Below are 56,174 nucleotides of genomic sequence, written 5' to 3'. Positions count from 1 at the left end.
GGCGACCGGAAAGCGGCGCGTGTAGTGCTTGCGACGCGCGTCGCTCTCTTCTCCGTCCAGGCGACGGATTTCCCCTTTAAACTGTACCCCACGGATCAGCGCGACTGTTTTCGGCTGGCCATTTACCGTGCCCGCGACTTTTGCCTGCTGGCCGGTCATCTGCGCATGACGCGTTTTGTCTTCGCTCATGACGTAAAATGCGACGCGCTCCGGATCGTAGTAGTAAAACGCGTTTGCGCACCACATCTCACCCTCGCTGTAGACGCACCAGGTGACGACGTGCTGCTTCGCCAGCCAGCGGTTAATGGCGGCCAGTGTTTCCATTTTCGTTCTCTCTCATGCTATGGTGCGTTCACCTTAACATACTGAATCTGTTTACCGTGTGCTGGTTTCTCTATCTTGTCCGAACCGCTGATAACGCACTCTACACCGGGATCACCACCGATGTGGCGCGGCGTTTTTTACAACATCAAACGGGGAAAGGGGCAAAAGCGCTGCGGGGGAAAGGAGAATTACAGCTCGCCTTTTCGGCGCCCGTCGGTGACCGATCGTTGGCGCTCAGGCTGGAATACCGCATCAAACAGCTGACGAAGCGCCAGAAAGAGCGCCTCGTGACCGGAGACGGCTCCTTTGAGGCGCTACGCGAGAGCCTGATTAAAAGCGATTGAAATGGTCGTGGTATTCAACCAGACCATTGACGCCGTTGAGCGCGTCGTCCGCCAGACGGTGCACCTGGAAAGCGGATTCCGTACCCGGCCAGCGGCAGCGCAGATCGTAATGCGCGGCCTGCTCGAAGCCCAAACGGCCATAGAATGCCGGATCGCCCAGCGTTACAACGGCCGCATAACCGAACTCATTGAGCGAATCCAGCCCTTCATAGACCAGCTGGCGCGCCAACCCCTGCCCGCGATAGTTTTCATCCACCGCCAGCGGTGCCATACCGACCCACTGCAGCTCTTCGCCCTGAACGATGACCGGACTGAAGGCAACATAGCCTACCACCTGACCTTCATCATCGGTGGCAACCAGCCCCAGCGTGATCAGGCCGTCTTCACGGAGATCGTGGACCAGTTGGGCTTCCGCATCGCTCTCAAAAGCGCGGCGTAATAACGCATCGATACCCGGTGCATCAATCCCAATTTCGACTCGAATCAGCATGGCTCACCTACTGAAGTGTGTTTACTGTCCGGCGGGGTTTTCAGCCCGGCCTCAACGAAATCTGCCATTTGCATTAACATCACGCGCAGCGCTTTCGGCATCTGCTCCAGCTCAATGGCATCCATTAAATTCTTAACGTACAGGCCCAGCTCCGTGTCGCCTTCAATCACCAGACGGCGCTGGAAGAAGAGCGTATCCGGATCCTGCTTGCGCGCGGCGATCATCAGCAGATCGCTGGCGTTGGCGCTAAAGCTCACGTCCGCCTCGGCGGTTTCGCGGACGATCAGCTGGTCATTCTCAACGGAGGTAAACCAGCGCAGCCCGATGTCACGTACCTCAATGCTCAACCAGCGGCCTTCCAGGAATTCCAGCTCGCCATCCTGCAGCGCCTGGCGGAACTGCCAGCTCAGGACCTGCTCCAGCACCTGACGTTTAAGCGCGAATGGCGCCAGCTTTACCGGCACGCTCAGCATTGATGGGCCAAATTGTACGAGACGTGAACGCAGTTTATCCAGCACGAGCTTTACTCCCTGATATCTATAGTCCTGCTATTTTGCCATATCCGACGCATAACATAGCGGCGTAAATCAACAAACCGTCGTCCGGACAACCTCATTATTGGTGCCATCAATACGCCATTAGCTGCCTTAAATCAAAAATTGTCGCGTATGGGTTAATTAAAATCCCAGCTCGTTAACATTTTTGCGATCGACAACATCAGGATAAATTATGGAGCTGCTCTGCCCTGCCGGAAACCTTCCGGCGCTTAAGGCGGCCATCGAAAATGGGGCCGATGCGGTCTATATCGGGCTGAAAGATGACACCAATGCCCGCCATTTTGCTGGCCTCAACTTTACGGAGAAAAAGCTTCAGGAAGCCGTTAACTTCGTTCATCAGCACCGCCGCAAGCTGCATATCGCCATCAATACCTTTGCTCATCCTGACGGCTACGCCCGCTGGCAGCGCGCGGTGGATATGGCGGCACAGCTGGGTGCCGATGCGCTGATTCTGGCCGACCTCGCCATGCTTGAGTATGCGGCAGAACGCTATCCCCATATTGAGCGCCACGTCTCTGTTCAGGCATCTGCCACCAACGAAGAGGCCGTACGTTTTTATCACCGAAACTTTGACGTGGCCCGCGTGGTGCTGCCGCGCGTACTCTCTATTCATCAGGTTAAGCAACTCGCACGCGTCACGCCAGTGCCGCTGGAAGTTTTTGCCTTTGGTAGCCTGTGCATTATGGCCGAAGGCCGTTGCTATCTTTCCTCGTATTTAACCGGCGAGTCGCCAAATACCGTCGGGGCCTGTTCCCCTGCCCGCTTTGTCCGCTGGCAGCAAACGCCGCAGGGGCTGGAATCACGCCTGAACGAAGTGCTGATTGACCGCTATCAGGACGGTGAAAACGCCGGTTATCCCACCCTGTGTAAAGGCCGCTATCTGGTGGACGGCGAGCGTTACCACGCGCTGGAAGAGCCCACCAGCCTTAACACGCTGGAGCTGCTGCCGGAACTGCTGGCGGCCAATATCGCCTCGGTGAAAATTGAAGGTCGCCAGCGCAGCCCGGCATACGTGAGCCAGGTGGCGAAAGTGTGGCGTCAGGCTATCGACCGCTGCATGGCGGACCCGCAGAACTACGCGCCGCAGCTGGCCTGGATGGAGACGCTCGGATCGATGTCCGAAGGCACGCAAACCACGCTGGGCGCGTATCACCGTAAATGGCAGTGAGAAAATCATGAAATATTCATTAGGGCCGGTGCTTTACTACTGGCCAAAAGAGACGCTGGAAGATTTTTACCAACAGGCCGCCACCAGCAGCGCCGATGTGATTTACCTCGGCGAAGCGGTGTGCAGCAAACGCCGGGCGACGAAAGTGGGCGACTGGCTGGAGATGGCGAAAAGCCTGGCGGGAAGCGGCAAACAGGTGGTGCTTTCCACGCTCGCGCTGGTGCAGGCCTCTTCTGAACTGGGCGAGTTGAAACGCTACGTTGAGAACGGCGAGTTCCTGCTGGAAGCGAGCGATCTCGGCGTGGTGAACATGTGTGCCGAGCGCAAGCTGCCGTTTGTCGCGGGTCATGCCCTGAACTGCTACAACGCGGTGACCCTGCGCCTGCTGCTCAAACAGGGGATGACGCGCTGGTGCATGCCGGTGGAACTCTCCCGCGACTGGCTGGCAAACCTGCTCACGCAGTGTCAAGAGCTGGGCATTCGCAACAAGTTTGAAGTGGAAGTGCTGAGCTACGGGCATCTGCCGCTGGCCTATTCCGCCCGCTGCTTTACCGCACGCTCGGAAGATCGTCCGAAAGACGAGTGCGAAACCTGCTGCATTAAGTATCCGAACGGGCGCAGCATGCTGTCGCAGGAGAATCAGCAGGTGTTTGTTCTCAACGGTATTCAGACCATGAGCGGCTATGTCTATAACCTGGGCAACGAGCTGGCGTCGATGGACGGGCTGGTCGATATGGTGCGCCTGTCACCGCTGGATACCGGCGTGTTCGCGATGCTGGACGCCTTCCGCGCTAACGAAAACGGCGCTGCTCCGCTGCCGCTGACGGCAAACAGCGACTGTAACGGCTACTGGAAGCGTCTGGCCGGGCTGGAACTTCAGGCCTAAAAAAGGCTCACTTTGTTAACAACGGTTATCATTTTTTAATGCAGTATTAAAGATTCACCGTCGACAAAGTGAGCTGTTATGACTGACAAAACCCTTCCGTTTTCGGTGCTGGATCTGGCGCCGATCCCACAAGGCGCCTCGGCAAGAGAAGCCTTTTCGCACTCTCTGGATCTGGCTCAGCTGGCCGAAAAGCGTGGCTATCACCGCTACTGGCTGGCCGAACATCACAACATGGTGGGCATTGCCAGTGCCGCTACCTCGGTACTGATTGGTTATCTGGCGGCAAATACCACCACGCTGCACCTGGGCTCCGGCGGCGTGATGCTGCCGAACCACGCCCCGCTGGTGATCGCCGAGCAGTTCGGCACGCTGAATACCCTCTATCCGGGCCGTATTGATTTAGGGCTTGGCCGTGCGCCGGGCAGCGATCAGCCGACCATGCGCGCCCTGCGCCGCCATATGAGCGGCGATATCGACAACTTCCCGCGCGACGTGGCCGAACTGGTGGACTGGTTCGACGCGCGTGACCCGAACCCGCACGTGCGCCCGGTACCGGGTTACGGCGAGAAGATCCCGGTCTGGCTGCTGGGCTCAAGCCTCTACAGCGCGCAGCTCGCAGCCCAGCTGGGGCTGCCGTTTGCGTTTGCCTCGCATTTCGCGCCGGATATGCTGCATCAGGCACTGCATCTCTACCGCACGCACTTCAAACCGTCCGAGCGTCTGGAGAAACCGTACGCGATGGTCTGTATCAACATTATTGCCGCCGACAGCAATCGCGACGCGGAATTCCTGTTCACCTCCATGCAGCAGGCGTTTGTGAAGCTGCGTCGCGGTGAGACGGGCCAGCTTCCGCCGCCGGTGGAGAATATGCATCAGCTGTGGTCAGCTTCAGAGCAGTATGGCGTACAGCAAGCGCTGAGCATGTCGCTGGTGGGTGATAAAGCGAAAGTGCGTCACGGGCTGGAGGCGGTGCTGCGCGAAACGCAGGCGGATGAAATTATGGTTAACGGCCAGATTTTCGATCACCAGGCACGTTTGCATTCGTTTGATTTGGCCATGCAGGTGAAAGAGGAGTTGGTGGGGTAGCCTTTTTGCCAGGTGGCGCTTCGCTTACCTGGCCTACGGGGACGCGTAGGCCGGATAAGGCGTAGCCGCCATCCGGCACAAAATGTTTACTGGTACACCGGCAACAGATTAAAACTCGACAGCACATGTACCAGGGCATTGCCCGCGCCAAACACCAGGATCAGCGCAATCATCGGCTTGCCGCCCCAGACGCGGAATTTCGGGCTGCCGAAGCGTTTACGTGATTTGCGGGCCAACAGCGCCGGCACAATTGCCGCCCAGATGGTCGCCGCCAGACCGGCATAGCCGATGGCGTACAGGAAACCGTTCGGCCACAGAAGGCCGCCCACAATCGGTGGCAGGAAGGTCAGCAGCGCGGTTTTGAAGCGGCCCATCGCAGAATCATCAAAGCCAAACAGATCCGCCAGGTAGTCAAACAGGCCCAGCGTCACGCCGAGGAATGAACTCGCCACCGCGAAGTTAGAGAAGATCACCAGCAGCAGATCCAGGCTGCGGCTGTTCAGCACGCCGCTCAGGGCCTGCACCAGCACATCAATGTTACCGCCCTTCTGCGCAATACCGATAAACTCCGGGCGCGGGATATTGCCCATCGTCCCGAGCAGCCAGATGACGTACAGCGCCAGCGCCAGCAGCGTGCCGTAGACCAGACACTTCACAATCGTGCGCGGATCTTTGCCGTAGTACTTCATCAGGCTCGGCACGTTACCGTGGTAGCCAAACGACGCCAGGCAGAACGGCAGGGTCATCAGCAGGTACGGCGTATAGGAGGTATTCACTTCGGCAACGTTAAACAGCGTGGCAGGCGTCACGTGCCCCAGCAGGCTGCCGAAGGTCAGGAAGAAGGTGATGACCTTCGCGCCCAGCACGATCGCCGTCATCCGGCTCACCGCTTTGGTACTCATCCAGACGATAAACGCCACGCCCAGGGCAAAGCACAGCCCGGCCAGACGCGCCGGTACGTTCAGCGACATCTCCGAGAAGGTGTGATGCAGAATCGAACCGCTTGCCGAGATATACGCGTAGGTCAGGATATAGAGCACAAACGCGATGGACAGCCCGTTCACCAGGTTCCAGCCTTTGCCCAGCAGGTCTTTGGTGATGGTGTCGAAGCTCGCGCCAATGCGGTAGTTCAGGTTGGCTTCGAGGATCATTAGCCCGGAATGGAGCATACAGAACCAGGTAAAGACCAGCGCGGCCAGCGACCAGAAGAACCACGCACCGGACATGACCACGGGCAGGGAGAACATCCCGGCACCTATAATGGTTCCGCCGATGATCACCACGCCGCCAAGCAGCGAAGGTGACGTTTGGGTGGTGGTTAGTGTCGCCATACAGCCTTTTCTCCAGTCAATCATGCGGTTCTGCATTTTAATGTGACGCACTGTACCAGTACAAGAGTACAAAGGGAATAAAAAAAGCCCCGATAGCATGTATCGGGGCTGTATATTTTACTTTACGTCAGAAGCGTAAGGCTTACGCGTCACCGAAACGACGACGGCTGGTGCCTTCTTCACGACGCGGGCCACGGCTTTCACGGCGCTCGCCGGAGAAACGACGACCTTCACCACCGCGACCTTCGCTGCGACCGCCTTCACGACGCTCGCCGCCGAAACCGCGACCACCGCCACGACGTTCGCCGCCACGGTCAGGGCGTGGCTGTGCATCGCCCAGCAGCTGCATGTTCATCGGCTTGTTCAGGATGCGGGTACGCGTAAAGTGCTGCAGTACTTCACCCGGCATGCCTTTCGGCAGCTCGATGGTAGAGTGGGATGCGAACAGCTTGATGTTACCAATGTAACGGCTGCTGATGTCGCCTTCGTTAGCGATAGCGCCAACGATGTGACGAACTTCAACACCATCATCACGGCCCACTTCAATGCGGTACAGTTCCATATCGCCTGCGTCGCGACGTTCACGACGAGGACGGTCTTCACCACCACGCTCTGGACGGTCACCACGTGGGCCACGATCGTTACGGTCGCCACGACGTTCGAAGCGGTCGTCACGGTCACGGAATTCACGCTTAGGACGCATCGGTGCATCTGGTGGCACGATCAGGCTACGTTCGCCCTGAGCCATTTTCAGCAGTGCTGCAGCCAGGGTTTCCATGTCCAGCTCTTCGCCTTCAGCAACAGGCTGAATCTGCGGCAGCAGCGCACGGTACTGATCCAGATCGCTGCTTTCCAGCTGCTGCTGTACTTTGGCGGCGAATTTTTCCAGACGGCGTTTGCCCAGCAGCTCTGCGTTTGGCAGGTCCGCTTCTGGAATGGTCAGCTTCATGGTGCGTTCGATGTTACGCAGCAGACGACGCTCGCGGTTCTCAACGAACAGCAGCGCACGGCCTGCACGACCCGCACGACCGGTACGGCCGATACGGTGAACGTAAGACTCGGAATCCATCGGGATGTCGTAGTTAACAACCAGGCTGATACGCTCAACGTCCAGACCACGTGCTGCCACGTCGGTTGCAATCAGGATATCCAGACGACCGTCTTTCAGACGCTCCAGAGTCTGCTCACGCAGGGCCTGGTTCATGTCGCCGTTCAGCGCTGCGCTGTTGTAGCCGCTACGCTCCAGGGCTTCAGCCACTTCCAGGGTCGCATTTTTGGTACGAACGAAGATAATCGCCGCATCAAAATCTTCCGCTTCCAGGAAACGTACCAGCGCTTCATTTTTACGCATGCCGTATACAGACCAGTAGCTCTGGCTGATGTCCGGGCGAGTGGTTACGCTGGACTGAATACGCACTTCCTGAGGTTCTTTCATGAAGCGTTTGGTGATACGACGAATCGCTTCCGGCATGGTGGCAGAGAACAGCGCGGTCTGATGACCGTCCGGGATCTGCGCCATGATGGTTTCAACGTCTTCGATGAAGCCCATACGCAGCATTTCATCTGCTTCATCCAGTACCAGACCGCTCAGTTTAGAGAGATCCAGGGTACCGCGCTTCAGGTGATCCAGCAGACGGCCCGGCGTACCGACAACAATCTGTGGGCCCTGGCGCAGGGCGCGTAACTGCACGTCATAACGCTGGCCGCCGTACAGGGCAACCACGTTTACGCCGCGCATATGTTTAGAGAATTCCGTCATGGCTTCTGCAACCTGAACAGCCAGTTCACGGGTTGGAGCCAGAACGAGGATCTGCGGTGCACGCAGGTCCGGATCAATGTTGTTCAGCAGCGGCAGCGAGAACGCTGCAGTTTTACCGCTACCAGTCTGGGCCATGCCCAGCACGTCACGACCAGAAAGCAGGTGTGGGATACACTCAGCCTGGATCGGAGATGGTTTTTCGTAACCCAGATCGTTAAGGGCTTCAAGGATAGGAGCCTTCAGGCCCAGATCTGCAAAAGTGGTTTCGAATTCAGCCATGTAGTACGAGTGCCTCAATGTCAATGGCGGCCAGTCTACTTAGCTCATCGTGAAAATGATTAGCAATTTTCATTGAAAAGTGTGAACCGGCTCAAAGTAGGTGTATTGACGAACAACAACGCCCTCACCAGTTAAGGTGATGGCAATCAAAAGATTACGGGCTGATGTTTATGTCGTCAGCTATTGCTGGTCCGATTCTGCCAGGTCGTCTTGCTCCTGGCCCAAGAGCGATAATTCCAACAATGCATAACGGTGCTCAACGAAGTTGTGTACGTTGTTAGCGACCGCTAATTTGAACAGTGCCGTAGCGCTGTCCTTATCCCCCAGACTTAGGTAGTACTTACCTAAATAGAAGTTGGTTTCACTGAGATGCTCAGCGAGCGAGGTGTTATCCGTTGCGTCCGCCTTGAGGCGTTCCATCAGCGTTGCTTCGCTAATGTTGCCCAGGTAGAACTCGACAATGTTCCATCCCCATTGTTCCTTGTCCGATTTATCGAAGCGCTGTTTCAGTGCCTCTTTTGCCTGCTTCTCATCGAGCTTCCGCTCAACGATGTAAAGCCACAGGCTACGGAAAGGATCATTAGGATCGTCTTGATAAAACGCCAGCAGATCATCTTGCGCTAACTTGTCACGACCGCCGTAATACAATGCGATACCGCGATTCAAGTGCGCGTAGTTGTAAGTTGGATCAAGCTCAAGTACAGAATCAAACGCTTCATAGGCAGCATCAAAATTGCCTGCCTGCGTTAAATAAATGCCTAAGTAATTGAATACTTCAGGCATATCAGGTCGGATAGCCAGCGCTTGTGAAAAATCATTTCGCGCCAATGCCCTCAGACCGAGACTATCATACAACACTCCGCGCTCATATAAAAGCTGTGCGCGTTCGTCATCGGTTAAAGCCCGACTGGCAAGTATTTGTTCCATGCGTGCCAGGATCACTTCCTGCTGCAAAGTCGGTTGCAATGGCACTGCGAGGACTTCGCTCTTACGCCAGGCAGAGTTGCTGCATCCTGCCAGCGTTAAAGCTGTCGCAACGAAACACCAGCGCAAAAAAGGCTTCATTTCCCACTCCCGAAGACAACTATTGGATGAACGTCCTGTCCCCCGGCGGCTTAACAAGGCGTCCTGCCTGATAATAGGCCCTCCGCAGAGCGGAGGGCAAATGGCAACTTACTCGCCTTGCTGTTCTGCTGCCTGTGCTTCTGGCGCAGCAGCTGGCTGAGACTGCTCGGTCGCTTCTTTAATGCTCAGACGGATACGGCCCTGGCGATCGACTTCCAGAACTTTAACCGGCACTTCCTGACCCATCTGCAGGTAGTCGGTCACTTTCTCAACGCGCTTGTCAGCGATCTGAGAGATGTGAACCAGACCTTCTTTACCGCCGCCGATGGCAACGAACGCACCAAAGTCAACGATACGGGTCACTTTACCTGCATAGACGCGGCCCACTTCGATTTCTGCAGTGATTTCTTCGATGCGACGGATCGCGAATTTCGCTTTCTCGCCGTCGGTAGCTGCGATCTTCACGGTACCGTCATCTTCGATTTCGATGGTGGTGCCGGTCTCTTCGGTCAGCGCACGGATTACGGAACCGCCCTTACCGATAACATCTTTGATCTTGTCTGGATTGATCTTGATGGTGTGAATACGCGGTGCGAATTCAGAGATATCACCGCGTGGCGCGTTGATAGCCTGTTCCATCACGCCCAGGATGTGCAGACGTGCACCCTTAGCCTGGTTCAGCGCAACCTGCATGATCTCTTTGGTGATACCTTCAATTTTGATATCCATCTGCAGCGCAGAGATACCGTCGCGGGAACCCGCTACTTTGAAGTCCATATCGCCCAGGTGGTCTTCGTCACCCAGAATGTCAGACAGAACAACATAGTTGTCGCCTTCTTTCACCAGGCCCATTGCGATACCCGCAACGGCGGCTTTGATTGGCACGCCTGCATCCATCAGCGCCAGAGAGGCACCACACACGGAAGCCATGGAAGAAGAACCGTTAGATTCGGTGATTTCAGACACCACACGTACGGTGTACGGGAATTTGTCTGCTTCTGGCATCACTGCCAGCACGCCGCGCTTCGCCAGACGACCGTGACCAATTTCACGACGCTTCGGCGAGCCAACCATGCCGGTTTCACCTACGGAGTACGGAGGGAAGTTGTAGTGGAACAGGAAGCTGTCTGTGCGCTCGCCCATCAGTTCGTCGATGATCTGCGCGTCACGGGCTGTACCCAGGGTCGCGGTAACCAGCGCCTGCGTTTCACCACGGGTGAACAGCGCAGAACCGTGAGTACGTGGCAGCACGCCAGTACGCACGTCCAGACCACGGATCATGTCTTTTTCACGGCCATCGATACGCGGCTCGCCAGCCAGAACGCGGCTACGAACAACGTTTTTCTCGATAGCGTGCAGGATTTCGCCAATTTCGTTAGCGTCCAGCGTTTCGTCTTCGGCAACCAGGGTCGCGGTTACTTCAGATTTGATCACATCAACCTGAGCGTAACGCTCCTGTTTGTCGGTGATGCGGTATGCATCGCTCAGACGAGATTCTGCCAGTGCAGCAACGCGTGCGTTCAGCGCGTCGTTGGCCGCTTCTGGCTGCCAGTCCCAACGTGGTTTACCGGCTTCTTTCACCAGGTCGTTGATGTTCTGGATAACAACCTGCTGCTGGTCATGGCCGAAGACCACAGCGCCCAGCATCTGGTCTTCGCTCAGCAGTTCAGCTTCGGATTCAACCATCAGCACAGCGGCTTCGGTACCCGCAACCACCAGGTCCAGCTTACTTTCTTTCAGCTCTTCCTGAGTTGGGTTCAGCACGTACTGGTCGTTGATGTAACCGACGCGCGCGGCACCGATTGGGCCATTGAATGGAATACCAGACAGTGACAGGGCAGCGGACGCACCGATCATCGCCACGATGTCCGGGTTAACCTGTGGGTTAACGGAAACAACGGTCGCGATAACCTGCACTTCGTTGACGAAGCCTTCCGGGAACAGCGGGCGAACCGGGCGGTCAATCAGACGCGCGATCAGGGTTTCGCCTTCGCTTGGACGGCCTTCACGACGGAAGAAACCACCCGGGATTTTACCGGCAGCGTAGGTACGCTCCTGGTAGTTAACGGTCAGCGGGAAGAAGTCCTGACCTGGTTTAGCTTTTTTCTGGCCCACAACGGTAACGAATACCGCGGTGTCATCCATGCTTACCATAACGGCAGCAGTCGCCTGACGTGCCATCATGCCGGTTTCCAGCGTGACGGTATGTTGACCATACTGGAATTTACGAACGATCGGATTCAGCAAAGTTCTGTCCTTTCTTAAATGTTTGACAGCACACCACCGGTGTGCTGTCGATTTGACCCGACCTTCTTCGCATCCTCGCGACTAATGACAACCAACACCCCCCTGGGTGAAGCCTCTCATTAGCCGCGCGAACCTCTGCAATGAAGATCATTTATAGCAACAATACAATAGTTTCCAGTGAATTGCTGCCGTCTGCTTGAAAAAAGGGGCCATCAGGCCCCCTTTTCTGAAACTCGCAAGACTTAGCGACGCAGACCCAGACGCTCGATCAGCGCGGTGTAGCGTGCAACATCTTTACGTTTCAGGTAGTCGAGCAGTTTACGACGCTGAGAAACCATACGCAGCAGACCACGACGGCTGTGGTGATCTTTTTTGTGCTCTGCAAAGTGACCCTGCAGGTGGTTAATCTGTGCAGTCAGCAGTGCAACCTGAACTTCGGTAGAACCGCTGTCGTTAGTACCACGACCAAACTCAGAAACGATTTTAGCTTTAGCTTCAACGCTTAGAGACATTTTCAAACTCCAAAGTATAAAGAATGTAAGGATGCCGATCTCTAATTCAGCAATCCCATGTACGCCCCGCAGATTGTTAAACAATTTACCAGGCGTTAAGCGGCGATATTCTACTCGTCTCCCCTGCTTATCGCAAGGTGAGCCGTTATTACCGTCACGCGTCGACCGGATATTCGACGACCAGACGACGCGGCGCAACGCGCCCTTCGCCATCCATTTCGCCCATGCCGATGAATTTCCCTTCGTCACCTTCAGTCACGCGTACCAGGCCTTCCAGCGGCGCATCTGACGTACGAACCGGGTTGCCGTTCTTAAAGTAAACGGACGATGTTAAAGGAAGATTAACAACCGGGAAGTCCGCAGCCGGACTGTCCATCGGCATCAGCAGTGGGTCGAGCAGCTCTGCCGGCGCGATCCCCTGAGATTCCGCCTGTTCAACCAGCTCGCGCAGCTGTTCCAGGGTCACCATTCGCTCCACCGGGTACTTGCTCACCGCAAGGCGACGCAGGTAAATCACATGTGCGCCGCAGCCCAGCTTTTCACCGAGGTCATCAATGATGGTGCGAATATAGGTCCCTTTCGAACAGTGCACTTCCAGCTCCAGCTCATCACCTTCGTGGCGAATAAAGAGCAGCTCATACACGGTAATCGGACGGGCTTCACGCGGGACGTCAATACCCTGGCGCGCGTATTCGTAGAGTTTTTTGCCCTGATACTTCAGCGCCGAATACATCGACGGCACCTGCATCGTCTCCCCACGGAAGCTCTCCAGCGCCGCATCAAGCTGCTCCGCACTAAAGGTCACCGGACGCTCTTCCACGACCTGGCCATCCGCGTCGGAGGTATCCGTGCGCTGGCCCAGCTTAGCGATAACGCGGTAACGCTTATCGGAGTCGAGCAGGTACTGGGAAAATTTTGTCGCCTCTCCCAGACAGACCGGCAGCATGCCGGTTGCCAGCGGATCGAGCGCGCCGGTGTGGCCCGCTCGGTTGGCGTTAAAAATACGCTTCACTTTTTGCAGCACGTCGTTGCTGGAAGCGCCCTGGGGTTTATCCAGCAGCAGCACACCATGCACGTCGCGACCACGACGACGAGGACGACTCATCAGTCCTCCTTGCTGTCGTCCGCCGGGTTAACACGACGCTCATCGTCATGTTTCACCACGCTGGTCACCAGGTTGGACATACGCATACCTTCGACCAGCGAGTTGTCGTAGAAGAAGGTCAGTTCAGGCACGATACGCAGGCGCATCGCTTTGCCGAGCAGAGAGCGGATGAAACCAGAGGCTTCCTGCAGCGCTTTAATGCCGTTTTTCACTGCGGCTTCGTCCTGATCGTTCAGGAAGGTGACGAACACTTTTGCATAGGCCAGGTCGCGGGACATTTCCACACCGGAAACGGTGGTCATCATGCCGACGCGCGGGTCTTTGATTTCACGTTGCAGAATGAGTGCGATCTCTTTCTGCATTTCCTGCGCTACGCGCTGAGGGCGACCAAATTCTTTCGCCATAATAAATTCTCCAGACAAAAAAGGGGCTAAAGCCCCTTTTTGAAATTATTGCCGGGTGGCGCGAGGCGATCCCGGCTTACAATCGGAAATTAAGCGATGGTACGCTGAATTTCGATGATCTCGAACACTTCGATCATATCGCCAACGCGAACGTCGTTGTAGTTCTTCACGCCGATACCACATTCCATGCCGTTACGGACTTCGTTAACGTCATCTTTGAAGCGGCGCAGGGATTCCAGCTCGCCTTCATAGATAACCACGTTGTCACGCAGTACGCGGATTGGGTTGTGACGCTTGATGTTACCTTCGGTAACCATACAGCCCGCGATCGCACCGAATTTCGGTGATTTGAACACGTCACGTACTTCAGCCAGACCGATGATCTGCTGTTTCAGCTCAGGAGACAGCATACCGCTCATCGCTGCTTTCACTTCGTCGATCAGGTTATAGATGACGGAGTAGTAACGCAGATCCAGGCTTTCGGATTCAATGACTTTACGCGCAGAGGCATCCGCACGAACGTTGAAGCCAACCAGGATAGCGTTGGAGGCAGCAGCCAGGGTCGCGTCGGTTTCGGTGATACCACCTACGCCAGAACCGATGATCTTCACTTTCACTTCGTCGGTAGACAGTTTCAGCAAGGAGTCGGAGATCGCTTCCACAGAACCCTGAACGTCGGCTTTCAGAACGATGTTCACTTCGTGAACTTCGCCATCGGTCATGTTGGCAAACATGTTCTCGAGTTTAGATTTCTGCTGACGAGCCAGTTTAACTTCACGGAATTTGCCCTGACGATACAGTGCCACTTCACGCGCTTTCTTCTCGTCACGCACAACGGTCACTTCGTCACCAGCAGCCGGAACACCGGACAGACCCAGGATTTCCACTGGAATGGACGGACCTGCTTCCAGCACTTCCTGACCCAGTTCGTTACGCATCGCACGAACGCGACCGTATTCGAAACCGCACAGAACGATATCGCCTTTATGCAGCGTACCTTCACGAACCAGAACGGTAGCAACAGGGCCACGTCCTTTATCCAGGAAGGATTCGATAACCGCACCGCTCGCCATACCGTTACGGATAGCTTTCAGCTCCAGAACTTCGGCCTGCAGCAGGATCGCGTCCAGCAGTTCGTCGATACCGGTACCCGCTTTCGCAGACACGTGTACGAACTGGCTTTCGCCGCCCCACTCTTCCGGCAGGATACCGTACTGGGAAAGTTCGTTTTTAACACGATCGGGATCCGCTTCTGGCTTATCGATCTTGTTCACTGCAACCACAACCGGCACACCCGCTGCTTTCGCGTGCTGGATAGCTTCGATGGTCTGCGGCATGACGCCGTCGTCTGCAGCAACAACCAGAACAACGATATCCGTCGCCTGAGCACCACGAGCACGCATGGAGGTAAACGCGGCGTGGCCTGGGGTATCCAGGAAGGTGATCATACCGTTGTCAGTTTCTACGTGGTATGCACCGATGTGCTGAGTAATACCACCCGCTTCGCCAGAGGCAACCTTGGTAGAGCGAATGTAGTCAAGCAGAGAGGTTTTACCGTGGTCAACGTGACCCATGATGGTCACTACCGGTGCGCGCGGTTCTGCCGCAGCACCTGTGTCACGGTCGCTCATTACTGCTTCTTCCAGCTCGTTTTCACGACGCAGGATAACTTTGTGGCCCATCTCTTCCGCAACCAGCTGTGCGGTTTCCTGATCGATCACCTGGTTGATGGTTGCCATCGCGCCCAGCTTCATCATTGCTTTGATGACCTGAGAGCCTTTAACCGCCATCTTGTTCGCCAGTTCGCCAACGGTAATGGTTTCGCCGATCACAACGTCACGGTTAACGGCCTGAGCCGGCTTCTGGAAGCCCTGCTGCAGAGCGGAACCTTTACGCTTGCCGCCTTTACCACCGCGAACAGCCGCACGTGCTTCTTCACGGTCAGCTTTGGATTCCGCGTGCTTGTTACCTTTTTTCGCCGGACGCGCTGCTTTTGCATTACGACCACGGCCACGGCCGCCTTCTACTTCACGGTCGTTATCATCTTCAGCCTGACGTGCGTGCTGAGAAGTGGTCACGTGATAGTCGCTGGTGTCTTCAGACTGCTCAGCGGTATCAACACCGTTCTTCTCATTTTCTTCTGCCATGCGACGCGCTTCTTCGGCGACGCGGCGAGCTTCTTCTTCCAGCTTACGGCGGGCTTCTTCTTCCGCTTTACGCTTCAGCTCGGCAGCTTCATTTTCACGGCGGGCTTTTTCAGCCTGGGCGGTTTTGGTCATTTCGTCTGTCTGTTGATTGCTCACTTTGTCTTTTTCCGCAGCGTCACGCTTCACTTTATCACTTGCGTCGCGTTTCGCTTTTTCTGCGGCCTCACGTTCAGCTTTTAATTCTGCTTCACGTTTGGCGGCTGCTTCCGCCTCACGCTGAGCTTGTTCTTCCGCTTCACGCTGTGCCTGCTCTTCCGCGGCAAGGCGTTCTGCCTCTTGCGGATCACGTTTTACAAAGGTGCGCGTCTTGCGGACTTCAATTTGTACCGATTTGCTTTTGCCACCGGTACCAGGGATGTTTAACGTGCTACGCGTTTTGCGCTGCAGCGTTAACTTGTCAGGCGTAGAGCCGTGTTCACGGTTCAGGTGCGTTAACAAGGTTTGTTTTTCTTGCGCGGTCACCGAGTCATCAGCGGACTTCGGGATCCCTGCATCAGCAAATTGCTGTACCAGGCGGTCCACGGAGGTCTGAATCTCAGCAGCCAGCGATTTTACAGTTACATCAGTCATGCTGTTCCTTCCTGCTACAGTTTATTACGCTTCGTCGCCGAACCAGCAAATATTACGTGCGGCCATGATGAGCTCGCCGGCTTTCTCGTCGGTTAAACCTTCGATATCAGCCAGGTCATCAACGCCTTGTTCAGCGAGATCTTCCAGCGTACAAACACCACGGGCAGCCAGCTTGAACGCAATCGCACGATCAAGACCTTCCAGATTCAGCAGGTCATCAGCCGGCTTCTTATCGCCAAGGCTTTCTTCCTGAGCCAGTGCCAGGGTGGTCAGTGCGTTTTTAGCGCGTTCACGCAGGGCTTCAACGGTTGGTTCATCCAGACCGTCAATTTCCAGCAGCTCTTTCATTGGCACATAGGCCAGTTCTTCCAGCGTAGAGAAACCTTCTTCAACCAGAACAGTGGCGAAATCTTCGTCAATATCCAGGTATTTGGTGAAGGTATCGATCGCCGCATGGGCTTCAGCCTGATGCTTAGCCTGCAGGTCATCAACGGTCATGACGTTGAGTTCCCAGCCGCTCAGCTGTGACGCCAGGCGTACGTTCTGACCGTTACGGCCGATTGCCTGCGCCAGGTTGCCCGCTTCAACAGCGATATCCATGGTGTGTTTGTCTTCGTCAACAACGATAGACGCCACATCAGCCGGAGCCATTGCGTTGATCACGAACTGCGCCGGGTTGTCATCCCACAGAACGATATCAATACGTTCGCCGCCCAGCTCAGTAGAAACTGCCTGGACACGCGCACCGCGCATACCGACGCAAGCACCGACCGGGTCGATACGCTTGTCGTTGGTTTTCACCGCAATTTTCGCACGGGAGCCCGGATCGCGAGCCGCCGCTTTAATTTCGATAACTTCTTCACCGATTTCCGGTACTTCGATACGGAACAGTTCTACCAGCATTTCTGGTTTAGAACGGGTCACGAACAGCTGCGCACCGCGAGCTTCTGGACGCACAGCGTACAGAACACCACGAATACGGTCGCCCGGACGGAAGTTTTCACGCGGCAGCATATCTTCACGCAGGATCACGGCTTCAGCGTTACCCGGCAACCCTTCGGATTTGATCTCCAGAGAGATGTTGTCGCGGTTCACTTTCTTCACCACGCCGGTGATGATTTCGCCTTCCTGATCGCGGAACTGATCGACAACCAGCGCGCGCTCGGCTTCGCGCACTTTCTGCACGATAACCTGTTTAGCGGTCTGGGTGGTGATACGGTCGAAGGTCACAGATTCAATCTGATCTTCAACGTAGTCACCCACGTTCAGACTTTCGTCTTCAAAACGGGCGGCTTCCAGCGTGATCTCTTTGGTCGGCTGGGTCACTTCTTCAACGATTACCCAACGACGGAATGTATCGAAGTCACCGCTTTTACGATCGATTTCTACGCGAACATCGATCTCTTGTTCGTATTTTTTCTTGGTTGCTGTAGCCAGTGCACTTTCCAGCGCTTCAAAAATCTTCTCACGCGGCAGTGATTTCTCGTTGGAGACGGCTTCAACAACAGCCAAAATTTCTTTGTTCATCGCGGGCTTTTCACCTCAATCCAGACTGTTAAAAGTGGGGAACCAGGTTCGCCTTCTGGATATTACTCAGCGCGAACACTTCATCTTTGCCTTCGACTGTCACCGTGATCATTTCACCATCAACGGCTTTGATAATTCCCTGCCATTTACGGCGGTTCTGTACGGCCATACGCAGAACGAGAGCCACTTCTTCACCGGTAAAGCGCACATAGTGCTCGGCCGTGAACATCGGGCGATCGAGGCCAGGTGAGGAAACTTCCAGGTTGTACGCAACGGTAATTGGGTCTTCAACATCAAGAACCGCACTCACCTGGTGGCTGACATCAGCACAATCATCAACATTGATGCCATCTTCACTATCAATATAGATGCGCAGCGTCGATGTACGGCCGCGAACGAATTCGATGCCGACCAGTTCGTAGCCCAGTGCTTCGACCGGTGCAGTAATCATCTCTGTTAATTTTTGCTCTAATGTGGACAAGCCCACCCCCAAGACATAAAAAAAGGGCGTAAAGCCCAGTTATTCTGTAGTCAGATAACAAAAAACCCCGATAAATCGGGGCTTTAGATAACTGAACCCTATAGCCACAACTGTGGCCTGGAGCACTCTCCGAAAGAATTTTTTCAAATCCAGCTACGAAGGCTCTAAGTCTTCACAGTATATTTGAAAAAGAACTTTATGGGAAAGTGGTTGCGGGGGCCGGATTTGAACCGACGACCTTCGGGTTATGAGCCCGACGAGCTACCAGGCTGCTCCACCCCGCGCCTGAAACGTGGCAAATTCTACGCGTTTTGGACAGAATTTGCAAATAATGCTGGGATTTGGTACCGAAGACGGGACGTAAAATCGGCGTTTAGTATATTGATAGTTGACCCCACCTGTCAAGGCGACTTCCGCCAGATCGATCAGACCAAAATTTTTACAAAAAACGCACGAGTCTCTTCCGGTCTTCGCCAAAAGATGATTAAATGAATACTCACTTATTTTGCATAAAAATGCACAAGAGAGCGAAAGCGGTCTCTAATCAGTCAATCAAGCAGGGTTTTATTCTATGACGACGATTCTCAAGCATCTTCCGGTAGGACAACGTATTGGCATCGCTTTCTCAGGTGGTCTGGATACCAGCGCTGCACTGCTGTGGATGCGCCAGAAGGGAGCGGTTCCGTATGCCTATACTGCGAACCTGGGTCAGCCGGATGAGGACGACTATGATGCCATTCCTCGTCGCGCGAAAGAGTATGGTGCAGAGAACGCGCGCCTGATTGACTGCCGTAAGCAACTGGTCGCGGAAGGTATCGCGGCGATTCAGTGTGGTGCATTCCATAACACCACCGGCGGCCTGACCTATTTCAACACCACTCCGCTGGGCCGTGCGGTCACCGGTACCATGCTGGTTGCCGCCATGAAAGAAGACGGCGTCAACATCTGGGGTGACGGCAGCACCTATAAAGGAAACGATATTGAACGTTTCTATCGTTATGGCCTGCTGACCAACGCCGAATTGCAGATCTACAAACCGTGGCTGGATACCGACTTCATCGACGAGTTGGGTGGTCGTCATGAGATGTCCGAGTTTATGATCGCCTGCGGCTTTGACTATAAGATGTCCGTCGAGAAAGCCTACTCCACCGACTCCAACATGCTGGGTGCGACGCACGAAGCAAAAGACCTGGAATTCCTGAACTCCAGCGTGAAGATCGTTAACCCAATCATGGGCGTGAAGTTCTGGGATGAGAACGTGAAGATCCCGGCAGAAGAAGTGACCGTGCGTTTCGAACGTGGTCATCCGGTTGCGCTGAACGGCAAAACCTTCTCTGATGACGTTGAGCTGATGCTGGAAGCTAACCGTATTGGTGGTCGTCACGGCCTGGGCATGAGCGATCAGATTGAAAACCGTATCATCGAAGCGAAAAGCCGTGGCATCTATGAAGCCCCGGGAATGGCGCTGCTGCATGTTGCTTACGAGCGTCTGCTGACTGGTATTCACAACGAAGACACCATTGAGCAGTATCACTCTCATGGCCGTCAGCTGGGCAAACTGCTGTATCAGGGCCGCTGGTTCGATCCGCAGGCGCTGATGCTGCGTGATGCGCTGCAGCGTTGGGTGGCGAGTGCAATTACCGGTGAAGTGACCCTGGAACTGCGTCGCGGTAACGACTACTCCATCCTGAACACCGTGTCTGATAACCTGACCTATAAAGCAGAGCGTCTGACCATGGAGAAAGGTGAGTCAGTGTTTTCACCGGACGATCGTATTGGCCAGCTGACCATGCGTAACCTGGACATCACCGATACCCGTGAGAAGCTGTTCAAATATGTTGAGAATGGCCTGCTCTCTGCGAATTCAGGTAACGGTCTGCCGCAGGTTGAAAACCTGGAACACAGCGATAAGAAATAATCGATAATGAAACATGCAAAAGGCGCCCAATGGGCGCCTTTTTGTTCGGCTTTTGTAGGGCGGGTAAGCGCAGCGCCACCCGCCATTTTGCCCGGTGGCGCTGCGCTTACCGGGCCTACGAACGGCAAAAGCTACAGACGAAAAAAAGACGTCTTTCGACGTCTTTCTTCTGGAATATTGGTACCGAGGATGGGACTCGAACCCACAAGCCCGTTAGGGCACTACCACCTCAAGGTAGCGTGTCTACCAATTCCACCACCTCGGTACGGAATACTTACTGCGGGATATCGCTGGTTGGCTTAGCCGGTGCAGCTGGCTGAGTTTGCTCAGTTTTTGCTGGCGCGCTCAGGTTTTCCCACTCGCTTCCTTTGCTGGTATTGTTGCTGTTGATATTGCCAAGCACCAGACTGATGATGAAGAACAGCGTCGCCAGAATCGCCGTCGTGCGGGTCATGAAGTTCGCAGAACCACTTGAACCGAACAGCGTACCGGAAGCGCCTGCTCCGAAGGAGGCTCCCATATCAGCGCCTTTACCTTGCTGCAGCATAATCAGCGCTACGAGAGCGATGGCTACAATAAGGAAAACAACTAAAAGAGCTTCGTACATAATCAACCTGTTCCTTGCGGATTTGCCGCATACCAATGCTTCGACCAATTAGCAGGATTTCTATTTCCCACTGAAGCGGGTGTGAATACTAACCAAAGCGAATCACCTTCGCAAGGGCATTTTCGACGCATTGTATCAACTGCGGAAAAAAACAGCAAAAAGCCATTGATTGCTTAAAACAAAGGCGGCAAACGCCGCCTTTTTAAACATTTAGCGTGCAAGATTATGCAGCTTTAACAGCATCCGCAATACGGTGCGCAAATTCGGTTACCTGCGCTTCGTCTTCGCCTTCCACCATCACGCGGATCAGCGGTTCAGTACCAGACTTACGCAGCAGCACGCGTCCACGGCTGCCCAGGGCCGCTTCAACGTCAGCCATCACCGCTTTCACGTTCTCATTTTCCAGCGGATCGCCTTTGCCGGCAGTGAAACGTACGTTTACGAGGATCTGTGGGAACATTTTCATGCCGCTGCACAGATCGTGCAGGCTCATATGGTTGCGCGCCATGGCGGCAACCACCTGCAACGCGGCCACAATACCGTCACCGGTGGTGGTTTTGTCGAGCAGGATCACGTGACCTGAATTTTCAGCGCCGATACGCCAGCCCTTCTCCTGCAATTTTTCCAACACATAGCGGTCACCCACTTTCGCGCGAACGAACGGAATACCGAGCTGTTTCAGCGCCAGTTCCAGGCCCATGTTACTCATCAGCGTCCCGACCGCACCGCCGCGCAGCTGACCCTGACGCAGACCTTCACGCGCAATAATGTAGAGGATCTGGTCGCCGTCGACCTTGTTACCTTCGTGATCAACCATGATCACGCGGTCACCATCGCCGTCCAGCGCAATACCCAGATCGGCTTTTTCTGCCAGCACGCGCGCCTGCAGGGCACGAACGTCAGTTGCCCCCACCTGCTCGTTAATGTTCAGACCATCCGGCTCGCAGCCAATGGTGATTACTTTCGCACCCAGCTCGCGGAAGACATTCGGGGCGATGTGATAGGTCGCGCCATTTGCGCAGTCCACCACAATTTTGAGGTGGGCCAGGCTCAGCTCATTCGGGAAGGTGCCTTTACAGAATTCGATATAGCGACCCGCCGCATCAACGATACGGTTCGCTTTACCCAGCTCGGCGGAATCAACACAGGTGATCTCTTTTTCCATTTCAGCTTCAATGGCTTCTTCCACCTCATCCGGCAGCTTGGTGCCATCAATAGAGAAGAACTTAATGCCGTTGTCGTAGAACGGGTTGTGAGAGGCCGAGATAACAATCCCCGCTTCCGCACGGAAGGTGCGCGTCAGGTACGCGACTGCAGGCGTTGGCATTGGGCCTGTAAAAGAGGCGGACAGTCCAGCCGCCGCCAGCCCCGCTTCCAGCGCGGATTCCAGCATATAGCCGGAAATACGGGTGTCTTTACCGATGATAATTTTACGTGAGCCATGACGCGCCAGAACCTTGCCGGCAGCCCAGCCGAGCTTCAGGACAAAATCAGGGGTGATGGGAGCATCGCCTACGCGCCCGCGGATACCGTCGGTACCAAAATATTTACGATTACTCATAGCGTTTGTTTTCCTTCGCTGCCAGTGTGGCTTCCACCACACGCATGGCTTCTACTGTTTCTTTGACGTCATGGACACGAATGATGTGCGCCCCCTGCATCGCCGCAATCACCGCGCAGGCCAGGCTGCCGCTCAGGCGTTCGCTCGGGCCTACATTCAGCAACTGGCCAATCATCGATTTCCTCGACATCCCCACCAGCAGCGGCAGGCCAAAGTGATGAAATTCCGATAAGCGCGCAAGCAGCGCATAGTTGTGTGAGAGATTTTTACCGAAACCGAACCCCGGGTCGAGCAGCAATTTCTCTTTTGGGATACCGGCACGTTCACAACGTTCGATATGCTCAATAAAGAAGCGATTTACGTCGGCAAAGACATCGTCATACTTCGGCGCGTCCTGCATGGTTTTCGGTTGCCCCTGCATATGCATCAGGCAAACCGGCAGCCCGGTTTCCGCAGCCGCCTCAATCGCTCCCGGCTCGGTAAGTGAACGAATATCATTGATAATGTGAGCGCCCACTTTCGCCACTTCTCGGATGACTTCCGGTTTGGAGGTATCTACTGAGATCCACACTTCAAACCGCTGCGCGATTGCTTCAACGACCGGCACCACGCGCGCCAGCTCTTCTTCCACAGACACGTCCGCCGCACCGGGACGCGTCGATTCGCCGCCAACGTCAATGATGGTGGCACCTGCATTAATCATTAAATTCGCATGCTTAACCGCCTCGATAAGCGTGTTATGCGTGCCGCCGTCAGAGAAGGAGTCAGGGGTAACATTCAGGATCCCCATCACATGGGGATGTGAAAGATCGAGATGCGAGTCCTGAGCGAATAATTTCATGGAGAAATCCCTGATATCTAAATGGTTAAACAGAAATGAAAAACCCCGGAGCAAGCTCCAGGGTTTGAGGTACAAACAAACGCTTCAACAGCAGTGACTTACTTATCGCCCAACTGTTCTGACATGGTGTTGCCCGGGTTTGGTGTACGCGGTTCATCAACCGGACGCGGTGCACGCGGGGTGCCATTGTTGTCAGAGTTATTGGAAGCGCCTGGGTCTTCCCAGCCTGCTGGCGGACGCACTTCGCGGCGCGCCATCAGGTCGTCAATCTGCGGTGCATCGATGGTCTCATATTTCATGAGCGCATCTTTCATGGAATGCAGAATGTCCATGTTGTCATTCAGGATCTGACGCGCGCGACCGTAGTTACGTTCAATCAGCGCTTTCACTTCCTGGTCGATGATACGAGCCGTTTCATCGGACATATGTTTCGCTTTTGCCACGGAGCGGCCCAGGAACACTTCGCCCTCTTCCTCTGCATAGAGCAGCGGACCGAGTTTGTCGGAGAAGCCCCACTGAGTCACCATGTTACGTGCCAGGTTTGTCGCCACTTTAATGTCGTTCGACGCACCGGTAGAAACATGTTCCGGACCATAAATAATCTCTTCCGCCAGACGACCGCCGTACAGGGTTGAGATCTGGCTTTCCAGCTTCTGACGGCTGGCGCTGATCGCGTCGCCTTCAGGCAGGAAGAAGGTCACACCCAGCGCACGACCGCGCGGAATAATCGTCACTTTATGCACCGGATCGTGTTCCGGCACCAGACGACCGATAATCGCGTGACCGGCTTCGTGGTAAGCCGTGGACTCTTTCTGCGCTTCCGTCATCACCATGGAGCGACGTTCCGCACCCATCATGATCTTGTCTTTCGCTTTCTCGAACTCCACCATCGACACGACGCGCTTGTTACCGCGAGCGGCAAACAGTGCAGCTTCGTTGACAAGGTTAGCGAGATCCGCACCGGAGAAGCCCGGAGTACCGCGCGCAATGATTGCCGCGTCGATATCTGGTGCCAGCGGTACGCGACGCATGTGAACTTTCAGAATTTGTTCACGACCGCGAACATCCGGCAGACCGACAACAACCTGACGGTCGAAACGGCCTGGACGCAGCAGCGCCGGGTCAAGTACGTCAGGACGGTTAGTTGCCGCGATAACGATGATACCTTCGTTACCTTCGAAGCCGTCCATCTCAACCAGCATCTGGTTCAGCGTCTGTTCACGTTCATCGTGACCACCGCCCAGGCCTGCGCCACGCTGGCGGCCTACGGCGTCGATTTCATCGATGAAGATAATGCACGGTGCTGCCTTCTTGGCCTGCTCGAACATGTCACGCACACGAGATGCACCAACACCCACGAACATTTCGACGAAGTCTGAACCTGAAATAGTAAAGAACGGCACCTTCGCTTCACCCGCGATGGCTTTCGCCAGCAGGGTTTTACCGGTACCCGGAGGGCCAACCATCAGCACGCCTTTCGGGATTTTACCGCCCAGTTTCTGGAAACGGCTCGGCTCACGCAGGTATTCAACCAGTTCACCGACCTCTTCTTTCGCTTCGTCACACCCGGCAACGTCCGCAAAAGTGGTCTTGATCTGATCTTCCGTCAACATACGCGCCTTGCTCTTACCGAACGACATGGCACCTTTGCCACCGCCGCCCTGCATCTGGCGCATAAAGAAGATCCAGACGCCGATAAGAAGCAGCATCGGGAACCAGGAAATGAAGATAGTAGCCAGCAGGCTTTGTTCTTCTGGCGGTTCACCTACCACCTTGACGTTTTTAGTCAGAAGGTTATCAAGCAGCTTAGGATCGTTCACCGGGATGTAAGTCGTGTAACGGTTACTATCTTTCTTGGTAACGTTGATCTCACGTCCGTTGATACGCGCTTCGCGAACCTGGTCCTGATTGACCTCCTGCAGGAAGGTAGAATAATCCACCTTGCGGCCATTCGACTCGCTGGGCCCAAAGCTCTGGAATACTGACATCAGCACAACGGCAATGACCAGCCAGAGTATTAGGTTTTTCGCCATGTCACTCAAGGGATTAACCTCATATTACAACTGTGTTAAAAACAGCGTCAGGATACTCTATATCCAGTTTCATTCAAACTTTCGTCTGAAATCTCCCGGTTATCATTTTCGCCCGGTCGCTACAATATACACTTCACGGGAACGGGCCCGGGAAGAGTCCGGCTTACGAACTTTGACCTTCGCAAACAGGGAGCGAATTTCCTTAAGATACTCCTCGAAACCTTCGCCCTGAAACACCTTCACAACAAAACTACCACCAGGCGCTAGTACATCACGACACATTTCTAACGCTAGCTCCACCAGATACATGGCGCGGGGGATATCCACCGCCGGTGTTCCGCACATATTTGGTGCCATATCTGACATGACAACCTGGACCTTACTGTCACCTACACGATCAAGTAACGCTTTCAGCACTAATTCATCACGAAAGTCGCCCTGAAGGAAGTCGACACCAACGATGGGATCCATTGGTAAAAGATCGCACGCGATGATTCGGCCCGTTCCGCCGATCTGCGTTACCGCATACTGGGACCATCCGCCAGGTGCCGCACCGAGGTCAACAACCGTCATCCCCGGCTTAAAAAGTTTGTCACTTTGCTGTATTTCATCAAGTTTAAACCAGGCACGGGAACGCAACCCCTTTTTCTGTGCCTGTTGAACATATTTATCGCTAAAGTGTTCCTGAAGCCAGCGGCTGGAGCTGGCAGAACGCTTTTTACCTGTCATTTAACATTTCCGTCCTGGTTCATCGTTACTTGCCTGTGACGTAAATTTCTACGCAGCTATTTGGCGATATTAGGGAGATGGCGGTAGAATGAACCGTTTTCAATCCCAACGTAAGCAAAAATATACGATGAATCTGAGTACTAAACAAAAACAGCACCTTAAAGGTCTGGCACATCCGCTCAAGCCTGTAGTGATGCTTGGCAACAATGGTTTGACCGAAGGGGTGCTTGCCGAGATTGAACAAGCGCTGGAACACCACGAGCTGATCAAGGTGAAAATCGCCTCTGAAGACAGAGACACTAAAAACCTGATCGTGGAAGCCATCGTGCGCGAAACCGGCGCCTGTAATGTACAGGTCATCGGTAAAACGCTGGTGCTCTACCGCCCATCTAAAGAGCGTAAAATCTCGCTGCCACGTTAAGGATATCCTGAATTAAACACATTTTCTGTGTGAAACGAGGGATTTCTGTCAGCAGGCGAGCAAAATGCCATGCTCCTTGAGTTGATAAAAGGCCGCTACGCGGCCTTTTTCTTTTCTTTACAATGTATCAACATCTTAGTAGAGAAGCGAATTACAGGTATTCAACCTTAATAATTTCGTATTCCACTTCACCACCAGGGGTGCGGATGGTGACAACATCGTCCTGCTCTTTGCCAATCAGGCCGCGAGCAATCGGTGAGTTCACCGAAATCAGGTTCTGTTTGAAGTCAGCTTCATCATCACCCACGATGCGATAGGTCTGCTCTTCGTCGTTGTCCAGGTTCAGCACGGTAACGGTTGAACCAAAAATCACACGGCCATTATTCGGCATTTTGGTGATATCGATAACCTGTGCATTGGACAGTTTTGCTTCGATATCTTTAATACGCCCTTCACAGAAGCCCTGCTGCTCACGCGCGGCGTGGTATTCAGCGTTCTCTTTCAGGTCGCCATGCTCACGCGCTTCCGCGATAGCGGCGATGATTTCAGGGCGACGTACGGATTTCAGAAAATCCAGCTCTTCGCGCAGTTTTTCGGCACCACGTAAGGTCATCGGAATAGCTTGCATTTGTTATACCTCTTAAACATTCCTGTTGGGAGCAGTGTTCCCTGCTCCAGCCCACCTGAACAGGCCAGAAGCAAAAAGAAAACCGACCCGGGAGCAACGCCCCAGGTCAGCAGCAATTTTTCAATTTGATACGCATTTTACCGCGAAGTTCACTATGGGTCATCGTTTACTTTGCAGTGCCATGCACCGTAGTATGACGGTTTGTTTTCGGGTTGTTAGCGCGAGATTATGCGATTTTCCAGTTTTATCATCGGATTGACTACCAGTATAACGTTCACCGCCCAGGCCGCGAATGTTGATGAGTACATTAATCAGCTTCCCGCAGGCGCGAACCTCGCCCTGATGGTGCAGAAGGTTGGCGCACAGGCTCCCGAGATTGACTATCACAGTCAACAGATGGCGCTGCCTGCCAGTACCCAAAAGGTGATCACCGCCCTCGCCGCTCTGCTCCAGCTCGGGCCTGACTTCCGTTTTACGACCACCCTTGAAACCAAAGGTAACGTCGAGGGTGGCGAACTGAAAGGCGATCTTATCGCCCGTTTTGGCGGCGATCCTACCTTTAAACGCCAGGATATCCGCAATATGGTTGCGGTGCTAAAAAAAACCGGCGTGCAGAAAATTGATGGCAATGTGCTGATCGACACGTCCATCTTTGCCAGCCACGACAAAGCCCCGGGCTGGCCGTGGAACGACATGACGCAGTGCTTTAGCGCCCCGCCCGCCGCCGCGATTGTTGACCGCAACTGCTTCTCGGTTTCGCTTTACAGTGCGCCAAAGCCGGATGATTTAGCGTTTATCCGTATCGCGTCCTACTACCCGGTCACCATGTTTAGCCAGGTTCGCACGCTGGCCAAGGGTTCCCCCGATGCCCAGTATTGCGAACTGGATGTGGTGCCAGGCGACCTTAACCGCTTCACGCTCACCGGCTGCCTGACGCAGCGCGCCGATCCGCTGCCGCTGGCCTTTGCGATACAGGATGGCGCAAGCTATGCAGGCGCCATTCTGAAAGATGAGCTGAAACAAGCGGGAATAACCTATTCCGGCACCCTGCTTCGTCAGACGCAGGTCAACCAGCCCGGCACGGTCATCGCGAGCAAACAGTCTGCGCCGCTGCACGATTTACTGCGAATTATGCTGAAAAAGTCGGACAATATGATTGCCGATACGGTGTTCCGCATGATTGGCCACGCCCGTTTCGGCGTGCCGGGAACCTGGCGCGCGGGCTCAGACGCGGTACGTCAGATTCTGCGCCAGCAGGCGGGGATCGATCTGGGTAATACCATCGCCGTCGATGGCTCCGGCCTGTCGCGCCATAATTTGATCTCTCCGGCCACGATGTTGCAGGTGCTTCAGTACATTGCACAGCATGACACTGAGCTAAACTTTATTTCAATGCTGCCGCTGGCCGGACATGACGGTTCACTGCAGTACCGCGCAGGGCTTCACGCTGCCGGCGTGGATGGCAAAGTCTCCGCGAAAACAGGCTCACTGCAGGGGGTTTACAACCTTGCAGGCTTCATCACTACCGCCAGCGGACAGCGCATGGCATTCGTGCAGTATCTTTCCGGCTATGCCGTCGAACCGACCGATCAGCGCAATCGTCGTATTCCGCTGGTTCGCTTCGAAAGCAGGCTTTATAAGGACATCTACCAGAATAACTAGCGATGAAACTACTTATAGTTGAAGACGATCTGTTATTGCAGGAAGGGCTGGCGCTGGGGCTGGCCAATGAAGGGTATGCTCTCGACTGTGCAGGCACCGCAGCAGAGGCGGATGCCCTGATCCAGAGCGGCGAATACAGCCTGGTGATCCTCGATTTGGGCTTGCCCGATAAAGACGGCGCCACGCTGCTCAGCCAGTGGCGACGTCGCGGCATCAACAATCCCGTCCTGATCCTGACGGCACGTGATGCCATTGAAGATCGTATCACCGGCCTCGATGCAGGCGCAGATGATTATCTGGTGAAGCCTTTCGCGCTCGCGGAGCTGCAGGCACGGGTGCGAGCGTTGATTCGCCGTTATCAGGGCCATAGTGATAACTTACTGACCGACGGCGACATTACGCTGAATTTGCAAACCCAGCAGGTGCTGCAACAGGATCAGGCCGTAGAGGTCACGCCAAAAGAGTTCGCCTTGCTTACGCGTCTGATCATGCGCAGCGGGCAAACGGTACACAGAGAAACGCTCCAGCAGGATATCTACTCCTGGCAGGACGATCCCGGGTCAAATACCCTTGAGGTCCACATCCATAATCTGCGGCGTAAGCTCGGTAAAGACAGGATCAAAACCGTTCGCGGCGTCGGCTATCGTCTGGAGAGCCAGAAATGAACAGCATGCGTCGGCGTCTGATGGTACTGCTGGCGGTCATTCTCCTGTTTTTTCAGCTGATAAGCGTCATCTGGCTATGGCATGAAAGCCGTGAACAGATTGGTTTTCTGGTCAACGAAACGCTGTCAGCGAAAGCGCGCAATAATCACGTTGAGAAAGAGATACGCGAAGCGATTGCCTCGCTGCTGGTCCCTTCCCTGGTGATGGTTGGCTTTACCCTGCTCTTCTCTTTCTGGGCGGTCACCTGGATAACCCGGCCGCTGAATAAACTCCGCGCCAGCCTCGCTAACCGTTCAGCCGATAACTTAACACCGCTTCCCATGTTTTCCGACATGGAAGAAATTGGCGCGGTGACGACCTCTCTGAACCAGCTGCTGGCCCGGCTGGATAGCACCATTAAGCAGGAACGTCTCTTCACTGCAGACGCTGCTCACGAGCTGAGAACGCCTCTTGCTGGCATCCGGCTCCATCTGGAGCTGATGTCGCAGTCAGGTGCGCCACAGGCCGCCACGCTGATTAGCCGTATCGATCAGCTCATGCATACCGTCGAACAGCTGCTGATGCTGGCCCGGGCCGGACAGGCCATGGCGAGCGGACACTACGAAACCGTGAACTGGACGGAAAATATCATTGAACCTCTCGGCCTGGGGCATGAAGCCAAAGAGCATACGGTGATTTGGCCCGCTAAAAGCGCGCTCACGGTTCAGGGAGACGCCGTTCTCCTGCGCCTCATGCTGCGCAACCTGCTGGAGAATGCCGGGCGCTACAGCCCGTCAGGGACAACGATTACAGTGACATTAACCGAGGTCGACGGCGGGACGCAGATTAGCGTTATCGATCAGGGTCCTGGAATTGATGAAGCGCACCGACAGTCAATTACCGAGCCATTCCGCCGTCTTGACCAGCGCTACGGAGGCAGTGGGCTGGGCCTGAGCATCGTGCAGCGCATCCTCCAGCTCCACCACGGCAGGCTAACGCTTGAGAATGGCGCTGAAGGTGGCTTAATCGCCAGCTGCTGGCTGCCCGCAACGCTGGAATAAAAAAAGCCCCCATAACGGGGGCTTTGAACAGCAATTAGTGCTTGTAGATGAACTCGACGCCTTCTTCGTCGTCTTCATCCCAGTCATCATCCCAGTCTTCATCGTCTTCTTCCGCTTCCAGCTCTTCGAGCTGCTGGCGGTGGTAGTCATCCCACATGAATTCGACTTTTTCAGGCTGTTTGACTTCTTCCGCCTGAACAATTGGGTTCTCAATGATGAAGGTCATCACATCCCAGCACAGATCTTTCACGCCAACCTGGCTTGCCGCAGAGATCAGGTAGTATTTATCTTCCCAACCCATCGCTTCAGCAATGACTTTCGCTTTTGCTTCCGCTTCGGCTTTGTCCATCAGGTCGATCTTGTTGAAGACCAGCCAGCGTGGTTTGTTCGCCAGTTTCTCGCTGTATTTCTCCAGTTCGCCAACGATGATGCGGGCGTTTTCAACCGGATCGGAACCGTCGATAGGATCGATATCAATGAGGTGCAGCAGCACGCGGCAGCGCTCAAGGTGTTTCAAGAAGCGAATACCCAGACCCGCCCCTTCCGCGGCGCCTTCAATCAGGCCCGGAATATCGGCGACCACGAAGCTCTTCTCGTTATCCATACGGACAACGCCCAGGCTTGGTACCAGCGTGGTAAACGGATAGTCAGCCACTTTTGGCTTCGCCGCAGAAACCGCGCGAATAAACGTCGATTTACCTGCGTTTGGCATACCCAGCATGCCCACGTCAGCCAGAAGCATCAGTTCCAGCTGCAGGTCGCGCTTATCGCCCGGCGTACCCATCGTTTTCTGACGCGGCGTACGGTTAACGGACGATTTGAAACGGCTGTTACCCAGACCGTGCCAGCCGCCTTTCGCCACCATCAGGCGCTGACCGTGTTTGGTCATGTCGCCCATGGTTTCACCCGTCCCCTGGTCAATCACACGCGTACCGACCGGAACTTTAATGGTGACGTCTTTACCGCGTTTCCCGGTACAGTCACGGCTCTGGCCGTTCTGGCCACGTTCGGCGCGGAAGGATTTTTCGAAACGGTAGTCGATCAGCGTGTTGAGGTTCTCATCCGCCTCCAGCCACACGTCACCACCATCCCCACCGTCGCCGCCATCAGGACCGCCACGAGGGATATACTTTTCACGACGGAAGCTCACGCAACCGTTGCCGCCATCACCAGCCACGACCAGGATCGTCGCTTCATCAACAAACTTCATTTTACTCTCCGTAACTCATTCGCCTGAGCGGGGGACTACTACAACCGCTTCATTTTTGCGCCAACGTCCCCAAAGACGATGACCAATGGCGGAATACATCGCGCCCGCAACCACGACAAACGCACCGAGATAACCCAACAGGTTGAGCATCGGTCTGACGAAGACATCGGGCCAGGCCATTGATAACAAATCTGAAAATAACAGCGTAAACAGCGGGGTAAGCGTGATCAACGCGCTCACCTGTGCTGCCTGCCAGCGCGCCATCGCTTCGGCCAGCGCGCCATAACCGACCAGCGTGTTCAGCCCACAAAAAATGAGGCACGCCAGTTGCCAGTCGCTAAGCTGGGTAATCACGCCCGGCTTCGCTAATGGCAGCAATGCTATTGTACACAAAGTGTACAGCAAAAAGAGGATCTGCTGTGAGGCAAGCCGACGCAATAACACCTTTTGCGCGACGCCATAGCTCACCCAGACCGTTGCTGCCCCCACACCGAAAATGACACCCCAGGTGTAATCCGTCAGGCGGGTAAAAATCTCGATCAGACTGGTGTTGAAGAACATCACCAGACCGCACAACAGCATGCTCGCCCCGATAATCTGCGTACCGCGCATCTTCTCCTTGAGGATAAAGACGCTGGCGACCATCATGCCCACCGGCGAAAGCTGACCAATCACCTGCGACGCCGTGGGGCTGAGATATTGCAGGGAAGAGCTGAACAGGATGAAGTTACCGAACAGACCGCCCGTCGCGATAGCCAGCAATACCAGCCAGCGCGGTTTACGGAAGAGCCGCAAGGGTGGAAGCTTACCTTTGATGGCCAGAATCGCCCCGAGGCCGATGCTTGCCATCAGAAAGCGATAAAAGACCACCGTAGGCGGCTCCATCACTTCCAGTACCTGCTTCATTGCAATTGGCAGCGCACCCCAGCACATTGCGGTTGTGAGCGCCAAAAGAATTCCTATGCCGGCCTGCTGCTTCATGCCCGTTTTCCCTACAGAAAAAATTACCGGGTTTCCAATGTAAAAAGCCCCGCAACAGGTTGCGGGGCTTTAATCCGTTACCGGACCGAGAAAACCTTACTCAGCAACGATGCTGATGTATTTACGGTTGTTCGGGCCTTTAACTTCAAATTTCACTTTACCGTCTGCTTTAGCAAACAGAGTGTGGTCACGACCGCAACCTACGTTGTTGCCAGCGTGGAATTTGGTACCACGTTGACGAACGATGATGCTACCCGCCAGAACGGATTCGCCACCGAAACGCTTAACGCCCAGGCGTTTAGCTTCTGAATCGCGACCGTTACGTGTGGAGCCGCCAGCCTTTTTATGTGCCATTTAAATCTCTCCTCAGGTCTTAGGCGCTGATGCCAGTAATTTTCACATCAGTGAACCACTGACGGTGGCCCTGCTGCTTACGGTAGTGCTTACGACGACGAAACTTAACGATTTTAACTTTCTCGCCACGACCGTGTGCAACAACTTCAGCTTTGATAACGCCGCCATCAACGAAAGGAACGCCGATTTTGACTTCTTCACCGTTTGCGATCATCAGAACTTCTGCGAACTCAACAGATTCGCCAGTTGCGATGTCCAGCTTTTCCAGGCGAACGGTCTGACCTTCGCTTACTCGGTGTTGTTTACCACCACTTTGGAAAACCGCGTACATATAAACTCCGCTTCCGCGCACGTCCTCGTATGAATCAGAGTGCGCTATAAATATTCACAATAGGGCGCGAATATTACGCAAAACGCGAGCCTTTGACAAGTGCTACCGTCAATACATGAAGAAAAAAAACACAACACGTACGGTAACGTTTATCTGAGCCGTTTTTTCAGTACAATCAGCACTACTATTGATAAACCGAAACCCTTCGTTACCCCATTGAAGATGGGATCAACAGGATAAAAAGCCCGGCTTTTGCGATGAATTTAGAAAAAATCAACGAGTTAACCGCGCAAGATATGGCGGGTGTGAATGCAGCAATCCTGGAGCAACTCAACTCTGACGTTCAGCTGATCAATCAGTTGGGCTATTACATTGTCAGCGGCGGCGGTAAACGCATTCGTCCGATGATTGCTATTCTGGCTGCCAGAGCCGTTGGCTATCAGGGAAATGCCCACATCACTATCGCCGCGCTCATCGAATTTATCCACACGGCGACGCTTCTGCACGACGATGTGGTGGATGAATCGGATATGCGTCGTGGCAAAGCCACGGCTAACGCCGCGTTCGGGAACGCAGCCAGCGTCCTTGTGGGAGATTTTATCTATACCCGCGCCTTCCAGATGATGACCAGCCTGGGTTCCCTGAAAGTGCTGGAAGTGATGTCCGAAGCCGTTAACGTCATCGCTGAAGGCGAAGTGCTCCAGCTGATGAACGTCAACGACCCGGACATCACTGAAGAAAACTACATGCGCGTCATCTACAGCAAAACCGCGCGCCTGTTTGAAGCGGCGGCCCAGTGTTCCGGCATTTTGGCGGGCTGTACCGAAGCGCAGGAAAAAGGCCTGCAGGACTATGGCCGCTATCTGGGCACAGCCTTCCAGCTGATTGACGATCTGCTGGATTACAGTGCGGACGGCGAGACGCTCGGCAAAAACGTTGGCGATGACCTGAACGAAGGCAAACCGACCCTGCCGCTGCTCCACGCCATGCGTAACGGAACGGCCGACCAGGCGAAGATGATCCGTGAAGCGATTGAGCAGGGAAATGGCCGCCATCTTCTGGAACCTGTACTGGAAACCATGGCAATCTGCGGATCGCTGGAATGGACGCGTCAGCGTGCAGAAGAAGAAGCCGACAAGGCCATCGAGGCCCTTCAGGTCATTCCAGACAGCCCATGGCGCGAAGCACTGATTGGCCTTGCCCACATCGCCGTTCAGCGCGACCGTTAATCTCCCTTTTTCTCCCCGCGAACCTGGCGGGGAGATTCCAGTACACACCAGTAGATTCCGCGTTCATGTAAATTCATCGGTTTAGAGACCGCATGAATAAAGCCATGTCTTATTCTGAATATTCCTTCAAGTAACGCGAACTTTTTAGAACAAGAGTTCGAAATGGGTATAGTAAACCCGTCGTTTCAGAAGAAACGGCCTAGGTGAATCCGAACTTAAGGACGGCGTTATGGATACGAAATTTATCGACTGGCACACGGCTGATATTATTGCCGCACTGCGCAAAAAAGGCACTTCACTGGCTGCAGAGTCCCGCCGCCATGGACTGAGTTCTTCAACTCTGGCAAACGCCCTCACCCGCCCCTGGCCAAAAGGAGAATTAATTATCGCAACGGCGCTGGACACGCATCCGTGGGTGATTTGGCCTTCGCGCTACCACGATCCTGTCACCCATGAATTTATCGACAGATCGCGCATGATTCGCCAGAGAAAAGTAAAAAAAGAATCGCAGGAATAAGGTTTTTTTGACAGGAACAGCAACCCCCCGGTCATTTCTGGCAGGGGGCTGCCGGAACGATTACTCGCCCTTCACACGCTCGATATTGGCACCCAGCGCGCGCAGTTTATCTTCGATACGCTCATAGCCACGATCGATGTGATAAATACGATCCACGATCGTTGTGCCTTCCGCGATACAACCCGCCAATACCAGGCTGGCAGACGCACGCAGATCGGTTGCCATCACCTGAGCACCGGACAGTTTCTCAACGCCGTGGCAAATCACGGTATTACTTTCGATCTCGGCACGTGCCCCCATACGGATCAGCTCCGGTACGTGCATAAAGCGGTTCTCGAAAATGGTTTCCGTGATAAAGCCGGTCCCTTCGGCGACCAGGTTCAACAAGGTGAACTGTGCCTGCATGTCAGTTGGGAAGGCCGGATGCGGTGCCGTACGCACATTGACCGCTTTTGGACGCTGTCCATGCATATCAAGGCTGATCCAGTCTTCACCGATTTCGATATCCGCGCCCGCATCGCGTAGTTTCGCCAGCACCGCATCCAGGGTATCTGGCTGCGCGTTGCGACAAACAATTTTCCCGCCAGAGATCGCAGCAGCGATCAGGAAGGTACCGGTTTCGATACGGTCCGGCAGTACGCGATAGACACCCCCGCCCAGACGCTCAACGCCTTCGATGGTGATGCGGTCGGTACCCTGACCAGAGATCTTCGCACCCAGCGCCACGAGGAAGTTGGCAGTATCCACAATCTCCGGTTCACGCGCGGCGTTTTCGATGATCGTGGTCCCTTCTGCCAGCGTTGCCGCAGACATAATGGTCACCGTTGCACCCACGCTCACTTTGTCCATAACAATGTGCGCGCCTTTCAGACGACCATTGACGGACGCTTTAACGTAGCCTTCTTCCAGCTTGATCTCTGCGCCCAGTTTTTCCAGGCCAAAGATGTGCAGGTCAACCGGACGCGCACCGATAGCGCAACCGCCCGGCAGCGAAACCTGACCCTGACCGAAACGCGCCACCAGCGGGCCAAGCGCCCAGATGGAAGCACGCATGGTTTTCACCAGATCGTAAGGGGCAGAGAAGTTATTCACCTTGCTGGCGTCGATCCAGACGGAACCGTTACGCTCGACTTTCGTGCCCAACTGGGTGAGCAGCTTCATGGTGGTGTCGATATCTTTCAGCTTCGGTACGTTCTGAATCTCTACCGGCTCTTCCGCGAGCAGTGCAGCAAAGAGGATGGGCAGCGCGGCGTTTTTCGCGCCAGAAATTGTGACTTCGCCCTGGAGACGCGTTGGCCCCTGTACACGAAATTTATCCATGGTGTGCTCTCTTATAAATTCAACCGTGCTGCGGGCCTGTCGCCCTCAGCTCAAAAACCGTTTAGTTTGCGATCGCGTGCCCACTCTTGCGGGGTGAACGCTTTAATCGACAGGGCGTGGATGCGGTTATCCGCAATATATTCCATCAGCGGCGCGTACACAGCCTGCTGTTTCTTCACACGGCTCATACCGTCGAACATCTCACCCACAGCAATAACCTGGAAGTGACTGCCATCGCCTGTGACGTGGGCTTCCTGAAGGGAGAGTGCATTCATCAGCACTGTCTGGATTTCATGATTTTCCATGGGCTCTTAATCATCTGATAGTGAAAACAAGCCCAACATCTTAGAGCAAAGTGGCGTCGTCTTAAACAAGCAAAAAGCCCCGACGATGAAACTGTCAGGGCTTTCGGAAGTAACGCACTGAAAATATTAACGAGGCAGTACGTCCTGAGGGAGATTGTAGAGCTGCGCCAGGGTCACGACATTGTCGCTCGCGCCGCGAAGCGTGACGCTCGCCCCCTGCTTTTTCCCCACCGCAACCAGATGGGCAAGCAGTGCAACGCCTGCCGTATCTACCCGCGTGACGTTGGTTAAGTCAATAACCGTCACGCCCTGCATGGCCTCATGGCGCTTATCCCATAAGGGGTTCAGCAGATCCTGATCCAGCTCACCGGACAGCTTTAATGTCTCGCCTTCACGCGACCAGCTGAGTTGCTGTGACATTACTTCTTCTCGTCCAGACTAATTTTCTGACGAGCGATGGACTGCAGCTGCGCGGTCAGGCCATCAATCCCCTTGGTGCGCAGCAGGTCGCTCCACTCGTTCTGTTTGGTGGTGATCATGCTTACACCTTCGGCGATCATGTCATACGCCTGCCAGTGGCCGGTCTGGCTGTTTTTACGCCACTGGAAATCCAGACGCACCGGCGGACGACCGTTAGGATCGTTGATCGTTACGCGAATAGGGACGATGGTCGCATCACCCAGCGGCTGCTCCGGGGCGATCTGATAGGTCTGACCGTGATACATCGCCAGCGCCTGACCATACGCCTGCTTCAGGTATTCACGGAAAGCGGCAAAATAGGCATCACGCTGCGCCGGGGTTGCGTCTTTGTAATAGCGGCCCAGCACCAGGGCTCCCGCATATTTGATCTGCACGTACGGCAGCAGCTCCTGGTCAACCACGTCACGCAGGTAATCAGGATTAGCACGAATCTTAGGCTGCTCGTTTTTAAGACGATCGAAGGTTTTCTTCGCGGCTTCGTCCATCAGTTTGTACGGGTTACTCTGATCCGCCGCGTGCACCGCGGTGAGAGGGGCAATAACCAGCATGGCAACCATTAACAATCGTTTAAACATGAATGACTTCTCCTGATATTAATTCGCAGCACCTGGGGTCGGCGCAGCATTGGTATGGTCTTCACTCTGCGCAGGGGCATTGTCAGACTTTTTATCATCCCCTTTACTGTTGTAAAGGAACTGACCAATCATATCTTCCAGCACCATGGCGGACTTGGTGTCCTGGATCACGCTCCCGTCCTTAAGGATAGTCGTTCCCAGCTCGGGGTCTTCAAAACCGACGTTAAGCGCCAGATATTGTTCGCCCAGCAGACCGGAAGTCCGGATAGAAAGGGAACTGGTGTCCGGAATGTGGTTGTAACGCTCTTCGATATCCATCGCGACACGTGGCAGATAGGTCTTCTCATCCAGCGTAATGTCAGATACGCGTCCGATCACCACGCCGCCAATACGGACCGGTGAACGCGCCTTCAGCCCGCCGATGTTATCGAAGGTGGCATAGATGCGATACGTCGGCTCGGTGCGCACAGACGTGATATCCGCCGCTCTCAGGCAGATAAACAGCGCGGCCAGCAGCGCCAGCAGCAGGAATACACCGACCCAAATTTCATTTTTTCTCGTTTGCATGAACTCAATTCCCAAACATCAGTGCGGTGAGCACAAAATCCAGACCCAGTACGGCCAGCGACGAATGAACGACTGTACGTGTAGTTGCGCGGCTAATGCCCGCCGACGTCGGGATGGCATCGTAACCATTGAACAATGCAATCCAGGTGACCGTAATGGCAAATACCACGCTCTTAATCAGGCAGTTAATCAGATCCATTCGCAGATCAATGGCATCCTGCATGGCAGACCAGAAGAAACCGGCATCAATGCCTTTCCAGTGCACGCCAACCAGCGAACCGCCCCAGATCCCCACGGCGACAAACAGAATCGTCAGCAGCGGTAAAGAGATGACCCCGGCCCAGAAACGCGGCGAGATCACGCGACGCAGCGGATCGACCGCCATCATCTCCATGCTGGAGAGCTGCTCGGTCGCGCGCATCAGGCCAATTTCAGCCGTTAAGGCCGACCCCGCGCGCCCGGCGAAAAGCAGCGCCGCCACAACGGGCCCCAGTTCACGCAGCAGCGAGAGCGCCACCAGCATCCCGAGGCTGGTTTCCGCACTGTAGGTTGTCAGCACCAGGTAGCCCTGCAGACCCAGCACCATACCGATAAACAGACCGGAGACAATGATGATGAGCATCGACAGCACGCCGACGTTATAAAGCTGACGCACCAATAGCGGCGCGTGCTTACGGAATTCCGGCTTGCCGACCAGCGCGTTGAATAACATCAATCCGGCACGCCCGAACGTCCTGATGGTTTTTATGCCACGGTGTCCGAGAGCGGCCAACGCATTTAACAGCATGAGTGGCTTAACTCCCTATTCCCAGTAAATCGTCACGATAGTCGCCCGCCGGGTAGCGGAACGGCACAGGGCCATCGGCAATACCGTCGAGGAACTGCCGCACGCGCGGATCGCAATTTTCCTGCAGCGCCTGGGCGCTACCGTGTGCGACGATCTTTTTGTCCGCTACGATGTAGGCGTAATCGGCAATGCTCAACACTTCAGGTACATCGTGAGACACCACAATGCAGGTGACGCCAAGCGCGCTGTTCAGCTCAGAGATGAGCTTCACCAGCACGCCCATCGTGATGGGATCCTGCCCGACAAACGGTTCGTCGAACATGATTAAATCAGGTTCTAATGCGATGGCTCGCGCCAGCGCGGCACGACGCGCCATCCCGCCGGACAGCTCCGAAGGCATCAGCTTCGCGGCGCCCCGCAGCCCGACGGCTTCTAGCTTCATCATCACCGTGCTTTTCAGCAGCGCAGGCGGCAGGCTGGTATGCTCGCGCAGCGGATAGGCAACGTTATCAAAGACGTTCATGTCGGTGAACAAAGCCCCCGACTGAAAGAGCATGCTCATGCGTTTGCGAACAGTATACAGGCGCGAGCGCGACATCTCCGGGATGTTTTCGCCATCAAAGAGGATTTCACCGCTATCCGGTGGGATCTGCCCACCGATAAGGCGGAGCAGGGTCGTTTTACCGATCCCGGACGGCCCCATGATGGCAGTAATTTTGCCACGCGGCACGGTCAACGAAATATCATCAAATATCAATCTGTTGGCGCGAGAAAAACTCACCCCGCGGACATCGACTAAATTCGCCATGGTTTGGCTCATTTATGGTTCCTTTCTTATCCTGCTCACGTTAAGGCATGTAGCCTGAATCAGCCCTAAACTCCGCATTTTTACAGAATAATAACCGTAGAGGTTAGCGAAAGCTGGCATTTGTTTTACTTTTCCGGCGCATAAAGTCAAAATTAGGAATTCGTTACGCCTCAGACTGTATGCAGTCCAGCCATTCCCGAGCAATGGACCGACGAGTATACCTGAAGAAAGGACTTTTGATGCTTTTAGCAACAGCACTGTTAATAATTGGTTTACTGTTGGTGGTCTACAGTGCTGACCGTTTAGTGTTTGCTGCATCTATCCTGTGTCGCCTGAGTGGCGTACCACCTGTTGTCATCGGGATGACTGTGGTCAGCGTAGGAACGTCGCTTCCTGAAATCATCGTCTCTGTCTCCGCCTCGCTGCATGGTCAGGTAGACCTGGCAGTCGGCACCGCCATTGGCTCTAACATCGTCAATATTTTATTGATTTTAGGCCTGGCCGCGCTGCTCCATCCTTTTCGCGTGCATTCTGATGTTCTGCGCCGTGAATTGCCGCTAATGTTACTCGTAAGCCTGCTGGCAGGGTGCGTATTTTACGATGGCGTACTGAGCTACAGCGACGGCATTTTCCTGCTGGCGCTGGCCGTTATTTGGCTGCTGTATAGTGTTAAGATCGCCCGTCTGGCTGAAAAGCAGGGTCAGGATAGCCTCACGCGCGAGCAGGTCGCCGAGCTTCCGCGAGAAGGCACGCTGCCTGTTGCCCTGCTCTGGCTGGGCGTCGCACTGATCATCATGCCGATGGCAACGCGCATGGTCGTGGATAACGCGACGGTGCTGGCGAACTATTTTGCCATCAGCGAGCTGACTATAGGCCTGACGGTGATTGCCATCGGCACCAGCCTGCCGGAGCTGGCCACCGCCATTGCGGGGGCACGTAAAGGTGAGGATGACATTGCCATTGGTAATATCATCGGTTCTAACATTTTTAATATCGCCATTGTGATGGGCCTGCCGGCCCTGATTTCGCCAGGGCCCTTTAATCCTCTGGCGTTCTCACGTGATTACGGCGTGATGTTGCTGGTCAGCGTGATTTTTGCCCTGCTCTGCTGGCGGCGGCAACGACAGATCGGCAAAGGCGCAGGCGCGCTGCTGACGGGTGGATTTATCGTATGGATGGCGATGCTGTACTGGCTCTCGCCTCTTCTCTCTGGGTAAACGGAAACGCATTATGTCGCAAATAGAATTGCAGCCGGGTTTTGACTTTCAGAAAGCAGGCAAAGACGTTCTGGAGATTGAACGTGAAGGTCTGGCGCAGTTAGATCAGTACATTAATCAGGATTTTAGTCTGGCATGTGAGAAGATATTCTACTGCGCCGGCAAAGTCGTGGTGATGGGGATGGGCAAGTCCGGTCACATTGGACGCAAAATGGCGGCGACCTTTGCCAGTACCGGCACCTCTTCCTTCTTTGTCCACCCGGGGGAAGCCGCGCACGGGGACCTGGGTATGGTCACGCCGCAGGATATCGTCATCGCGCTCTCCAACTCCGGTGAGTCCAATGAAATCCTGGCGCTCATCCCGGTCCTGAAGCGGCTGCAGGTGCCGCTGATTTGCATGACCAGCCGTCCGGAAAGCAGCATGGCGCGTGCAGCCGATATTCACCTGTGCGTGAAGGTTCCCAAGGAGGCCTGTCCGCTCGGTCTGGCGCCGACCTCCAGCACCACCGCTGCACTGGTCATGGGCGATGCGCTTGCCGTGGCGCTGCTTGAAGCCCGTGGCTTTACGCCGGAAGATTTCGCGCTTTCCCACCCGGGCGGCGCGCTGGGGCGCAAGCTCCTGCTGCGGGTAAACGATATTATGCACACCGGGGATGAGATCCCTCACGTCAGTAAAGAAGCCTCCCTGCGTGATGCGCTGCTGGAAATCACCCGTAAGAATCTGGGGATGACGGTCGTGTGCGACGATCTGATGAAAATTCAGGGGATCTTCACCGATGGCGACCTGCGTCGCGTGTTCGATATGGGTGTCGATGTCCGCACGCTCGGCATTGCCGACGTGATGACGCCGGGCGGTATCCGCGTGCGTCCAGGTACGCTGGCCGTGGATGTGCTGAACCTGATGCAGTCCCGCCATATCACCTCCGTTATGGTTGCCGATGGCGACCAGTTGCTGGGTGTGGTACATATGCATGATCTGCTGCGCGCAGGCGTAGTGTAATGAAGGATAAGACAATGAGTAATGCGGGTGCATCCCTTGCAACCTGTTATGGTCCGGTCAGTACGCAGATGATGGCAAAGGCGGAAAACATTCGTCTGCTCATCCTCGATGTGGATGGGGTTCTCTCCGACGGCCTGATTTACATGGGCAATAATGGTGAAGAGCTGAAGGCGTTTAACGTTCGCGACGGCTACGGTATCCGCTGTGCGCTCACCTCGGGGATTGAGGTGGCGATCATCACCGGACGAAACGCTAAACTGGTAGAAGACCGCTGTGAAACTTTAGGTATTACCCATCTGTATCAGGGTCAATCCGATAAGATGGCGGCGTTCAATGATTTACTGGGTAAACTGGCTATCGCACCGGAAAACGTGGCCTACGTCGGGGACGACCTGATTGACTGGCCGGTGATGGCTGAAGTTGGGCTGAGCATCGCCGTTGCCGATGCGCATCCGCTGCTGATCCCGCGCGCCGACTACGTTACCCACATCAACGGTGGCCGCGGCGCTGTCCGTGAAGTCTGCGATCTGCTTCTGCTGGCGCAGGGCAAGCTTGATGAGGCCAAAGGGCAATCGATATGAGTAAAACCAGACGTTGGATTATCATTTTGCTTTCGCTTGTCACACTGGTATTGATTGGCGTGAACCTTGCCGATCGCGACGATACGCAAACGGAAGTGATCAACAATACCGATCCAACCTATAAAAGCGATCACAGCGACACCGTGGTCTATAGCCCGGAAGGCGCGCTGAACTATCGCCTGATTGCCCAGCATGTTGAATATTTTTCCGATGATGGCGTTTCATGGTTTACCCAACCTGTGATGACCACATTTGATAAAGACAAAGTGCCGACGTGGTCAATTAAGTCAGATCGGGCCAAACTGACAAATGACCGTATGCTTTATCTGTATGGCCACGTTGAAGTCAACGCCCTGACCGCTGACTCGCAACTGCGAAAAATTACGACGGATAATGCCCAGATCAACCTGGTAACCCAGGACGTGACGTCGCAGGATCTGGTCACACTGTATGGCACAACATTTAATTCCAGCGGTTTAAGAATGCGCGGGAACTTACGCAGCAAGAACGCCGAGCTGATTGAAAAGGTTAGAACCTCCTATGAAATTCAAAACAAACAAACTCAGCCTTAAAGTAATTATCGCCAGCGCGATGCTGGCGGCCAGTCTCCCCGCGCTTGCTGTAACGGGCGATACCGACCAGCCGATCCATATTGAGTCCGACACCCAGTCTCTCGATATGCAGGGTAACGTCGTCACCTTCACGGGTAACGTCGTCATGACCCAGGGCACCATCAAAATCAACGCCGACAAAGTGGTCGTAACCCGTCCGGGTGGCGAGCAGGGCAAAGAGATTATCGATGGCTATGGTAATCCGGCGACCTTCTACCAGATGCAGGACAACGGCAAGCCGGTGAAAGGCCGCGCTACGCACATGCACTATGAGCTGGCGAAGGATCTGGTCATCCTGACCGGGAATGCGTATCTGGAACAGCTGGACAGCAACATTACCGGCGACCAGATTACCTATCTGGTTAAAGAGCAAAAAATGCAGGCCTCCAGCGAGAAAGGCAAACGCGTGACCACCGTACTGGTTCCGTCGCAGCTGCAGGACAAAGGCAAGGGCCAGGCCCCGGCACAGAAGAAGAGTAACTAATTCGTTATGGCAACATTAACTGCAAAAAACCTCGCGAAGGCCTATAAGGGCCGCCGTGTCGTAGAAGATGTCAGTCTGACCGTCAACTCCGGCGAAATCGTGGGGCTGCTTGGCCCGAACGGTGCGGGTAAAACGACAACCTTCTACATGGTGGTGGGTATTGTGCCGCGCGATGCCGGCAACATTATCATTGACGATGAAGACATCAGCCTTCTGCCGCTGCACGCGCGCGCGCGTCGAGGGATCGGCTATCTGCCGCAGGAAGCCTCCATTTTCCGTCGTCTCAGCGTTTACGACAACCTGATGGCGGTCCTGCAAATTCGTAACGACCTGACCAACGAACAGCGTCAGGATCGTGCCAACGAGCTGATGGAAGAGTTCCACATTGAGCATTTGCGCGACAGCCTCGGTCAGGCACTCTCCGGGGGCGAACGCCGTCGCGTTGAGATTGCGCGTGCGCTGGCCGCAAACCCGAAATTTATCCTTCTGGATGAACCGTTTGCGGGCGTTGATCCCATCTCCGTTATCGACATTAAACGTATCATTGAGCACCTGCGCGACAGCGGGCTTGGCGTACTGATCACCGACCACAACGTGCGTGAAACGCTGGCCGTATGTGAACGCGCCTATATTGTCAGCCAGGGCAATCTGATCGCCCACGGTACGCCGCAGCAGATCCTCGAAGACGATCATGTTAAGCGCGTCTATCTTGGGGAAGACTTCAGACTCTGATAGGGTAGAGGTAACGTAACGCCGAACCGGAGAAAAATGCTCTGAACATGAAGCAAGGTTTGCAATTAAGGCTCAGCCAACAACTGGCGATGACGCCGCAGCTACAGCAGGCAATTCGCCTGTTGCAACTGTCCACGTTAGAACTTCAGCAGGAGCTCCAGCAGGCGCTGGACAGTAACCCCCTGCTGGAACAAACCGATCTTCATGACGAGGTAGATACCCAGCAATCGCAGGATACTGAAGCGCTCGATACCGCGGATGCACTCGAACAAAAAGAGATGCCCGACGAGCTTCCGCTTGATGCCAGCTGGGATGAAATCTACACCGCCGGAACCCCTTCCGGTACGCGTGCGGACTACCAGGACGATGAGCTACCGGTCTATCAGGGCGAAACCACCCAGTCGCTGCAGGATTACCTGATGTGGCAGGTGGAACTCACCCCCTTCTCCGATACCGACCGCGCGATTGCCACGTCCATTGTCGATGCCGTTGACGACACCGGCTATTTGACCGTCACCCTCGACGATATACTGGAAAGCATGGGCGACGACGAGATTGAGCTTGAGGAAGTCGAAGCCGTTTTGAAGCGCATCCAGCGTTTCGATCCGGTAGGCGTAGCCGCAAAAGATCTGCGCGACTGCCTGCTGATCCAGCTTTCTCAGTTCAGCAAAGAGACGCCATGGCTCGAGGAGGCGCGCGCGATCATCAGCGATCATCTGGATCTGCTGGCGAACCACGATTTCCGCACCCTGATGCGCGTCACGCGCCTGAAAGAAGAGGTGCTGAAAGAAGCGGTGAATCTGATCCAGTCGCTCGATCCGCGCCCCGGTCAGTCGATCCAGACCAGCGAGCCCGAGTACGTGATCCCGGATGTGCTGGTCAGAAAACACAACGGCCGCTGGGTCGTTGAACTGAATTCAGACAGCATCCCTCGCCTGCAAATCAACCAGCAGTATGCCTCCATGTGCACCAGCGTGCGTAACGACGCCGACAACCAATATATTCGTAGCAATTTGCAGGAAGCGCGATGGCTGATCAAAAGTCTGGAGAGCCGAAATGATACGCTGCTACGCGTCAGCCGCTGTATTGTCGAACAGCAGCAGGCTTTCTTTGAGCAGGGCGAAGAGTATATGAAACCGATGGTGCTGGCGGATATCGCCCAGGCCGTCGAGATGCATGAATCAACCATTTCCCGTGTCACCACGCAGAAGTATCTGCACAGTCCACGCGGTATTTTTGAGCTTAAGTATTTCTTCTCCAGCCATGTGAATACCGAGGGCGGCGGCGAAGCGTCGTCCACGGCCATTCGTGCCTTGGTGAAGAAGTTGATCGCCGCGGAGAACCCCGCGAAGCCGCTAAGCGACAGTAAGTTAACCACCATGCTGTCCGATCAGGGTATTATGGTGGCACGTCGTACTGTTGCGAAGTATCGAGAGTCTTTATCCATTCCGCCGTCCAACCAGCGTAAACAGCTGGTCTGACACAACCGATAAGGAAGACACTATGCAGCTCAACATCACTGGACAAAACGTCGAAATTACTGAGGCTTTACGCGACTTTGTGAACGCGAAGTTTGCAAAACTCGAGCAGTATTTCGAAAGGATCAATCAGGTCTACATTGTGTTGAAAGTGGAGAAAGTGACTCATATCTCGGATGCCACCCTGCATGTTAACGGGGGGGAACTGCATGCCAGTGCGGAAGGGCAAGACATGTACGCTGCTATCGACGGCTTGATTGATAAGCTTGCGCGACAGCTCAATAAACATAAAGATAAACTGAAACAACACTAATTGTCCGGGCAGTTAACGGGTGCAGGACGGCCTGTTGTGAAACACAACAGGCCATTTGTACAGTTAGCGCTTAGGTGAAATTATGATGAACAACGATTCCGCTCTTCAACTGAGCAATGTCCTTAACCAGGAATGTACCCGCAGTGCGGTTCACTGCCAGAGCAAAAAACGTGCGCTGGAAATCATCAGTGAACTGGCCGCAAAACAGCTGGGCCTGCCGCCGCAGGTGGTGTTCGAAGCGATTCTGACCCGTGAAAAGATGGGCAGTACCGGTATCGGCAACGGCATCGCAATCCCGCACGGCAAGCTGGAAGAGGATACCCTGCGTGCCGTCGGTGTGTTTGTGCAGCTTGAAACACCGATCGCCTTTGATGCCATTGATAACCAGCCCGTCGATCTCCTCTTCGCGCTGCTGGTGCCTGCTGACCAGACGAAAACCCATCTGCATACGCTGTCGCTGGTCGCCAAACGTCTGGCTGATAAAACCATTTGCCGTCGACTGCGCTCGGCTCAAAGTGATGAAGAGCTTTATCAAATTATCACCGAAGCAGAAGGCAATCAGGATGATGCATAACCAGGAGATGGCCTTCACATCTGTTGTCCTGAGGAGAAACGGAACATGGTGCTGATGATTGTCAGCGGTCGTTCAGGGTCGGGGAAATCCGTTGCTCTGCGCGCGCTGGAAGACATGGGTTTTTACTGCGTCGATAACCTTCCGGTCGTGTTGCTGCCCGACCTGGCCCGTACGCTTGCGGAGAGACAGACCTCGGCCGCCGTCAGTATCGACGTTCGTAACATGCCGGAATCGCCAGAGATCTTCGAACAGGCAATGAGTAACCTGCCTGACACGTTCTCGCCTCAGCTGCTGTTCCTCGATGCAGACCGTAATACCCTGATTCGCCGCTACAGCGACACCCGTCGTTTGCACCCGCTTTCCAGTAAGAACCTCTCCCTGGAGAGCGCAATCGATGAAGAGAGCGATCTGCTGGAGCCGCTGCGTTCTCGCGCCGACCTGATTGTCGACACCTCTGAGATGTCCGTTCACGAGCTGGCGGAAATGCTGCGTACCCGGTTGTTGGGTAAACGCGAGCGCGAACTGACGATGGTGTTCGAATCCTTTGGCTTCAAGCACGGTATCCCGATTGATGCGGATTATGTTTTCGACGTGCGCTTCCTGCCGAACCCGCACTGGGATCCGAAACTGCGTCCTATGACCGGTCTGGATAAACCCGTCGCGGCCTTCCTCGACAGGCACACAGAAGTTCACAATTTTATCTACCAGACGCGAAGCTACCTTGAGCTATGGTTACCTATGCTGGAGACAAACAATCGTAGCTACCTGACGGTAGCGATTGGCTGTACCGGCGGTAAACATCGTTCGGTTTATATCGCCGAACAGCTGGCCGACTATTTCCGCTCGCGCGGGAAGAACGTTCAGTCCCGTCATCGCACGCTGGAAAAACGTAAAACATGACCGTAAAACAGACCGTTGAGATCACCAATAAGCTGGGCATGCATGCGCGCCCGGCGATGAAGCTGTTTGAGCTGATGCAGGGTTTCGATGCAGAAGTTCTGCTGCGGAATGACGAAGGTACCGAAGCGGAGGCGAACAGCGTCATTGCGCTGCTGATGCTGGATTCCGCCAAAGGGCGTCAGATTGAAGTCGAAGCCACCGGCCCCCAGGAAGAGGAAGCGCTGGCGGCGGTGATTGCGCTGTTTAACGCGGGGTTCGACGAAGATTAAGGTCTCTGCCCTTCAGGCGGGTGGCGCTGCGCTTACCCGCCCTACATAAGTTTGTTGCTCTCCATAAACCCTTCTCCTCCCAACTGACGCATCTGGCGCATAATCCACGCCTGACGGCTTCGCACGTAACCTGACGGGGCACTGGCTTTAAAGCGGAGGGGATTAGGCAGAACAGCCGCGAGCAGCGCCGCCTCAGACATGCTCAGCTTGCTGGCGGGTTTATTAAAATAGCGTTGTGATGCAGCTTCGACACCAAATACCCCGTCGCCAAACTCGGCAACGTTGAGATACACGGTCAGAATGCGCTTTTTGCTCCAGACCGTTTCCATGCCCAGGGTGAGCCCCGCTTCCAGCCCCTTTCGCACCCAGCTGCGGCCGTCCCACAGAAACAGATTTTTGGCCGTCTGCTGCGACAACGTTGACGCGCCGCGCACGCGGTTTTCATGGCGTTCGTTATGGGCCAGCGCCTTCTCAATGGCCGCAACGTCGAACCCCCAGTGCTCAGGGAATTTCTGATCCTCCGCTGCGATGACCGCCAGCCCCATGAACGGAGAGATCTCGTCCATGCTTACCCAGTCAGAATGGGCAACATAGCCGAAATCGCCGCTGAGCCACGCGCCGAGCTGACGCTCAACCATCACGGCAGAGAACGGGACCGGCATAATGCTGAACACGGCCAGCCCGCCTCCCCAGAACACCGCCATGACGAGAACGATGCGTAGAAGAAGGCGTTTCACCCATGCGCCTGCGGAAAACGGACGCCTCATTCCGTCAGCACCAGCACGCGGGCGACCAGTTTTTCAATGCCCACGGCGGCTTCCGCGATATTCTTCGCCAGCATATACGCAGGCGTGGTGACAATCTTGTTATCTTCATCAACCACAATGTCATCCACCGGGCACGGAACGTGTTCGCCCCCCATTTCCTCGACGATCTCAGCGGTATCAATATCCGTCCCGATAGTCAGGCGCAGCGGGAAATCAAAAATTTTAGGCAACATCGCCGGTGCGATACAGATAAAGCCCAGCGGTTTCCCTGCCGCATGCATGGCCTGCGACAGCGCTTTGAGATGAGGATCGATCTGACACTCCGCGCCCTGCGCGGCAAAGGTACTGAGATTTTTGGCTGCGCCAAACCCACCCGGCACAATGAGCGCATCAAGCTCTGCAGGATCTGCCTGAATAAGAGGATGGATGCCACCTCGCGCAATGCGCGCGGCTTCAATCAGCACGTTACGGGTTTCCGCCATCGGCTCACCGGTCAGATGGTTAATCACATCCGCCTGATTTTTGTCTGGCGCAAAACAAATCACCTCGGCTCCCTGCTTAGCCAGGGCCAGCAGCGTGATGACGGCTTCGTGTATCTCAGAGCCATCGTAAACACCGCATCCGCTTAGCACGACACCAATCTTTTTCATCATGACAATCCTTTTCTGCAACTTGCTGAAGCACATTAATAATTTTGATTAAAACGCTATGCTTCACACATTTCACTGATTCATGTAACAAACCATTTAAGATTTGCTATCTTATCTGCGTGCGGCCTAAATTTTTCAGGCAGCGCCCTTTCAAAAATAACGTTTAAAAACAGGCGCAGCCACGATTTCCCTGATGTTGGCGCAGTATTCGCGCACCCCGGTTAATCCGGGGTCATTTTTTTCTGGCGTCAACCCAGGCTTTTAGCACCGCCACATCGTTTTGCCATTCCTGTTTCATCTCTTCAACCCAATCACCCACGTTATCTTCCCATGCAGGTAAATCAGGCGACTGAATCTGTTGCCCCAGCTGCTGCAGATGGCGTAAGCCAACCGAGCCGGCGGCACCTTTGATTTTATGTCCTTCTTCCACGATACCCTTCTGGTCACGGGCCGTCAGGTTGGATTCCAGCACGCTCAGATAGCCCGGCATCATTTTTTCGAACACCGCCAGACCGTCGGTAATCAGTTTCGGCCCCACCAGATCGATGTACTGCTCCAGCATCGCGGTATCGAGTATCGTTTGGGCTTTTGCGCTATCAACAGACGTCATGGTGCTCTCCTCTTCATCATGGGTATCCCAGAACTTTTTGATCATAGCGGTCAGAGCAGGCACCGCCAGCGGCTTGCTGAGTACATCGTCCATACCGGCATCGAGATACTCTTTTTTATCTTTCAGCACGTTCGCCGTCAGGGCAACCAGCGGCGGCAGTTCGTCGGCCGCGTACTGACGCGTCAACTCGCGCGAGATATCCAGCCCGGTCATATCCGGTAATTGAATATCCAGCAGAACAAGATCGTATTCGCCTGGTTTAAACATCTCCAGCGCGGCTTTACCGGTCATCGCGACATCCACGCTGTTGCCCAGTTTTTCCAGCACAGAGCGCGCCACAATTACGTTCAGCTCAATATCTTCCACCAGCAGGACGTGCAGGGCAGGCAGCGGCATATCGTCATTTTCAAAGGTATCCTCTACCTCTTCCGCCACCGCAGGGGCATGGACCGTCAGCGTGAAGGTTGACCCTTTGCCCGGCTGGCTGGCAACGGTGATATCGCCGCCCATACTCTTCGCCAGACGTTTAGAGACCGCCAGGCCAATGCCCGTACCGGTGGCCGGTTTCCCACCGTTGCTGTCCTTCACCTGATAGTACATGGCGAAGATTTTGTCCTGCTCCTCCAGCGGAATACCCATCCCGGAGTCTTCCACCTCGAAGTGCAGCATGTCACCTTCGTCATAGCGGATACGCACCGCCACCTTTCCTTTCTGGGTAAATTTCACCGCGTTGCTGATCAGGTTCCACAGGATCTGGCGCAGTCGCGTGCCGTCCGTCACCACTTTATGCGGCAGCGGCAGGGTTGGCTCCATGACAAAGCTCAATCCCTTCTGCTGCGCCTGCAGGCCAGACAGGTTTTCCAGATCGGCAAGGAAGCTGGTGAAATCCACAGGCTGGTTATCAAGCTGAACTTTACGGCGCTCCATCTTATCCATATCAATAATATCGTTGAAGATATTACCCAGCGTGACCGCTGAAACATGGATAGTCTTGAGGTATTTTTCCTGTTCTGCGGTCAGATCGGTATCCAGCAGAATACGGCTCAACCCGACGATGCCGTTAAGCGGCGTACGCAGCTCGTGGCTGATGGTGGAGATAAAGGTGGTCTTGTCGCGGCTGGCGCGCTCCAGGGCATCCTGATAGCGCTTACGCTCGGTAATATCGCGGCCAAAGCCCATCAGGCCGTGGCGTTTCCCCACGCGGTCATAGTAGGGTACCTTACGGATCTCAAAGCAGGCTTTGCGCCCGTCCGGGTAATCCAGCCACTGTTCATAGGTAAGCGAGACGTTATGACGGAAGACTTTTTCGTCGGTCTCCATGACCTTGGCCGCCGCCTCTTCAGAGTAAACGTCCTGCGGCTTCAGGTGTATCAGCTGCTTCTCGCTTTTCCCGGTGAGCAACTCCATCGCCCGGTTACAGCCGGAAAACTCTTTATCTTCATTACGGTAGAACACCAGATCCGGCGACGCATCCAGGAACGATCGCAGGAAAGAAGATTGCTGCTCAAGCTGGATCTGCGTGACCTCGCGCTCTTTCATTTCGATTTTCAGCTGCTCCAGGGTGGCCTGACGCTCGGCCTCCGCTTTCTCACGATCTGAAATCTCCTGATTCAGCTGCGCAATGTTGTCTTTGAGCTGGACGTTGAGCTTCAGGTCACGCTCGCGCATCTCTTCCAGCTTATCCACCAGCTTAGACAAACGCTGACGGGACTCTTCCAGCTGTTCAACCACCACGGAAAGGAAATAGACCGCCCAGGGAGTAATAAGCAAGCCAAAGAAGATGGAGCGGATGACGTCGATACTCTCGACCTGACCATGCAGAACCATGGTAACCGCCATTTGCACGACAATGGCCAGAACGACCAGCGCCAGCGCAAGTAGCATGGAAAAACGCACCAGCCCAAGCTTCATCATCAGGTCGACGTAATACTGGGCAAGCATTCGAATTTGCTTCATAGAGGATCCCTTCACGACGTTATCGCTCAATAATACTCAAATTCGCGGCGGGACGTTGAAGGTTGTGAGAAAAAGTGCGGGGTGAAACAGGAGATTAGCCTCGCTCCCGGGTAACCGAAAGCGAGGCGAGGTCAATCAGGAGCGTTTCAACAGCAGCCAGAGACTGATCAGGAGGAAGCTGGCGCTTGGCAGCAGCGCACCGATAATCGGCGGAATGCCATAAACCAGCGTCAGCGGACCGAAGATCTGATCGAGCACGTAGAACACAAAGCCGAAGCTGATGCCGGTCACGACGCGGACCCCCATCGGCACGCTGCGCAACGGACCGAAGATAAACGACAGCGCCATCAGCATCATTACCGCCACGGACATCGGCTGGAAGATTTTGCTCCACATGTTGAGCTGATAGCGTCCCGCATCCTGTCCGCTCGACTTCAGGTATTTCACATAGTTGTGCAAACCGCTGATGGAGAGCGCGTCAGGATCCAGCGCCACGACGCCGAGCTTATCGGGCGTCAGGTTGGTTTTCCACGTACCGGTTACCGTCTGAGAACCCGTAATCTGTTTCGGATCGGTCAGGTCAGATTCATCAACCTGGGACAACCGCCACTGCTTATGTTCGGCGTCAAACTTCGCCGAAGAGGCGTGGCGAACGGACTGCAGACGGCGCTGGTCATCAAAAGCATAGATGCTCACCCCGCCCAGTTCATCATTCCCCTTCACCCGTTCGATGTAGACGAAGTTTTTACCGTCTTTCGCCCATAAACCTTGCTGAGTCGAGAGCAGTGAGCCGCCGTACATGGCCTGAGCACGGTAGTTACGCGCCATCTGTTCGCCCTGCGGCGCGACCCACTCGCCAATCGCCATGGTCAACAGCACCAGGGGGATGGCGGTTTTCATTACCGACAGCGCGACCTGCATACGGGTAAAACCCGAAGCCTGCATAACGACCAGCTCACTGCGCTGCGCCAGCATCCCCAGCCCCAGCAGCGCCCCCAGCAGGGCCGCCATCGGGAAGAAGATCTGCACATCTTTCGGCACGCTGAGCAGGGTATACATCCCCGCGCCCAGCGCGTCATAGCTCCCCTGCCCGGCTTTTTTCAGCTGATCGACAAATTTGATAATGCCGGAGAGGGACACCAGCATGAACAACGTCATCATGATGGTGGTAAAAATGGTTTTACCGATATAGCGATCAAGAACGCCAAACGCCTGCATTAGATGGCTCCTTTACGCGAGAATCGGGCACGTATGCGGCGCACAGGCACCGTATCCCACAGGTTTAACCCCAGCGCCAGTAAGATGTACAGGCTGTTAATGAACCATGTCCAGACCATAGGGTCCAGCTTACCCTTCGCGCCGTTGGAACGAATCGAGGTTTGCAGCAGGAAATAGATCAGGTAAAGCAGCATCGCTGGCAGCATAGAGAGCACGCGTCCCTGACGTGGGTTCACCACGCTCAGCGGAACGACTATCAGCGCCATCATGAACACGGTGAAGACAAGCGTAATACGCCAGTGGAACTCAGCACGCGCTCGGTTGGTATCGGTATTCCAGAGGGTACGCATGTCCATTTGCTCGGTATCCGTTGGATCGAGCGCCACGGTCTGATGGCCGATAATGGCCTGATAGTTCTGGAAATCCGTAATGCGGAAGTCACGCAGCATCGCGGTGCCTTCGAAACGGGTGCCTTTGTTCAGCGTCACGACCTGAGAACCATCTTTGCGCTGAGCAAGCTGACCGGAGTCGGCAACCACCACAGAAGGACGCGCGTTACCTTTAGGACGCAGCTGCGCCAGGAAGACATCGTTGAATTTGCTGCCGTCAACGCTCTCAATAAACAGCACGGAGTTCCCGTCGGTTGCCTGCTGGAACTGCCCCTGGGCTAACGCCGCCATGCCGGGGTTGGCTTTCGCTTCGGCCAGCACTTCGTCCTGATGGCGAGAAGACAGAGGACCCGCCCACATCACATTCACCGCCGCAACGATACCCGTGAACAGCGCCAGTATCATGGCGGCTTTGACCAGCACCGCTTTGCTCAGGCCACAGGCATGCATCACCGTGATTTCACTCTCGGTGTAGAGTTTCCCAAGCGTCATGAGCAGGCCAAGGAAAAGACTTAGCGGCAGGATAAGCTGCGCCATTTCCGGGATCCCTAAACCAAGCAGGGAAAGCACCAGATTTGTTGGAATTTCGCCGTCAACGGCCGCACCGAGGATCTTAACCAGCTTCTGACAGAAAAAAATCAGCAGCAGGATGAAGAGGATCGCCAGTTGGCTTTTGAGCGTCTCCCGCACCAGATATCTTATGATTATCACTTTAAATACGCCCGTAAAAACCCGTCTCTTTGCTGGAAAATCGCTTGTTTCATGGCTTAAACGTCATTTATTCTCTTGAGTCGTCGAAATCATCGCTAAGATTAAAACATCCGGCGGATTCACGCTTCAGGACTTTTTCTGACGTGTCGAAACCGTAGTAACGTAAGATTAACACGAAGTCACCACAACAGCGGACATGAGTTACGAAAGGTTTCAATTCTATCCGTAGCCGCCGCCGTTGTCTTTAAGATTCAGGAGCGTAGTGCATGGAGTTCAGTGTAAAAAGCGGTAGCCCGGAGAAACAGCGGAGTGCCTGCATCGTTGTGGGCGTCTTTGAACCACGCCGACTCTCCCCGATCGCCGAACAACTCGATAAAATCAGTGACGGCTATATTAGCGCCCTGCTGCGCCGTGGCGAACTGGAAGGCAAACCTGGGCAGACGCTGTTACTGCACCATGTTCCGAACGTACTGTCAGAGCGCATCCTGCTGATTGGCTGCGGCAAAGAACGCGAGCTGGATGAACGTCAGTACAAGCAGGTGATTCAGAAAACCATCAATACGCTGAATGATACCGGTTCAATGGAAGCGGTATGCTTCCTGACCGAGCTGCACGTTAAAGGGCGTAACACCTACTGGAAAGTGCGTCAGGCAGTCGAAACGGCAAAAGAGAGCCTGTACAGTTTCGATCAGCTGAAGACCAATAAAAGCGAGCCGCGTCGTCCGCTGCGTAAAATGGTCTTTAACGTGCCAACCCGTCGCGAGCTGACCAGCGGCGAGCGCGCCATTCAGCACGGTCTGGCGATTGCCGCCGGTATTAAAGCGGCAAAAGATCTCGGCAACATGCCGCCGAACATCTGTAACGCCGCTTACCTCGCCTCTCAGGCGCGCCAGCTGGCCGACGCCTACAGCAAAAACGTGATTACCCGCGTCATCGGCGAACAGCAGATGAAAGAGCTGGGAATGCACTCTTACCTGGCGGTGGGTAACGGCTCGCAGAACGAATCCCTGATGTCGGTCATCGAGTACAAGGGCAACCCGGCCGAAGACGCGCGCCCTGTCGTGCTGGTCGGTAAAGGCCTGACCTTCGATTCCGGCGGTATCTCCATCAAGCCTGCCGAAGGCATGGACGAGATGAAATACGACATGTGCGGCGCGGCGGCGGTTTACGGCGTGATGCGCATGGTCGCGGAACTTCAGCTGCCGATCAACGTGATCGGGGTCCTGGCGGGCTGCGAAAACATGCCCGGCGGTCGCGCGTATCGCCCGGGTGACGTCCTGACCACCATGTCTGGCCAGACGGTAGAAGTGCTGAACACCGACGCCGAAGGCCGTCTGGTACTCTGTGACGTGTTGACCTACGTTGAGCGCTTCGAACCGGAAGCGGTCATTGACGTCGCCACGCTCACCGGTGCCTGCGTGATTGCCCTTGGCCACCACATTACCGGCCTGATGTCTAACCATAATCCGCTGGCGCACGAGCTGATTAGCGCCTCGGAGCAGGCCGGTGACCGCGCATGGCGTCTGCCGCTGGGTGACGAATATCAGGAGCAGCTGGAGTCTAACTTCGCGGATATGGCGAACATCGGCGGACGTCCTGGCGGGGCAATCACCGCGGGATGCTTCCTGGCGCGCTTTACCCGCAAGTACAACTGGGCGCACCTGGATATCGCAGGCACCGCATGGCGCTCCGGTAAGGCCAAAGGCGCCACCGGTCGTCCGGTGGCGCTGCTGTCGCAGTTCCTGCTCAATCGTGCGGGTTTTAACGGCGACGAGTGATATAAAGTGCCGGGTGGCGGCTTCG

General features: G+C 54.8%; 59 protein-coding genes and 2 tRNA genes (1 of these 61 running past the window's edge). 23 read left to right on the top strand and 38 right to left on the bottom strand.

The annotated features are described in order from the left end of the window. Positions 1-324, bottom strand: partial view of a YhbP family protein gene (locus B498_RS10480; protein ID WP_008501485.1) — the 5' portion only. Its footprint begins 111 nt before the window's first position; 324 of the gene's 435 nt are visible here — the first part of the coding sequence; it begins with the start codon at positions 322-324; its stop codon lies off the left edge, out of view. A gap of 14 nt (positions 325-338) precedes the next feature. Here B498_RS10480 and B498_RS10485 point away from each other — a divergent pair, with 14 nt between their 5' ends. Next, on the top strand, positions 339-668 hold the full coding sequence (locus B498_RS10485; protein WP_008501484.1) for a GIY-YIG nuclease family protein: 330 nt from the start codon (positions 339-341) through the stop codon (positions 666-668). Here B498_RS10485 and B498_RS10490 read toward each other — a convergent pair. Both B498_RS10490 and ubiT read right to left on the bottom strand, forming a co-directional pair. After that, positions 655-1,158 (bottom strand): GNAT family N-acetyltransferase, encoded by a 504-nt coding sequence (locus tag B498_RS10490; protein ID WP_008501483.1) that lies wholly within the window; start codon positions 1,156-1,158, stop codon positions 655-657. The two genes, B498_RS10485 and B498_RS10490, sit on opposite strands and share 14 nt — an antisense overlap. Next, positions 1,152-1,676: a ubiquinone anaerobic biosynthesis accessory factor UbiT gene (gene ubiT / locus B498_RS10495; RefSeq protein ID WP_008501482.1), complete on the bottom strand. Its 525-nt coding sequence runs from the start codon at positions 1,674-1,676 to the stop codon at positions 1,152-1,154. The genes B498_RS10490 and ubiT overlap by 7 nt, the downstream gene beginning before the upstream one ends. 211 nt (positions 1,677-1,887) lie before the next feature. Between ubiT and ubiU the strand changes: the two genes are divergently transcribed. From ubiU to B498_RS10510, 3 genes are all read left to right on the top strand, one after another. Further along, positions 1,888-2,883 (top strand): ubiquinone anaerobic biosynthesis protein UbiU, encoded by a 996-nt coding sequence (ubiU, locus tag B498_RS10500; RefSeq protein WP_008501481.1) that lies wholly within the window; start codon positions 1,888-1,890, stop codon positions 2,881-2,883. 7 nt (positions 2,884-2,890) lie between these two features. Continuing rightward, positions 2,891-3,769, top strand: a complete 879-nt coding sequence (locus B498_RS10505) for a U32 family peptidase (protein ID WP_008501480.1) — start codon at positions 2,891-2,893, stop codon at positions 3,767-3,769. Positions 3,770-3,847: 78 nt separating this feature from the next. Beyond that, positions 3,848-4,855 (top strand): luciferase-like monooxygenase, encoded by a 1,008-nt coding sequence (locus tag B498_RS10510; RefSeq protein WP_008501479.1) that lies wholly within the window; start codon positions 3,848-3,850, stop codon positions 4,853-4,855. 86 nt (positions 4,856-4,941) lie between these two features. On the opposite strand, the gene mtr is transcribed toward B498_RS10510, so the two are convergent. The 12 genes from mtr to B498_RS10565 all read right to left on the bottom strand — a co-directional run bounded on the left by mtr (position 4,942) and on the right by B498_RS10565 (position 18,626). Continuing rightward, positions 4,942-6,186, bottom strand: coding sequence for a tryptophan permease (mtr, locus tag B498_RS10515; protein WP_008501478.1), 1,245 nt, complete (start codon positions 6,184-6,186; stop codon positions 4,942-4,944). 142 nt (positions 6,187-6,328) lie between these two features. Continuing rightward, positions 6,329-8,224 (bottom strand): DEAD/DEAH family ATP-dependent RNA helicase, encoded by a 1,896-nt coding sequence (locus tag B498_RS10520; RefSeq protein ID WP_008501477.1) that lies wholly within the window; start codon positions 8,222-8,224, stop codon positions 6,329-6,331. Next, entirely contained in the window at positions 8,217-8,297 is an 81-nt protein-coding gene (yrbN, locus tag B498_RS23510; RefSeq protein WP_100122156.1) for a protein YrbN, read from the bottom strand. The genes B498_RS10520 and yrbN overlap by 8 nt, the downstream gene beginning before the upstream one ends. 107 nt (positions 8,298-8,404) lie before the next feature. Next, positions 8,405-9,289, bottom strand: a complete 885-nt coding sequence (gene nlpI / locus B498_RS10525; RefSeq protein WP_008501476.1) for a lipoprotein NlpI — start codon at positions 9,287-9,289, stop codon at positions 8,405-8,407. A 108-nt stretch (positions 9,290-9,397) separates the two neighbouring features. Then, positions 9,398-11,536 (bottom strand): polyribonucleotide nucleotidyltransferase, encoded by a 2,139-nt coding sequence (gene pnp, locus B498_RS10530; protein ID WP_008501475.1) that lies wholly within the window; start codon positions 11,534-11,536, stop codon positions 9,398-9,400. 242 nt (positions 11,537-11,778) lie between these two features. Then, positions 11,779-12,048: a 30S ribosomal protein S15 gene (gene rpsO, locus B498_RS10535; RefSeq protein WP_003861789.1), complete on the bottom strand. Its 270-nt coding sequence runs from the start codon at positions 12,046-12,048 to the stop codon at positions 11,779-11,781. Between the two features lie 154 nt (positions 12,049-12,202). Then, a complete protein-coding gene (truB, locus tag B498_RS10540) occupies positions 12,203-13,153 on the bottom strand; it encodes a tRNA pseudouridine(55) synthase TruB (protein WP_008501473.1) in 951 nt (316 codons plus the stop codon). After that, on the bottom strand, positions 13,153-13,557 hold the full coding sequence (gene rbfA, locus B498_RS10545) for a 30S ribosome-binding factor RbfA (RefSeq protein WP_003024988.1): 405 nt from the start codon (positions 13,555-13,557) through the stop codon (positions 13,153-13,155). The genes truB and rbfA overlap by 1 nt, the downstream gene beginning before the upstream one ends. Positions 13,558-13,646: 89 nt before the next feature. Beyond that, complete coding sequence (infB, locus tag B498_RS10550) at positions 13,647-16,334, bottom strand: translation initiation factor IF-2 (RefSeq protein WP_008501472.1); 2,688 nt, start codon at positions 16,332-16,334, stop codon at positions 13,647-13,649. A gap of 24 nt (positions 16,335-16,358) precedes the next feature. Further along, positions 16,359-17,861: a transcription termination factor NusA gene (gene nusA / locus B498_RS10555; protein WP_003861798.1), complete on the bottom strand. Its 1,503-nt coding sequence runs from the start codon at positions 17,859-17,861 to the stop codon at positions 16,359-16,361. Positions 17,862-17,889: 28 nt separating this feature from the next. Continuing rightward, positions 17,890-18,342, bottom strand: a complete 453-nt coding sequence (rimP, locus tag B498_RS10560) for a ribosome maturation factor RimP (protein ID WP_014833432.1) — start codon at positions 18,340-18,342, stop codon at positions 17,890-17,892. 207 nt (positions 18,343-18,549) lie between these two features. Beyond that, positions 18,550-18,626, bottom strand: a tRNA-Met gene (locus tag B498_RS10565). 287 nt (positions 18,627-18,913) lie between these two features. Here B498_RS10565 and argG point away from each other — a divergent pair. Continuing rightward, positions 18,914-20,260, top strand: a complete 1,347-nt coding sequence (argG, locus tag B498_RS10570; protein ID WP_008501471.1) for an argininosuccinate synthase — start codon at positions 18,914-18,916, stop codon at positions 20,258-20,260. Positions 20,261-20,438: 178 nt separating this feature from the next. On the opposite strand, the gene B498_RS10575 is transcribed toward argG, so the two are convergent. From B498_RS10575 to rlmE, 6 genes are all read right to left on the bottom strand, one after another. After that, positions 20,439-20,525 (bottom strand) — tRNA-Leu (locus B498_RS10575). Positions 20,526-20,534: 9 nt separating this feature from the next. Next, the gene (gene secG / locus B498_RS10580) at positions 20,535-20,867 is read right to left on the bottom strand and encodes a preprotein translocase subunit SecG (RefSeq protein WP_008501470.1); all 333 of its coding nucleotides are present in this window, start codon (positions 20,865-20,867) and stop codon (positions 20,535-20,537) included. 223 nt (positions 20,868-21,090) lie between these two features. Continuing rightward, complete coding sequence (gene glmM, locus B498_RS10585) at positions 21,091-22,428, bottom strand: phosphoglucosamine mutase (RefSeq protein WP_008501469.1); 1,338 nt, start codon at positions 22,426-22,428, stop codon at positions 21,091-21,093. Further along, positions 22,421-23,269, bottom strand: a complete 849-nt coding sequence (gene folP, locus B498_RS10590) for a dihydropteroate synthase (RefSeq protein ID WP_008501468.1) — start codon at positions 23,267-23,269, stop codon at positions 22,421-22,423. Before folP ends, glmM begins: the two co-directional genes overlap by 8 nt. Positions 23,270-23,367: 98 nt before the next feature. Further along, positions 23,368-25,302, bottom strand: coding sequence for an ATP-dependent zinc metalloprotease FtsH (gene ftsH / locus B498_RS10595; RefSeq protein ID WP_032622921.1), 1,935 nt, complete (start codon positions 25,300-25,302; stop codon positions 23,368-23,370). A gap of 102 nt (positions 25,303-25,404) precedes the next feature. Beyond that, positions 25,405-26,031, bottom strand: coding sequence for a 23S rRNA (uridine(2552)-2'-O)-methyltransferase RlmE (gene rlmE / locus B498_RS10600; RefSeq protein ID WP_003861812.1), 627 nt, complete (start codon positions 26,029-26,031; stop codon positions 25,405-25,407). Positions 26,032-26,158: 127 nt separating this feature from the next. On the opposite strand from rlmE, the gene yhbY reads away from it, so the two are divergent. Then, the gene (gene yhbY / locus B498_RS10605) at positions 26,159-26,452 is read left to right on the top strand and encodes a ribosome assembly RNA-binding protein YhbY (protein WP_003861814.1); all 294 of its coding nucleotides are present in this window, start codon (positions 26,159-26,161) and stop codon (positions 26,450-26,452) included. Between the two features lie 151 nt (positions 26,453-26,603). On the opposite strand, the gene greA is transcribed toward yhbY, so the two are convergent. After that, positions 26,604-27,080 carry a transcription elongation factor GreA gene (gene greA, locus B498_RS10610; RefSeq protein ID WP_003861815.1) on the bottom strand — a complete coding sequence of 159 codons (477 nt, stop codon included), beginning with the start codon at positions 27,078-27,080 and terminating at the stop codon, positions 26,604-26,606. 228 nt (positions 27,081-27,308) lie between these two features. Between greA and dacB the strand changes: the two genes are divergently transcribed. The 3 genes from dacB to pmrB are packed head-to-tail and all read left to right on the top strand — an operon-like array spanning position 27,309 to position 30,447. Further along, entirely contained in the window at positions 27,309-28,742 is a 1,434-nt protein-coding gene (dacB, locus tag B498_RS10615; protein ID WP_008501466.1) for a serine-type D-Ala-D-Ala carboxypeptidase, read from the top strand. Between the two features lie 2 nt (positions 28,743-28,744). Then, positions 28,745-29,407: a two-component system response regulator PmrA gene (pmrA, locus tag B498_RS10620; protein WP_008501465.1), complete on the top strand. Its 663-nt coding sequence runs from the start codon at positions 28,745-28,747 to the stop codon at positions 29,405-29,407. Beyond that, entirely contained in the window at positions 29,404-30,447 is a 1,044-nt protein-coding gene (gene pmrB / locus B498_RS10625) for a two-component system sensor histidine kinase PmrB (protein ID WP_008501464.1), read from the top strand. The genes pmrA and pmrB overlap by 4 nt, the downstream gene beginning before the upstream one ends. 34 nt (positions 30,448-30,481) lie before the next feature. On the opposite strand, the gene cgtA is transcribed toward pmrB, so the two are convergent. The 4 genes from cgtA to rplU all read right to left on the bottom strand — a co-directional run bounded on the left by cgtA (position 30,482) and on the right by rplU (position 33,323). Then, positions 30,482-31,657: an Obg family GTPase CgtA gene (cgtA, locus tag B498_RS10630; RefSeq protein ID WP_008501463.1), complete on the bottom strand. Its 1,176-nt coding sequence runs from the start codon at positions 31,655-31,657 to the stop codon at positions 30,482-30,484. A 15-nt stretch (positions 31,658-31,672) separates the two neighbouring features. After that, a complete protein-coding gene (locus B498_RS10635; RefSeq protein WP_008501462.1) occupies positions 31,673-32,638 on the bottom strand; it encodes a DMT family transporter in 966 nt (321 codons plus the stop codon). 96 nt (positions 32,639-32,734) lie between these two features. Beyond that, positions 32,735-32,992 (bottom strand): 50S ribosomal protein L27, encoded by a 258-nt coding sequence (rpmA, locus tag B498_RS10640; RefSeq protein ID WP_004385076.1) that lies wholly within the window; start codon positions 32,990-32,992, stop codon positions 32,735-32,737. 19 nt (positions 32,993-33,011) lie between these two features. Further along, positions 33,012-33,323, bottom strand: coding sequence for a 50S ribosomal protein L21 (rplU, locus tag B498_RS10645; protein ID WP_003025032.1), 312 nt, complete (start codon positions 33,321-33,323; stop codon positions 33,012-33,014). A 257-nt stretch (positions 33,324-33,580) separates the two neighbouring features. Here rplU and ispB point away from each other — a divergent pair, with 257 nt between their 5' ends. Continuing rightward, positions 33,581-34,552, top strand: coding sequence for an octaprenyl diphosphate synthase (gene ispB / locus B498_RS10650; protein ID WP_008501461.1), 972 nt, complete (start codon positions 33,581-33,583; stop codon positions 34,550-34,552). Between the two features lie 229 nt (positions 34,553-34,781). Then, positions 34,782-35,069, top strand: coding sequence for a DNA-binding transcriptional regulator SfsB (gene sfsB / locus B498_RS10655; protein ID WP_008501460.1), 288 nt, complete (start codon positions 34,782-34,784; stop codon positions 35,067-35,069). 60 nt (positions 35,070-35,129) lie between these two features. Here sfsB and murA read toward each other — a convergent pair whose 3' ends face one another. The 7 genes from murA to mlaF form a co-directional block, all read right to left on the bottom strand. Continuing rightward, the gene (murA, locus tag B498_RS10660) at positions 35,130-36,389 is read right to left on the bottom strand and encodes a UDP-N-acetylglucosamine 1-carboxyvinyltransferase (RefSeq protein ID WP_008501459.1); all 1,260 of its coding nucleotides are present in this window, start codon (positions 36,387-36,389) and stop codon (positions 35,130-35,132) included. Between the two features lie 50 nt (positions 36,390-36,439). Beyond that, entirely contained in the window at positions 36,440-36,694 is a 255-nt protein-coding gene (gene ibaG / locus B498_RS10665; RefSeq protein ID WP_008501458.1) for a BolA family iron metabolism protein IbaG, read from the bottom strand. A gap of 126 nt (positions 36,695-36,820) precedes the next feature. After that, positions 36,821-37,114, bottom strand: a complete 294-nt coding sequence (gene mlaB / locus B498_RS10670; RefSeq protein WP_008501457.1) for a lipid asymmetry maintenance protein MlaB — start codon at positions 37,112-37,114, stop codon at positions 36,821-36,823. Beyond that, complete coding sequence (gene mlaC, locus B498_RS10675; RefSeq protein WP_008501456.1) at positions 37,114-37,749, bottom strand: phospholipid-binding protein MlaC; 636 nt, start codon at positions 37,747-37,749, stop codon at positions 37,114-37,116. The genes mlaB and mlaC overlap by 1 nt, the downstream gene beginning before the upstream one ends. A gap of 18 nt (positions 37,750-37,767) precedes the next feature. Next, the gene (mlaD, locus tag B498_RS10680) at positions 37,768-38,316 is read right to left on the bottom strand and encodes an outer membrane lipid asymmetry maintenance protein MlaD (RefSeq protein WP_008501455.1); all 549 of its coding nucleotides are present in this window, start codon (positions 38,314-38,316) and stop codon (positions 37,768-37,770) included. A gap of 4 nt (positions 38,317-38,320) precedes the next feature. Then, the gene (gene mlaE, locus B498_RS10685) at positions 38,321-39,103 is read right to left on the bottom strand and encodes a lipid asymmetry maintenance ABC transporter permease subunit MlaE (RefSeq protein WP_008501454.1); all 783 of its coding nucleotides are present in this window, start codon (positions 39,101-39,103) and stop codon (positions 38,321-38,323) included. Between the two features lie 7 nt (positions 39,104-39,110). After that, positions 39,111-39,923 (bottom strand): phospholipid ABC transporter ATP-binding protein MlaF, encoded by an 813-nt coding sequence (gene mlaF, locus B498_RS10690; RefSeq protein ID WP_008501452.1) that lies wholly within the window; start codon positions 39,921-39,923, stop codon positions 39,111-39,113. A 227-nt stretch (positions 39,924-40,150) separates the two neighbouring features. Between mlaF and B498_RS10695 the strand changes: the two genes are divergently transcribed. From B498_RS10695 to npr, 11 genes are all read left to right on the top strand, one after another. Beyond that, the gene (locus B498_RS10695; RefSeq protein ID WP_008501451.1) at positions 40,151-41,128 is read left to right on the top strand and encodes a calcium/sodium antiporter; all 978 of its coding nucleotides are present in this window, start codon (positions 40,151-40,153) and stop codon (positions 41,126-41,128) included. Between the two features lie 13 nt (positions 41,129-41,141). Further along, positions 41,142-42,128: an arabinose-5-phosphate isomerase KdsD gene (kdsD, locus tag B498_RS10700; protein WP_008501450.1), complete on the top strand. Its 987-nt coding sequence runs from the start codon at positions 41,142-41,144 to the stop codon at positions 42,126-42,128. 14 nt (positions 42,129-42,142) lie between these two features. Continuing rightward, entirely contained in the window at positions 42,143-42,709 is a 567-nt protein-coding gene (kdsC, locus tag B498_RS10705; protein WP_008501449.1) for a 3-deoxy-manno-octulosonate-8-phosphatase KdsC, read from the top strand. After that, entirely contained in the window at positions 42,706-43,281 is a 576-nt protein-coding gene (lptC, locus tag B498_RS10710; protein ID WP_008501448.1) for an LPS export ABC transporter periplasmic protein LptC, read from the top strand. The genes kdsC and lptC overlap by 4 nt, the downstream gene beginning before the upstream one ends. Continuing rightward, positions 43,250-43,804 (top strand): lipopolysaccharide ABC transporter substrate-binding protein LptA, encoded by a 555-nt coding sequence (lptA, locus tag B498_RS10715; protein ID WP_008501447.1) that lies wholly within the window; start codon positions 43,250-43,252, stop codon positions 43,802-43,804. The genes lptC and lptA overlap by 32 nt, the downstream gene beginning before the upstream one ends. 6 nt (positions 43,805-43,810) lie before the next feature. After that, a complete protein-coding gene (lptB, locus tag B498_RS10720) occupies positions 43,811-44,536 on the top strand; it encodes an LPS export ABC transporter ATP-binding protein (protein ID WP_008501446.1) in 726 nt (241 codons plus the stop codon). 47 nt (positions 44,537-44,583) lie between these two features. Then, the gene (gene rpoN, locus B498_RS10725; protein WP_008501445.1) at positions 44,584-46,017 is read left to right on the top strand and encodes an RNA polymerase factor sigma-54; all 1,434 of its coding nucleotides are present in this window, start codon (positions 44,584-44,586) and stop codon (positions 46,015-46,017) included. Between the two features lie 22 nt (positions 46,018-46,039). Next, positions 46,040-46,327: a ribosome hibernation promoting factor gene (gene hpf / locus B498_RS10730; protein WP_008501444.1), complete on the top strand. Its 288-nt coding sequence runs from the start codon at positions 46,040-46,042 to the stop codon at positions 46,325-46,327. 82 nt (positions 46,328-46,409) lie between these two features. Further along, positions 46,410-46,901: a PTS IIA-like nitrogen regulatory protein PtsN gene (gene ptsN, locus B498_RS10735; protein ID WP_008501443.1), complete on the top strand. Its 492-nt coding sequence runs from the start codon at positions 46,410-46,412 to the stop codon at positions 46,899-46,901. A 45-nt stretch (positions 46,902-46,946) separates the two neighbouring features. Beyond that, positions 46,947-47,801: an RNase adapter RapZ gene (gene rapZ / locus B498_RS10740; RefSeq protein WP_008501442.1), complete on the top strand. Its 855-nt coding sequence runs from the start codon at positions 46,947-46,949 to the stop codon at positions 47,799-47,801. Next, positions 47,798-48,070, top strand: coding sequence for a PTS phosphocarrier protein NPr (gene npr, locus B498_RS10745; RefSeq protein WP_003861872.1), 273 nt, complete (start codon positions 47,798-47,800; stop codon positions 48,068-48,070). The genes rapZ and npr overlap by 4 nt, the downstream gene beginning before the upstream one ends. Positions 48,071-48,111: 41 nt before the next feature. Here npr and mtgA read toward each other — a convergent pair whose 3' ends face one another. From mtgA to lptF, 5 genes are all read right to left on the bottom strand, one after another. Then, positions 48,112-48,837, bottom strand: a complete 726-nt coding sequence (gene mtgA / locus B498_RS10750; protein WP_008501440.1) for a monofunctional biosynthetic peptidoglycan transglycosylase — start codon at positions 48,835-48,837, stop codon at positions 48,112-48,114. Then, a complete protein-coding gene (elbB, locus tag B498_RS10755; protein ID WP_032622923.1) occupies positions 48,834-49,487 on the bottom strand; it encodes an isoprenoid biosynthesis glyoxalase ElbB in 654 nt (217 codons plus the stop codon). Before elbB ends, mtgA begins: the two co-directional genes overlap by 4 nt. A gap of 232 nt (positions 49,488-49,719) precedes the next feature. After that, positions 49,720-52,053 carry an aerobic respiration two-component sensor histidine kinase ArcB gene (gene arcB, locus B498_RS10760; protein ID WP_008501438.1) on the bottom strand — a complete coding sequence of 778 codons (2,334 nt, stop codon included), beginning with the start codon at positions 52,051-52,053 and terminating at the stop codon, positions 49,720-49,722. Positions 52,054-52,188: 135 nt separating this feature from the next. Further along, positions 52,189-53,271, bottom strand: coding sequence for an LPS export ABC transporter permease LptG (gene lptG / locus B498_RS10765; RefSeq protein ID WP_008501437.1), 1,083 nt, complete (start codon positions 53,269-53,271; stop codon positions 52,189-52,191). Continuing rightward, complete coding sequence (lptF, locus tag B498_RS10770) at positions 53,271-54,371, bottom strand: LPS export ABC transporter permease LptF (protein ID WP_008501435.1); 1,101 nt, start codon at positions 54,369-54,371, stop codon at positions 53,271-53,273. The genes lptG and lptF overlap by 1 nt, the downstream gene beginning before the upstream one ends. A 266-nt stretch (positions 54,372-54,637) precedes the next feature. Here lptF and pepA point away from each other — a divergent pair, with 266 nt between their 5' ends. Continuing rightward, positions 54,638-56,149, top strand: coding sequence for a leucyl aminopeptidase (pepA, locus tag B498_RS10775; protein ID WP_008501434.1), 1,512 nt, complete (start codon positions 54,638-54,640; stop codon positions 56,147-56,149). The last annotated feature ends 25 nt before the right edge of the window (positions 56,150-56,174 follow it).

Origin of the sequence: Enterobacter sp. SST3 (assembly GCF_000286655.1) — a bacterium.
Taxonomy (GTDB): domain Bacteria; phylum Pseudomonadota; class Gammaproteobacteria; order Enterobacterales; family Enterobacteriaceae; genus Enterobacter; species Enterobacter roggenkampii.
Note: the sequence above shows the minus strand (reverse complement) of the source record. Positions and strands in the feature narration are given on the sequence as shown.

Coding starts and splice junctions, on each gene's coding strand:
- B498_RS10485 (WP_008501484.1), top strand. CDS start 339: ATGCTATGGTGCGTTCACCTTAACATACTGAATCTGTTTACCGTGTGC.
- B498_RS10490 (WP_008501483.1), bottom strand. CDS start 1,158: ATGCTGATTCGAGTCGAAATTGGGATTGATGCACCGGGTATCGATGCG.
- ubiU (WP_008501481.1), top strand. CDS start 1,888: ATGGAGCTGCTCTGCCCTGCCGGAAACCTTCCGGCGCTTAAGGCGGCC.
- B498_RS10505 (WP_008501480.1), top strand. CDS start 2,891: ATGAAATATTCATTAGGGCCGGTGCTTTACTACTGGCCAAAAGAGACG.
- B498_RS10510 (WP_008501479.1), top strand. CDS start 3,848: ATGACTGACAAAACCCTTCCGTTTTCGGTGCTGGATCTGGCGCCGATC.
- mtr (WP_008501478.1), bottom strand. CDS start 6,186: ATGGCGACACTAACCACCACCCAAACGTCACCTTCGCTGCTTGGCGGC.
- B498_RS10520 (WP_008501477.1), bottom strand. CDS start 8,224: ATGGCTGAATTCGAAACCACTTTTGCAGATCTGGGCCTGAAGGCTCCT.
- yrbN (WP_100122156.1), bottom strand. CDS start 8,297: ATGAAAATTGCTAATCATTTTCACGATGAGCTAAGTAGACTGGCCGCC.
- nlpI (WP_008501476.1), bottom strand. CDS start 9,289: ATGAAGCCTTTTTTGCGCTGGTGTTTCGTTGCGACAGCTTTAACGCTG.
- rpsO (WP_003861789.1), bottom strand. CDS start 12,048: ATGTCTCTAAGCGTTGAAGCTAAAGCTAAAATCGTTTCTGAGTTTGGT.
- truB (WP_008501473.1), bottom strand. CDS start 13,153: ATGAGTCGTCCTCGTCGTCGTGGTCGCGACGTGCATGGTGTGCTGCTG.
- rbfA (WP_003024988.1), bottom strand. CDS start 13,557: ATGGCGAAAGAATTTGGTCGCCCTCAGCGCGTAGCGCAGGAAATGCAG.
- infB (WP_008501472.1), bottom strand. CDS start 16,334: ATGACTGATGTAACTGTAAAATCGCTGGCTGCTGAGATTCAGACCTCC.
- nusA (WP_003861798.1), bottom strand. CDS start 17,861: ATGAACAAAGAAATTTTGGCTGTTGTTGAAGCCGTCTCCAACGAGAAA.
- argG (WP_008501471.1), top strand. CDS start 18,914: ATGACGACGATTCTCAAGCATCTTCCGGTAGGACAACGTATTGGCATC.
- secG (WP_008501470.1), bottom strand. CDS start 20,867: ATGTACGAAGCTCTTTTAGTTGTTTTCCTTATTGTAGCCATCGCTCTC.
- glmM (WP_008501469.1), bottom strand. CDS start 22,428: ATGAGTAATCGTAAATATTTTGGTACCGACGGTATCCGCGGGCGCGTA.
- folP (WP_008501468.1), bottom strand. CDS start 23,269: ATGAAATTATTCGCTCAGGACTCGCATCTCGATCTTTCACATCCCCAT.
- ftsH (WP_032622921.1), bottom strand. CDS start 25,302: ATGGCGAAAAACCTAATACTCTGGCTGGTCATTGCCGTTGTGCTGATG.
- rlmE (WP_003861812.1), bottom strand. CDS start 26,031: ATGACAGGTAAAAAGCGTTCTGCCAGCTCCAGCCGCTGGCTTCAGGAA.
- yhbY (WP_003861814.1), top strand. CDS start 26,159: ATGAATCTGAGTACTAAACAAAAACAGCACCTTAAAGGTCTGGCACAT.
- greA (WP_003861815.1), bottom strand. CDS start 27,080: ATGCAAGCTATTCCGATGACCTTACGTGGTGCCGAAAAACTGCGCGAA.
- dacB (WP_008501466.1), top strand. CDS start 27,309: ATGCGATTTTCCAGTTTTATCATCGGATTGACTACCAGTATAACGTTC.
- pmrA (WP_008501465.1), top strand. CDS start 28,745: ATGAAACTACTTATAGTTGAAGACGATCTGTTATTGCAGGAAGGGCTG.
- pmrB (WP_008501464.1), top strand. CDS start 29,404: ATGAACAGCATGCGTCGGCGTCTGATGGTACTGCTGGCGGTCATTCTC.
- cgtA (WP_008501463.1), bottom strand. CDS start 31,657: ATGAAGTTTGTTGATGAAGCGACGATCCTGGTCGTGGCTGGTGATGGC.
- B498_RS10635 (WP_008501462.1), bottom strand. CDS start 32,638: ATGAAGCAGCAGGCCGGCATAGGAATTCTTTTGGCGCTCACAACCGCA.
- rpmA (WP_004385076.1), bottom strand. CDS start 32,992: ATGGCACATAAAAAGGCTGGCGGCTCCACACGTAACGGTCGCGATTCA.
- rplU (WP_003025032.1), bottom strand. CDS start 33,323: ATGTACGCGGTTTTCCAAAGTGGTGGTAAACAACACCGAGTAAGCGAA.
- ispB (WP_008501461.1), top strand. CDS start 33,581: ATGAATTTAGAAAAAATCAACGAGTTAACCGCGCAAGATATGGCGGGT.
- sfsB (WP_008501460.1), top strand. CDS start 34,782: ATGGATACGAAATTTATCGACTGGCACACGGCTGATATTATTGCCGCA.
- murA (WP_008501459.1), bottom strand. CDS start 36,389: ATGGATAAATTTCGTGTACAGGGGCCAACGCGTCTCCAGGGCGAAGTC.
- ibaG (WP_008501458.1), bottom strand. CDS start 36,694: ATGGAAAATCATGAAATCCAGACAGTGCTGATGAATGCACTCTCCCTT.
- mlaB (WP_008501457.1), bottom strand. CDS start 37,114: ATGTCACAGCAACTCAGCTGGTCGCGTGAAGGCGAGACATTAAAGCTG.
- mlaC (WP_008501456.1), bottom strand. CDS start 37,749: ATGTTTAAACGATTGTTAATGGTTGCCATGCTGGTTATTGCCCCTCTC.
- mlaD (WP_008501455.1), bottom strand. CDS start 38,316: ATGCAAACGAGAAAAAATGAAATTTGGGTCGGTGTATTCCTGCTGCTG.
- mlaE (WP_008501454.1), bottom strand. CDS start 39,103: ATGCTGTTAAATGCGTTGGCCGCTCTCGGACACCGTGGCATAAAAACC.
- mlaF (WP_008501452.1), bottom strand. CDS start 39,923: ATGAGCCAAACCATGGCGAATTTAGTCGATGTCCGCGGGGTGAGTTTT.
- B498_RS10695 (WP_008501451.1), top strand. CDS start 40,151: ATGCTTTTAGCAACAGCACTGTTAATAATTGGTTTACTGTTGGTGGTC.
- kdsD (WP_008501450.1), top strand. CDS start 41,142: ATGTCGCAAATAGAATTGCAGCCGGGTTTTGACTTTCAGAAAGCAGGC.
- kdsC (WP_008501449.1), top strand. CDS start 42,143: ATGAGTAATGCGGGTGCATCCCTTGCAACCTGTTATGGTCCGGTCAGT.
- lptC (WP_008501448.1), top strand. CDS start 42,706: ATGAGTAAAACCAGACGTTGGATTATCATTTTGCTTTCGCTTGTCACA.
- lptA (WP_008501447.1), top strand. CDS start 43,250: ATGAAATTCAAAACAAACAAACTCAGCCTTAAAGTAATTATCGCCAGC.
- lptB (WP_008501446.1), top strand. CDS start 43,811: ATGGCAACATTAACTGCAAAAAACCTCGCGAAGGCCTATAAGGGCCGC.
- rpoN (WP_008501445.1), top strand. CDS start 44,584: ATGAAGCAAGGTTTGCAATTAAGGCTCAGCCAACAACTGGCGATGACG.
- hpf (WP_008501444.1), top strand. CDS start 46,040: ATGCAGCTCAACATCACTGGACAAAACGTCGAAATTACTGAGGCTTTA.
- ptsN (WP_008501443.1), top strand. CDS start 46,410: ATGATGAACAACGATTCCGCTCTTCAACTGAGCAATGTCCTTAACCAG.
- rapZ (WP_008501442.1), top strand. CDS start 46,947: ATGGTGCTGATGATTGTCAGCGGTCGTTCAGGGTCGGGGAAATCCGTT.
- npr (WP_003861872.1), top strand. CDS start 47,798: ATGACCGTAAAACAGACCGTTGAGATCACCAATAAGCTGGGCATGCAT.
- mtgA (WP_008501440.1), bottom strand. CDS start 48,837: ATGAGGCGTCCGTTTTCCGCAGGCGCATGGGTGAAACGCCTTCTTCTA.
- elbB (WP_032622923.1), bottom strand. CDS start 49,487: ATGAAAAAGATTGGTGTCGTGCTAAGCGGATGCGGTGTTTACGATGGC.
- arcB (WP_008501438.1), bottom strand. CDS start 52,053: ATGAAGCAAATTCGAATGCTTGCCCAGTATTACGTCGACCTGATGATG.
- lptG (WP_008501437.1), bottom strand. CDS start 53,271: ATGCAGGCGTTTGGCGTTCTTGATCGCTATATCGGTAAAACCATTTTT.
- pepA (WP_008501434.1), top strand. CDS start 54,638: ATGGAGTTCAGTGTAAAAAGCGGTAGCCCGGAGAAACAGCGGAGTGCC.